This is a genomic window from Streptomyces sp. CG4, assembly GCF_041080655.1.
Classification (GTDB): domain Bacteria; phylum Actinomycetota; class Actinomycetes; order Streptomycetales; family Streptomycetaceae; genus Streptomyces.
Genome location: NZ_CP163525.1, coordinates 9842049 through 9898189, shown reverse-complemented (window position 1 = coordinate 9898189; position 56141 = coordinate 9842049). Strand labels below are relative to the sequence as shown.

48 protein-coding genes and 13 pseudogenes (1 of these 61 only partly in view) are annotated in these 56141 nt (G+C 69.1%); 28 read left to right on the top strand and 33 right to left on the bottom strand.

The window, feature by feature from the left end:
- Together AB5L52_RS44995 and AB5L52_RS44990 are read left to right on the top strand one after the other, a co-directional pair.
- Positions 1–31: the final stretch of a hypothetical protein gene (locus tag AB5L52_RS44995; RefSeq protein ID WP_351032798.1), read on the top strand. It extends 212 nt beyond the left edge of the window; the window shows 31 of its 243 coding nt (coding positions 213–243); its start codon lies off the left edge, out of view; it ends in the stop codon at positions 29–31.
- 259 nt (positions 32–290) lie between these two features.
- A pseudogene (locus AB5L52_RS44990) lies at positions 291–1025 on the top strand (IS5 family transposase); the annotation flags it as partial.
- Between the two features lie 20 nt (positions 1026–1045).
- Here the strand turns inward: AB5L52_RS44990 and AB5L52_RS44985 are convergent.
- Both AB5L52_RS44985 and AB5L52_RS44980 read right to left on the bottom strand, forming a co-directional pair.
- Positions 1046–1285, bottom strand: coding sequence for a hypothetical protein (locus AB5L52_RS44985; protein WP_369369100.1), 240 nt, complete (start codon positions 1283–1285; stop codon positions 1046–1048).
- 139 nt (positions 1286–1424) lie between these two features.
- Positions 1425–3233 carry a recombinase family protein gene (locus AB5L52_RS44980; RefSeq protein ID WP_369368754.1) on the bottom strand — a complete coding sequence of 603 codons (1809 nt, stop codon included), beginning with the start codon at positions 3231–3233 and terminating at the stop codon, positions 1425–1427.
- A 282-nt stretch (positions 3234–3515) separates the two neighbouring features.
- On the opposite strand from AB5L52_RS44980, the pseudogene AB5L52_RS44975 reads away from it, so the two are divergent.
- A pseudogene (locus AB5L52_RS44975) lies at positions 3516–3638 on the top strand (IS5/IS1182 family transposase); the annotation flags it as partial.
- Positions 3639–3659: 21 nt separating this feature from the next.
- Here AB5L52_RS44975 and AB5L52_RS44970 read toward each other — a convergent pair.
- Positions 3660–4340 carry a hypothetical protein gene (locus tag AB5L52_RS44970; protein ID WP_369368753.1) on the bottom strand — a complete coding sequence of 227 codons (681 nt, stop codon included), beginning with the start codon at positions 4338–4340 and terminating at the stop codon, positions 3660–3662.
- A 46-nt stretch (positions 4341–4386) separates the two neighbouring features.
- On the opposite strand from AB5L52_RS44970, the gene AB5L52_RS44965 reads away from it, so the two are divergent.
- The 4 genes and pseudogenes from AB5L52_RS44965 to AB5L52_RS44950 all read left to right on the top strand — a co-directional run bounded on the left by AB5L52_RS44965 (position 4387) and on the right by AB5L52_RS44950 (position 8104).
- Positions 4387–5166: an RNaseH domain-containing protein gene (locus AB5L52_RS44965; RefSeq protein ID WP_351578530.1), complete on the top strand. Its 780-nt coding sequence runs from the start codon at positions 4387–4389 to the stop codon at positions 5164–5166.
- Positions 5073–6023, top strand: a pseudogene (locus AB5L52_RS44960) (ISAzo13 family transposase); the annotation flags it as partial. The gene AB5L52_RS44965 and the pseudogene AB5L52_RS44960, both read left to right, overlap by 94 nt.
- A gap of 314 nt (positions 6024–6337) precedes the next feature.
- Positions 6338–7438 (top strand): recombinase family protein, encoded by a 1101-nt coding sequence (locus AB5L52_RS44955; protein WP_369368752.1) that lies wholly within the window; start codon positions 6338–6340, stop codon positions 7436–7438.
- Positions 7439–7489: 51 nt separating this feature from the next.
- Positions 7490–8104: a hypothetical protein gene (locus AB5L52_RS44950; protein ID WP_369368750.1), complete on the top strand. Its 615-nt coding sequence runs from the start codon at positions 7490–7492 to the stop codon at positions 8102–8104.
- Here AB5L52_RS44950 and AB5L52_RS44945 read toward each other — a convergent pair.
- Together AB5L52_RS44945 and ltrA are read right to left on the bottom strand one after the other, a co-directional pair.
- Positions 8080–9206, bottom strand: a pseudogene (locus AB5L52_RS44945) (IS701 family transposase). The gene AB5L52_RS44950 and the pseudogene AB5L52_RS44945 overlap by 25 nt on opposite strands.
- A gap of 49 nt (positions 9207–9255) precedes the next feature.
- The gene (gene ltrA, locus AB5L52_RS44940) at positions 9256–10530 is read right to left on the bottom strand and encodes a group II intron reverse transcriptase/maturase (RefSeq protein ID WP_369368748.1); all 1275 of its coding nucleotides are present in this window, start codon (positions 10528–10530) and stop codon (positions 9256–9258) included.
- A 572-nt stretch (positions 10531–11102) separates the two neighbouring features.
- Between ltrA and AB5L52_RS44935 the strand changes: the two are divergent.
- From AB5L52_RS44935 to AB5L52_RS44925, 3 genes and pseudogenes are all read left to right on the top strand, one after another.
- A pseudogene (locus AB5L52_RS44935) lies at positions 11103–11357 on the top strand (ISAzo13 family transposase); the annotation flags it as partial.
- A 6-nt stretch (positions 11358–11363) separates the two neighbouring features.
- On the top strand, positions 11364–11837 hold the full coding sequence (locus tag AB5L52_RS44930; RefSeq protein ID WP_369369080.1) for a transposase family protein: 474 nt from the start codon (positions 11364–11366) through the stop codon (positions 11835–11837).
- 87 nt (positions 11838–11924) lie between these two features.
- Positions 11925–12230, top strand: a complete 306-nt coding sequence (locus tag AB5L52_RS44925; protein ID WP_369368747.1) for an RNaseH domain-containing protein — start codon at positions 11925–11927, stop codon at positions 12228–12230.
- A gap of 698 nt (positions 12231–12928) precedes the next feature.
- Here the strand turns inward: AB5L52_RS44925 and AB5L52_RS44920 are convergent.
- Positions 12929–13477, bottom strand: a complete 549-nt coding sequence (locus AB5L52_RS44920) for a hypothetical protein (protein ID WP_351032785.1) — start codon at positions 13475–13477, stop codon at positions 12929–12931.
- A gap of 942 nt (positions 13478–14419) precedes the next feature.
- Here AB5L52_RS44920 and AB5L52_RS44915 point away from each other — a divergent pair.
- Entirely contained in the window at positions 14420–14869 is a 450-nt protein-coding gene (locus tag AB5L52_RS44915) for a hypothetical protein (RefSeq protein WP_351580414.1), read from the top strand.
- A gap of 419 nt (positions 14870–15288) precedes the next feature.
- On the opposite strand, the gene AB5L52_RS44910 is transcribed toward AB5L52_RS44915, so the two are convergent.
- On the bottom strand, positions 15289–15867 hold the full coding sequence (locus tag AB5L52_RS44910) for a TetR/AcrR family transcriptional regulator (protein WP_351580411.1): 579 nt from the start codon (positions 15865–15867) through the stop codon (positions 15289–15291).
- Positions 15868–15957: 90 nt separating this feature from the next.
- On the opposite strand from AB5L52_RS44910, the gene AB5L52_RS44905 reads away from it, so the two are divergent.
- The 3 genes from AB5L52_RS44905 to AB5L52_RS44895 all read left to right on the top strand — a co-directional run bounded on the left by AB5L52_RS44905 (position 15958) and on the right by AB5L52_RS44895 (position 18363).
- Positions 15958–16404: a DUF1772 domain-containing protein gene (locus AB5L52_RS44905; RefSeq protein WP_351580408.1), complete on the top strand. Its 447-nt coding sequence runs from the start codon at positions 15958–15960 to the stop codon at positions 16402–16404.
- Positions 16405–16728: 324 nt separating this feature from the next.
- Positions 16729–17154, top strand: coding sequence for a DUF4267 domain-containing protein (locus AB5L52_RS44900; protein WP_351032777.1), 426 nt, complete (start codon positions 16729–16731; stop codon positions 17152–17154).
- Between the two features lie 78 nt (positions 17155–17232).
- On the top strand, positions 17233–18363 hold the full coding sequence (locus tag AB5L52_RS44895) for an IS630 family transposase (RefSeq protein WP_369368745.1): 1131 nt from the start codon (positions 17233–17235) through the stop codon (positions 18361–18363).
- Positions 18364–18435: 72 nt separating this feature from the next.
- On the opposite strand, the gene AB5L52_RS44890 is transcribed toward AB5L52_RS44895, so the two are convergent.
- Entirely contained in the window at positions 18436–18813 is a 378-nt protein-coding gene (locus AB5L52_RS44890) for a nuclear transport factor 2 family protein (RefSeq protein WP_369368744.1), read from the bottom strand.
- Between the two features lie 284 nt (positions 18814–19097).
- On the opposite strand from AB5L52_RS44890, the gene AB5L52_RS44885 reads away from it, so the two are divergent.
- The 4 genes and pseudogenes from AB5L52_RS44885 (at position 19098) to AB5L52_RS44870 (ending at position 20710) form a co-directional block, all read left to right on the top strand.
- Complete coding sequence (locus AB5L52_RS44885) at positions 19098–19511, top strand: hypothetical protein (RefSeq protein ID WP_351580399.1); 414 nt, start codon at positions 19098–19100, stop codon at positions 19509–19511.
- A gap of 135 nt (positions 19512–19646) precedes the next feature.
- Positions 19647–20045 (top strand): hypothetical protein, encoded by a 399-nt coding sequence (locus AB5L52_RS44880; protein WP_351034536.1) that lies wholly within the window; start codon positions 19647–19649, stop codon positions 20043–20045.
- A 14-nt stretch (positions 20046–20059) separates the two neighbouring features.
- A pseudogene (locus AB5L52_RS44875) lies at positions 20060–20401 on the top strand (transposase); the annotation flags it as partial.
- 141 nt (positions 20402–20542) lie between these two features.
- The gene (locus AB5L52_RS44870) at positions 20543–20710 is read left to right on the top strand and encodes a hypothetical protein (protein WP_369368743.1); all 168 of its coding nucleotides are present in this window, start codon (positions 20543–20545) and stop codon (positions 20708–20710) included.
- A gap of 45 nt (positions 20711–20755) precedes the next feature.
- Here the strand turns inward: AB5L52_RS44870 and AB5L52_RS44865 are convergent, their stop codons facing one another.
- The 3 genes from AB5L52_RS44865 to AB5L52_RS44855 all read right to left on the bottom strand — a co-directional run bounded on the left by AB5L52_RS44865 (position 20756) and on the right by AB5L52_RS44855 (position 23005).
- A complete protein-coding gene (locus AB5L52_RS44865) occupies positions 20756–21049 on the bottom strand; it encodes a DUF1330 domain-containing protein (protein WP_351580393.1) in 294 nt (97 codons plus the stop codon).
- A 112-nt stretch (positions 21050–21161) separates the two neighbouring features.
- Positions 21162–22616 carry an MFS transporter gene (locus AB5L52_RS44860; RefSeq protein ID WP_369368742.1) on the bottom strand — a complete coding sequence of 485 codons (1455 nt, stop codon included), beginning with the start codon at positions 22614–22616 and terminating at the stop codon, positions 21162–21164.
- A 26-nt stretch (positions 22617–22642) separates the two neighbouring features.
- The gene (locus tag AB5L52_RS44855; RefSeq protein ID WP_369368741.1) at positions 22643–23005 is read right to left on the bottom strand and encodes a MarR family winged helix-turn-helix transcriptional regulator; all 363 of its coding nucleotides are present in this window, start codon (positions 23003–23005) and stop codon (positions 22643–22645) included.
- Positions 23006–23390: 385 nt separating this feature from the next.
- Here AB5L52_RS44855 and AB5L52_RS44850 point away from each other — a divergent pair, with 385 nt between their 5' ends.
- The 5 genes and pseudogenes from AB5L52_RS44850 (at position 23391) to AB5L52_RS44830 (ending at position 28111) form a co-directional block, all read left to right on the top strand.
- Entirely contained in the window at positions 23391–24158 is a 768-nt protein-coding gene (locus AB5L52_RS44850; RefSeq protein ID WP_369368740.1) for a dienelactone hydrolase family protein, read from the top strand.
- Between the two features lie 978 nt (positions 24159–25136).
- Complete coding sequence (locus AB5L52_RS44845; RefSeq protein ID WP_369368739.1) at positions 25137–25430, top strand: hypothetical protein; 294 nt, start codon at positions 25137–25139, stop codon at positions 25428–25430.
- Positions 25431–25679: 249 nt separating this feature from the next.
- A pseudogene (locus AB5L52_RS44840) lies at positions 25680–26251 on the top strand (cytochrome P450); the annotation flags it as partial.
- A 101-nt stretch (positions 26252–26352) separates the two neighbouring features.
- Complete coding sequence (gene purU, locus AB5L52_RS44835; RefSeq protein WP_369368738.1) at positions 26353–27225, top strand: formyltetrahydrofolate deformylase; 873 nt, start codon at positions 26353–26355, stop codon at positions 27223–27225.
- An 88-nt stretch (positions 27226–27313) separates the two neighbouring features.
- Positions 27314–28111 (top strand): IclR family transcriptional regulator, encoded by a 798-nt coding sequence (locus AB5L52_RS44830; RefSeq protein WP_369368737.1) that lies wholly within the window; start codon positions 27314–27316, stop codon positions 28109–28111.
- A gap of 82 nt (positions 28112–28193) precedes the next feature.
- Here the strand turns inward: AB5L52_RS44830 and AB5L52_RS44825 are convergent, their stop codons facing one another.
- From AB5L52_RS44825 to betA, 10 genes and pseudogenes are all read right to left on the bottom strand, one after another.
- Positions 28194–28673, bottom strand: coding sequence for a sarcosine oxidase subunit gamma family protein (locus tag AB5L52_RS44825; protein ID WP_369368736.1), 480 nt, complete (start codon positions 28671–28673; stop codon positions 28194–28196).
- Positions 28666–29740, bottom strand: a pseudogene (locus AB5L52_RS44820) (glycine cleavage T C-terminal barrel domain-containing protein); the annotation flags it as partial. The pseudogene AB5L52_RS44820 and the gene AB5L52_RS44825, both read right to left, overlap by 8 nt.
- A 21-nt stretch (positions 29741–29761) precedes the next feature.
- Positions 29762–30099 (bottom strand): annotated as a pseudogene (locus AB5L52_RS44815) (FAD-dependent oxidoreductase); the annotation flags it as partial.
- A gap of 101 nt (positions 30100–30200) precedes the next feature.
- Positions 30201–32639, bottom strand: a complete 2439-nt coding sequence (locus AB5L52_RS44810) for an FAD-dependent oxidoreductase (RefSeq protein ID WP_369368735.1) — start codon at positions 32637–32639, stop codon at positions 30201–30203.
- A 211-nt stretch (positions 32640–32850) separates the two neighbouring features.
- Entirely contained in the window at positions 32851–33816 is a 966-nt protein-coding gene (locus AB5L52_RS44805; protein ID WP_369368734.1) for an ABC transporter substrate-binding protein, read from the bottom strand.
- A gap of 13 nt (positions 33817–33829) precedes the next feature.
- Positions 33830–35806: an ABC transporter permease gene (locus AB5L52_RS44800; protein ID WP_369368733.1), complete on the bottom strand. Its 1977-nt coding sequence runs from the start codon at positions 35804–35806 to the stop codon at positions 33830–33832.
- Positions 35806–36897 (bottom strand): glycine betaine/L-proline ABC transporter ATP-binding protein, encoded by a 1092-nt coding sequence (locus AB5L52_RS44795; RefSeq protein ID WP_351029090.1) that lies wholly within the window; start codon positions 36895–36897, stop codon positions 35806–35808. Before AB5L52_RS44795 ends, AB5L52_RS44800 begins: the two co-directional genes overlap by 1 nt.
- A 20-nt stretch (positions 36898–36917) precedes the next feature.
- Positions 36918–38387, bottom strand: coding sequence for an aldehyde dehydrogenase family protein (locus tag AB5L52_RS44790; protein WP_351029088.1), 1470 nt, complete (start codon positions 38385–38387; stop codon positions 36918–36920).
- Between the two features lie 110 nt (positions 38388–38497).
- Complete coding sequence (locus AB5L52_RS44785) at positions 38498–39052, bottom strand: hypothetical protein (protein ID WP_369368732.1); 555 nt, start codon at positions 39050–39052, stop codon at positions 38498–38500.
- A gap of 3 nt (positions 39053–39055) precedes the next feature.
- Positions 39056–40726, bottom strand: coding sequence for a choline dehydrogenase (betA, locus tag AB5L52_RS44780; protein WP_369368731.1), 1671 nt, complete (start codon positions 40724–40726; stop codon positions 39056–39058).
- A gap of 152 nt (positions 40727–40878) precedes the next feature.
- On the opposite strand from betA, the gene AB5L52_RS44775 reads away from it, so the two are divergent.
- The gene (locus AB5L52_RS44775) at positions 40879–41676 is read left to right on the top strand and encodes an IclR family transcriptional regulator (protein ID WP_369368730.1); all 798 of its coding nucleotides are present in this window, start codon (positions 40879–40881) and stop codon (positions 41674–41676) included.
- 63 nt (positions 41677–41739) lie between these two features.
- Here the strand turns inward: AB5L52_RS44775 and AB5L52_RS44770 are convergent, their stop codons facing one another.
- The 6 genes from AB5L52_RS44770 to AB5L52_RS44745 form a co-directional block, all read right to left on the bottom strand.
- Entirely contained in the window at positions 41740–42873 is a 1134-nt protein-coding gene (locus tag AB5L52_RS44770; RefSeq protein WP_351029081.1) for an aromatic ring-hydroxylating dioxygenase subunit alpha, read from the bottom strand.
- Positions 42874–42921: 48 nt separating this feature from the next.
- The gene (locus AB5L52_RS44765; protein WP_369368729.1) at positions 42922–44091 is read right to left on the bottom strand and encodes an NAD(P)/FAD-dependent oxidoreductase; all 1170 of its coding nucleotides are present in this window, start codon (positions 44089–44091) and stop codon (positions 42922–42924) included.
- Entirely contained in the window at positions 44088–44450 is a 363-nt protein-coding gene (locus AB5L52_RS44760) for a bifunctional 3-phenylpropionate/cinnamic acid dioxygenase ferredoxin subunit (RefSeq protein WP_351029078.1), read from the bottom strand. Before AB5L52_RS44760 ends, AB5L52_RS44765 begins: the two co-directional genes overlap by 4 nt.
- A 255-nt stretch (positions 44451–44705) precedes the next feature.
- Positions 44706–45338 (bottom strand): MBL fold metallo-hydrolase, encoded by a 633-nt coding sequence (locus AB5L52_RS44755; RefSeq protein ID WP_351579826.1) that lies wholly within the window; start codon positions 45336–45338, stop codon positions 44706–44708.
- Positions 45338–46423, bottom strand: coding sequence for an S-(hydroxymethyl)mycothiol dehydrogenase (locus AB5L52_RS44750; RefSeq protein WP_369368728.1), 1086 nt, complete (start codon positions 46421–46423; stop codon positions 45338–45340). Before AB5L52_RS44750 ends, AB5L52_RS44755 begins: the two co-directional genes overlap by 1 nt.
- A 106-nt stretch (positions 46424–46529) precedes the next feature.
- On the bottom strand, positions 46530–46661 hold the full coding sequence (locus AB5L52_RS44745) for a hypothetical protein (RefSeq protein WP_351579832.1): 132 nt from the start codon (positions 46659–46661) through the stop codon (positions 46530–46532).
- A 92-nt stretch (positions 46662–46753) separates the two neighbouring features.
- Between AB5L52_RS44745 and AB5L52_RS44740 the strand changes: the two are divergent.
- Positions 46754–46960 (top strand): annotated as a pseudogene (locus tag AB5L52_RS44740) (transposase); the annotation flags it as partial.
- 155 nt (positions 46961–47115) lie between these two features.
- Here the strand turns inward: AB5L52_RS44740 and AB5L52_RS44735 are convergent.
- Positions 47116–47904, bottom strand: a complete 789-nt coding sequence (locus AB5L52_RS44735) for an alpha/beta fold hydrolase (RefSeq protein WP_369368726.1) — start codon at positions 47902–47904, stop codon at positions 47116–47118.
- 260 nt (positions 47905–48164) lie between these two features.
- Positions 48165–48758 (bottom strand): TetR/AcrR family transcriptional regulator, encoded by a 594-nt coding sequence (locus AB5L52_RS44730; protein ID WP_369368725.1) that lies wholly within the window; start codon positions 48756–48758, stop codon positions 48165–48167.
- 235 nt (positions 48759–48993) lie between these two features.
- Between AB5L52_RS44730 and AB5L52_RS44725 the strand changes: the two genes are divergently transcribed.
- Positions 48994–50139, top strand: coding sequence for an NAD(P)/FAD-dependent oxidoreductase (locus AB5L52_RS44725; protein ID WP_351029066.1), 1146 nt, complete (start codon positions 48994–48996; stop codon positions 50137–50139).
- Between the two features lie 23 nt (positions 50140–50162).
- On the opposite strand, the pseudogene AB5L52_RS44720 reads toward AB5L52_RS44725, so the two are convergent.
- Positions 50163–50516 (bottom strand): annotated as a pseudogene (locus AB5L52_RS44720) (transposase); the annotation flags it as partial.
- 109 nt (positions 50517–50625) lie between these two features.
- Here AB5L52_RS44720 and AB5L52_RS44715 point away from each other — a divergent pair.
- Positions 50626–51479, top strand: a pseudogene (locus AB5L52_RS44715) (TIM-barrel domain-containing protein); the annotation flags it as partial.
- A 70-nt stretch (positions 51480–51549) separates the two neighbouring features.
- Here AB5L52_RS44715 and AB5L52_RS44710 read toward each other — a convergent pair.
- Together AB5L52_RS44710 and AB5L52_RS44705 are read right to left on the bottom strand one after the other, a co-directional pair.
- Positions 51550–51905, bottom strand: a pseudogene (locus AB5L52_RS44710) (helicase associated domain-containing protein); the annotation flags it as partial.
- A gap of 25 nt (positions 51906–51930) precedes the next feature.
- Positions 51931–53289: a hypothetical protein gene (locus tag AB5L52_RS44705; RefSeq protein WP_369368724.1), complete on the bottom strand. Its 1359-nt coding sequence runs from the start codon at positions 53287–53289 to the stop codon at positions 51931–51933.
- Positions 53290–54088: 799 nt separating this feature from the next.
- On the opposite strand from AB5L52_RS44705, the gene AB5L52_RS44700 reads away from it, so the two are divergent.
- The gene (locus AB5L52_RS44700) at positions 54089–54610 is read left to right on the top strand and encodes a hypothetical protein (protein WP_369368723.1); all 522 of its coding nucleotides are present in this window, start codon (positions 54089–54091) and stop codon (positions 54608–54610) included.
- Between the two features lie 321 nt (positions 54611–54931).
- Here AB5L52_RS44700 and AB5L52_RS44695 read toward each other — a convergent pair whose 3' ends face one another.
- On the bottom strand, positions 54932–55594 hold the full coding sequence (locus AB5L52_RS44695) for a peptidylprolyl isomerase (RefSeq protein WP_351579850.1): 663 nt from the start codon (positions 55592–55594) through the stop codon (positions 54932–54934).
- Between the last annotated feature and the right edge of the window lie 547 nt (positions 55595–56141).

Sequence of the window (56141 nt, the reverse complement as noted above, 5' to 3'; positions counted from 1 at the left end):
GCACCTGGGAGTTACGCCGACCGGTTCGTGACGCTCTCGATGCTTGGGCCATGCCGAAGCCGTGCGCCTGCCTCCAGGGCGTACGTCTTCGGCAGAAGGCTGGGGTTCCTGCTTCTCGCATGACCGGGTCGTCCCCGAGAGCGAGTGGTCCGTCACCGTGACACATGCCGAGCAGGAGCCTCTCACATACGGATAGCAACGATTTCGGGTTCTTCAAAGAGCATGCGGATGCCCGGGAACGGGCTGATGGCCTGGCCTTCGCCTGAGTCCTGGCGGCCGGTGGAGGACGCATGTTCAGGTTCGCACTTGCGTGGCATTCGTGGGCGCGGATCGAGCCGTTACTCCCGGACCGTACGCCGAAGCGGAGCGGCCGCTGGCGGGATCACCGCCAGGTGATCGACGCGATCGCCTTCAAGTTGCAGACCGGAACGCAGTGGGCGCACTTGCCGGAGAAGTACGGCAACTGGCGAGGCATCTACAACCGGTTGCGGACGTGGGCCGTGGACGGCACCTGGGATCGGGTGTTCACCGCGCTGATGGCCCAGCCCGACGCCGACGAGGACCTGGCCTGGGCCGTGTCGGCGGACGCCACGATCGTGTGCGCTCACCAGCACGCTACTGGGGCCCGCAAAGGGGGCTCCTGCCGGCGAGCCTGCCAACCACGCCATCGGTCGACCCCGTGGCGCACTGACCACGAAGATCCACCTCGCTGCCGATGCCCACTGCCGGCCCCTGGCGTTCGTTCTCACCGCGGAGCAGGCCGGCGACACGCCCGCCTTCACGGACGCCATGGCTCGCCTGCGCGGTCCCCGACGGCGTGGTCGTCCCCGCACAAGGCCGGACGGGGTCCTCGCAGACAAGGCCTACTCATCTCGCGCGATCCGAGACCACCTTCGCAAGCGCGGTATCCGGGCGGTCATCCCCGAACCGACGGACCAGCGGGCCGCCGGCTGCGACGCGGCAGCCGGAGCGGTAGACCGCCGGCCTTCGACCACGAGGCCTACAGGCAGCGCAACACCGTCGAGATGAGCAAGCCGCAGTGCTGTCATAGCTGCGGTTCGTCGCCATCGCCGTGGGCTCCTGTCTCGTTCTGGATTATCGCCATCCGCTGGTCGTACAGCCAGGGTTGGCGTGCTCCGTGTCCGCGGGGCAGTTCGTGCAGGCGGCGAAGCCGTTCGACTTCGGCACGATCGGCGTGAATCACCCAGGACCGGCGCCGGTCATCTTGCTGGTGGGCGGTGACCCAGCCGTACTTGATCCAGCCGAACAGGGTGACGCGGGGCATGCCGATCTCGCGGGCGAGGTCGCTGGGCCACCACTCGTCGGGGCCGAGGGGTGAGGCGTTTCGACGCAGGCTCTGTTCCTGCGGGCTGATGCAGCCCAGTTCCCGCAGGAGCTGGCGGACGCCTTGAGTGCCGAAGTGATCACGGCGTTTGGGCGGCCGGAAGCCTCGGCGTTGAGGATCTTCGCGATGGCGGGAGCGGTCTGTCCGGCGGCGGCCAGTTCCCGTGCTCGGGCGACGAGTTGAGGGAAGTAGCTGAGCTGGTCCAGGCGGCCGACGGGGCGGATGGTCTCACCGTCGGGTGGCCGCCGGCCCAGGTGATCTGGACGGTGACGCGTTCACTGTCATCGATGACGGTCACGCGGATCGCCTCGATCAGGTGCCGCATCAGCTGTTTGCGGTCCGTGTTCGTCGTGGTGGGCGCCTGCCACACGGCCGGCAGGTCGCCGGCCAGGGCCCGGATCTGCTCGCGTTCGGTGGCAGTGAGGACTCGCGGCCGGGCAGCGATGAAGCGGTCGTAGTCCTCGCCCAGGTGCTTCCGCTCGGCCAGCGCGGCTTCCCAGGCGCGCTCCAATTCGCGCACGACCAGGCGGTTTTCCGGTTCAGCCAGCTGATATTGGCGGCGGGCCCGGTCGACGGCGTAGTCGGCCCGCTCCAGACGCTGGCGCCAGATCCGGTCCACCTCGTGGCGCCGCTGCTGGGCGTGCTCTGCCGCAGCCAGGGAGACTTCGAGTGAGGCCGGGGCGAGGGCGGTCAGCAGCAGGGCGGTGACATACCGGTCGAGGCAGGCTCCGGACAACTGCTGGCACAAGACGCCGCCGTAGTCCGCCTTGACGCGGCTGCACTCGTACTTCGGCCACAGCTTGCCGCCCGCGCCACGCTGGTAGTGCACGGTCATCCGGGTATCGCACCGGCCGCAGTAGACGAGTCCGACCAACAGGGCCGGACCGTCCCGCAGAGCGCCCAGGCTCAGCGCCCGGGACCGGTTCGTCTCGATCCGGGCCAGGTTGCGTTCATGCTGCTCGGTGCCGATATACGCGGGCAGCGTCCCGGGCAAGTACACCAGCCAGTCCTCGCGCGGTTTACGGACACGGCCGGTGCAAGGACGTCCCGGGATGCGCCGACGGGGATCGGTCCGGCTGCGGCCATAGACATACATTCCGGCATAGGCGGGGTGCCGGAGCATGTTCTGGATCATGATCCGGCTGGGGCGCCGCCACACCAGTCGGCCCTTCTCCGGCCCCTCGCGGGTCCGGATGCCCATCTGGATGCCGTGGTCGACCAGGAACCTCAACACGCCGTTGATCAGGCCGAGTTCGTCGAACAGGTCGAAGACCAGACAGACCACGGCCTGCACCTGCTCGTCGGGGTCCCTGACGACCTGGCCGTCGGCGAGCCTCAGATAGCCGACCGGCAACGGCACGGCCAGCTCACCGCGGCGGGCCTTGGCGGTCCGTCCGTTCCACATCCGCTGCTTGATCAGATGGAGTTCGGCCTCGCTGATCGTGCCCTTGAGACCGAGCAGCATCCGGTCGTTGTGCTCGGCCGGATCATAGACACCGTCCGGGTCGGCGAGCAGGGCTCCGGCCGGCGCACACAGTTCCAGCAGCTGGTGCCATTCGCGGCCGCTGCGGGCCAGCCGGGACATCTCCACGCCCAGGACCAAGCCGACGTGGTCGAGGCCGACCTCGGAAACCAGCCGCTGGAAGCCGGGCCGGTCCACCAGGCCGGACGCCGAATGCCCCAGGTCCTCATCGATCACCAAGACCCTGGAGGCGGGCCAGCCCAGATCGACGGCCCGTTGCGTCAGCCCGTACTGCAGCCGGGTCGACTCCGCGTGGTCGAGGACCTGTTGCGGGGTCGACTGACGAACATAAACGACCGCGAGCCGGTCCAGATGCCAAGGCTGGACCTTGCCGTCAAGGCGTTCCCACGGAGCCGTCACCGACACGGGGCTCACCCCCGTCCCGTCCCGCCGCGTTTAGCATGCGAGCCGCCAGCTCGGCCAGCAGCCGCACCACCTGCTGACGGCTCAGCTCGGGAACCGTCTCCCACGGCATCTGGGGAGCTCAGCAGCGACGTCCTCGGACACCGCGACCCACCCCCTCGTCCTCATCGGCCCGTCGCTCCCGCAACTGCTGCACCACCGCTGCAGCCCGGAGCAAGCCATCCACCCCTATGACCGGCACATTCCCCGATCCAGAGTCATCTATGTGTGCATTACGGCTTGCTCCTTGAGCGATGCATCAACCGCCTGAAGCAAGGGCGCGGCACAACCACCCGCTACGAGAAGACCGCGACTGTCTACCTGGCCGGACTCCATATCGCCGGCATCTTCCTCTGGCTCACCCGGTAATCCAAACGAAAGCCCCAGCCCTCAACGTCCTGCGTCCAGCACTCCTGACGACGCGGGAGGCTCGACATCGAACGGCTCGTCAAACGCGCTGAACGACGTGGTGGTGACGTTTCCGCCGCCCCGGTAGACGCTCCTCAGCAGGTACGGCTTACCCGCGGTGGCCACGTAAAAGGTGTACGTTCCTTCTTTGTCTGCGCTGTCCGTAACGTGCAGCGCGACCGCCTCCCGTCCGTCGATGCGGGTGGTCTCGCCCTTCTTCGCCTTGCCGAACGAAGCGAACATCCAGGTACACGTCGCCAGTCCGTCGCCCGGCTGTGCCTCGTCGACGGGTTCCCTCACCCACTGCTTCAGCCGCAGGCCGTCGATCTTCCTGCCGCTCCACTTCTCGAGGTATGTCTTGTCGGGACGGACATAGTCGGTCTCTCCGATCCGGATCTGTTCGAGGCTGCCATTCTCGGGCCAGGTGGTCTTCGCCTTGCATCGGCTTCTCAGGTCAGTGATGAGCCGGGTCGTCAGCGTGCCGTGGGCCGTGGTGTTGGTCGTCTCCACGGTCACGGTATGCAGTGCGCGCATTGTGTTGTTGGCTTCGCCGAGCAGTTCGGCCGCGGGCTTCGTCTCACCGGCATCACCGGCCGTGCACCCCGTGAGTGCGGCGCCGCTCAACAGACACACCAGTGCCATAGTCATGGGAATCGCTCGCACGGGCCCCCGCTCCGTCTCCGTACACCGAATGACCATGCTCATGCCCATGATCGGCAAGGGGAGCCTACCAGTCCCGGCCGGGGTGGTCCATCCGCGCCTGACACCCTCCATCTCCACCGGCAACGGTCTCAAAGAGCGCGTTGCCCACCTCGGCCTGCACATGCGCGCCCAACTCGGCGACAGGCACGTCAACCGTACCGAGGAGCCCAAGCTCATGTGGGTCCTCACCGCGTTCGTGCCCGTCGGCGAGCGCTGGAAGGCCCTCGTCTACCTGCCCACCGACCGAGGAGGAAGCGGCGGCTGGTTCAACTGCGCACGCGCCCAGGCGCTGTCGCGCAGCCACCCCATCCCCGAAGGCAGCCGCGGCGACGACACCCTGCCGCGCCGCATCGATCACGCCCTGTACGAACTGAGCCGGCACCTCAAGTCCGGCTACGTGCTTTATGTCTCCGGTGACTCCACCCGGCCCGTCTGGCCGCTGCTGGCGAACAAGAACGCAGACCTGCTCCCCGACGACGGCCTTGCCCATGGCAGGCCCGCGGTGCCCGGCACCACGCTCGCGCCCGAGCACCTGCCGCGGACCGTCATCCGCACCACCTCCAGCGCTGACCCGAGCATCCCGCTGCCCGCGCTCTTCCACGAGATCGACGAGGACCGCACCGTCAGCGACGGCGATAAGGGCTTGCCGGGAAACAAGTCGTGGCTTCCAGCTGCGGGACTCGTTGCTCTGGTATGGGGAGACCGGAGGGGATCGAGGCCGTCCTGGCTGCGAAGTTCCAGGTGTTGTTGCCGCATCTGGACGAGCGTCAGCGTCGGCTGGTCATAGGGGCGGAAGCGCTGTCGCTGGGGCATGGTGGGATCAGGCTCGTCGCTGCCGCGGCCGGGGTTCGGGAGGGCACGGTCTCGCGCGGAGCGGCTGAACTGGAGTCTGGTCAGGCTCTGCTGGGGCGGGTCCGTCGTCCTGGTGGGGGCCGGAAGAAGGCTGTGGACCTTGATCCGGGGCTGCGGCCGGCGCTGCTTGCGCTGGTCGAGCCCGACGAGCGGGGCGATCCGATGTCGCCGCTGCGGTGGACGACGAAGTCGACCCGGAAGCTGGCAGCGGAGCTGACCCGGCAGGGCCACCGGGTCTGCGCCGACACGGTCGCCAGCCTGCTGCGGGAGGAAGGCTTCAGTCTGCAGGCCAACGCCAAGACCATCGAGGGTGCTCAGCACCCCGACAGGGACGCCCAGTTCCGCTACCTCAATGAGCAGGCACGAGACCACAGGGACGCCGGTGACCCGGTGATCAGCGTGGACAGCAAGAAGAAGGAGCTGATCGGCGACTACAAGAACGCCGGGCACGAATGGCGGCCTGCAGGGCAGCCCGTGAGGGTCAAGACGCACGATTTCCCCGGCCAGGCCGAGAAAGCGATTCCGTACGGAATCTATGACATGGGGGCGAACACCGGCTGGGTCAGCATCGGCACCGATCACGACACCGCGGCGTTTGCCGTCGCCTCGATCCGGCGCTGGTGGCAGGCTCGCGGCCGGCGCGACTACCCCCGCGCCCGTCGGCTGCTGATCACCGCCGACGGCGGGGGCTCCAACGGCTATCGCACCCGCGGCTGGAAGACCCAGCTCGCCGACCTCGCTGCCGAGACTGGCCTTCAGATCACGGTGTGTCACCTGCCGCCCGGCACCTCGAGTAGGGTCGGGGACTGGCGCGGTTGCTTCAGCGGGTGGTAGCACCTGGGGCCTTTCTTCCGCCGGTTTCCCGGTCGGCTGTGCCACCCCAGTGGCCGTGACCTGCTTACTTGCTCCGTTTCCAGCCCCCGCCACCTCGATCCGGGCATGCGGTTCTCCCGCACCCGGCTCACCGACGCTGTTCACCGGCGGCATTCGGCTTCCCCCGCCAGTCCCGAAAGGGCCTGGGGGCGACGACGTTCCCGGCAAGACCGACCAGGCCCAGATGGTCCGGCGAGGCATAGTAGTGCTTCGTTAGGTTCTGGCTGTGGTGGTTGCTGCTGGGACTGAAGGGGACGATGGCCGAGGCCGAACTCCATCTGATCAAGCAGCGCATGCAGACCGGGCGGGTGAGCAAGGCCCGCCGCGGAGAACTGGCCGTGCCGCTGCCGATCGGCTACGTGCGCCGGCCGTCCGGCGAGGCGGTCCTCGACCCGGACGAGCAGGCACAGACCGTGGTGCGGCTGGTCTTCACGAAGTTCGCCGAGCTCGGCACCCTGCATGCGGTGCTGCGCTGGCTGGTCGAGCACGGGATCGAACTGCCCGTGAGGTTACGCCGGGGCCCGGACAAGGGCGAGCTGGAGTGGCGGCGGCCGAACCGGATGACGCTGCAGTGCATGCTGCACAGTCCGGTCTATGCCGGGATCTACGCCTACGGGCGCCGCAGGGTCGAGCACCGCCGGCAGCAACCGGGGCGCCCCTCCACGGGCAGGGTGGTGCGCGGTGAGGAGGAGTGGCTGGTGTTCATCCCCGACGCCCTGCCCGCCTACATCACCGTCGAGCAGTACCGGGCCAATCTGGCCCGGCTTCAGGCCAACGCTGCCCGGGCCGAGGCCCCCGGCACGGTCCGCAGCGGCCCCGCGCTGCTGGCCGGGCTGGTGCGCTGCGGTCGCTGCGGCAAGCGCATGACCGTGCGCTATCACCAGCAGGCGGGCGGCACCCGCCCCGACTACGTGTGCGCCCGGCAGATGACCGACTACGGGGCCGGCGACCGTTGCCAGGCACTGAACGGGGCCTGCGTGGACGCCTTCGTGACCGCCCATGTCCTGGCCGCGCTGGCCCCGGCCGCGCTTGAGGTCTCTTTACGTGCGGCCGAGCATGTCCTGGCCGAACGGGCCGAGCTCGAGAAGATCTGGTCCCAGCGGCTGGAACGCGTTGCGATCAGCGTCGACCGGGCCCGGCGCTGTTACCGCCTTGCCGAGCCCGAGAACCGCCTGGTCGTACGGCAGTTAGAAAAGGACTGGGAACAGGCCCTTGTCGCCCAGCAGACCCTGCAGGAGGAGTACGACCGCTTCACCCTGACCCGTCCGCGCACCCTCACTGCCGCCGAGCAGCAGGCCATCACCGCGCTCGCCGGCGACATCGAAGGCTTGTGAAGTGCACCGACGACAACCACCACCGATCGCAAAGAAATCATCCGCGCGCTCGTGGAGCAGGTCACCGTCACCGTGCTGGGCACCAGCGAACGGGTCACCGTCACCATCACCTGGGCCGGCGGCCAGACCACCACCGACGAGACCGCCCGCCCCGTCGCCCTCCTGCAACAGCTCAGCTACTTCCCGCAGATCAAGGAACGTGTCCGCGAGCTGGCCGGACAGGGACACCGCCCCGAGGCGATCGCCCGGCGCCTGCACGCAGAGGGCTTCCGCCCGGCCCGAGGACGCGGGAACCGGATCAGCGCCACCGCGGTCAAGGAGATCCTGCGCGAACTCGGCTGCCTGCAGCCGCCCGCCCGCACCCGGTCGGCCCCGCCACCCGGCGAAGAACCCGGCCGCGATGAATGGTGGCTGGAAGACCTCGCCGCAGAACTCGACATGCCTGCAGTCACCCTCTACTCGTGGATCTACCGCGGCTGGGTGAACGCCCGCAAAGAGTCCCGGCGCCCCTACCGCTGGATCCTCCACGCCGGACCCACCCAACTCGCCGAACTCCGCGAGCGACGCACCCGCCCGCCCGGCTGGTACACCCGACTCCGCTGGACCGACACCGAACCACCCCTCCCGGCCCAAGACGGAGATCAAACAGCCAGTTCCCATTTATGAGTGCACTGTGGTTGACACATCTCGATCCGCCAGCGCATCTTCGCCCACCGCACGAGTTCCACGATGGGTGTGGTCGCGGGAAGGTTCGAGATCCAGTAGCCGGTCGGAGCGTCCTGCCCGGCAGGCCATTCCACGAGCATCGTGTAGGCGGGCAGGACACCGTCCCACCGGTAATGCCCACCGCCTGCCTCCTGGGCGGCGGCCAGGGACTGCTTGCCCGCCGGACGCACGGTGAGCACGGCGAACCGTGAGGTCATCCGCCCTTTGCTGCCTTGCCGCCAGGTCACCTCGGCGAGCATGTCCGCGGTGACCTGGGCTGCGTGCTGGGACAGGGCCCGTGGCGGGGTCCGGTAACGAAGCAGGGTCGGCGGTCCCAGACCGCCGTAGTCGGGCCGGTGCGGCTCGGCGTGTTCGGGGTGGGCGACTTCCTTCCCGGTCAGTGCCAGCACATAAGCCAGGCCCCGTTCGTCCAGTGCGAGACGGAAGGGGGTACTGACGCCGTAGCCGGCATCCGCGACCACGACCGGGGCCTTCAGCCCCACTCGGCGAGCATGTCGAGCAGGCCAAGTGCCAGGCGCCACTTCTCCCGGTGCTCCGTGGCCTGCGGGACCCCGGCTTTGCGGCAGCGGTCCGGCTCGTCCGTCCACTCCCGGGGCAGATACAACTGCCAGTCCAGCGGACACGATGCCGTGTCCGTGGCGGCATGAACGCTGACTGCGACCTGGCAGTTCGCCCGCTTGCCCAACGCTCCGCAGTACTGGCGGGCCACCCCGACCGAGGCGGTTCCGCACTTGGGAAACGACACGTCGTCGATCACCCACACCTCAGGCGTGATCGTCTCGCACAGCCGCTGGGCGATCCGCCGTCGCACCGGCAGCGGATCCCACGGCGACTGGTTCACGAACTGCTGCAGAGCCTGCATGTTGCCGTCCGGCAGCCGCTCGGCCATCGGCTGGATCGACTTGCGCCGGCCGTCCAGCATCAGACCCCGCAGGTAACACTCGCCCCACCGCCGCTGATCCCGCCGCGGCACCGAAGCGAACACATCGCCAACGAACTCCGATAACTCACCCCGGAGCCGTTCCACTTCCCCCAACCTCATACCGGGAAGCTGCCCACCACCAGCCGAGATCACTCGACGTAACGAAGCACTAATAGGACACCACCCACCGTCCAAAGCCACGCGAGCGTTTGTGCTTCTTCGCAACGAACAGCACCATCCGCATCCGCGTGAACTCCCTGATCACCGCGAAGCGGTCGGCGGAGTTGCCGAACCGGAAGTACCCGGCCCAGCCGGTCAGGAACCTGTTCAGCTCCGCCACCACCACTTCAACAGGCAGCAGCAGCCGGGACCGGTCGGTGAGCTCCCGGATCCGGTCCCGGGCATGCCGCATGGCCTTGTCCGCGGGCCAGCGGGCGAGGAAGGGGAACGGCGCTCTGCCGCCCCGTCCCGGTGCGAGCACCAGCCGGTGGTGGAAACCGAGGAAGTCCACGCCTTCCCCACCCACCTTCAGGTGCACAATCCGGGTCTTGGCCGCCTTCGGTTCCAGGCCGAGGCCGGCCAGCAGGTCCGTCAGCCGCTCAAGAGCGGCCCGGGCCTGATTGCGGGAACGACACATCACCACGGCATCGTCGGCATAACGGACCAGGATTCCGTGCTTGCGCACGTCCCAGGCCCGATCGATCCGATGCAGATAGACGTTGCAGAGCAACGGAGAAACCACCCCGCCCTGGGCAGCCCCCCTGTCCGCTTTGTGCACCACCCCGTTCTCTGATACCCCTGCGCGCAGGATCACCCGCAGGAGCTTGAGTACGGACTGGTCACACACCCTCTCCTCCACCGCTTTGATCAACTCGGCGTGCGGAATCGCCTCGAAACAGTTGGCGATGTCCGTCTCCGCCAGCCACCCGCATCCCCTCCAGGACTCATCGATCAGCACCTGGAGGGCGTCATGCGCACCCCGCCGGGGCCGGAACCCGAACGAGCACGGACGGAAATCCGCCTCGAACACCGGCTCCAGCACGAGTTTCAGCGCGGCCTGCACGATCCGGTCACGAACAGCGGGAATCGAAAGCGGCCTCGACTCCCCCGGCTGGCCAGGCTTGGCAATGAACACCCGGCGTGCCGGAAGAGGCCGGTAGCGGCCCTCCCGCAGTTCCACGGCCAGCTCGCCGAGGAGCCGGTTGACCCCGTACTCCTCGACATCGAGCAAGGTGACCTTGTCGATCCCCGGCGCGCCCTCGTTCTGACGCACCGTCACCCACGCGCGCGCAAGGACGTCTGTGCGCCAGACCTTGTCCATGAGCGCGTGAAACCGTCGTCCGGCATCAGCCTTGGCCGCCCGGTAGAGCGCATGCTGCAAGGCACGGACCGGGTCCAAGGGAGAACGTCCCCCGGCGATGGGACTAGCCACTTCGGCACTCATCGAGCCCCTCCACTCAGCATCACGCACCAACGAAGTAGCGGCCCTTCCCTCCCCGGCGGTTATGTTGTCCGTCCGGGTCAAGCAGTACTACGGCCGCCTCCGACGCCCATCCGCCTCGACTTCACTTCCCGGGGTCACCGGTTATAGAAGGCGGTGCTTCCGGTGACATCACGCCGCACGTCACCGGGGCGGAGAGGGCCTCTCCAGTTCCCGCCGTCACTGTCCGAACGTTCCGCGCCCCTTACGCCGGGGAGTTCTTCGCGGCTGCCTTCCAGGGTCTTCACCGCTTCCATGGCCTTCGCCCTGACACTCCGGGCTCGGCTCTCCCTTTGCCCGCTCTCGCGGGGATCTTCACGACGCGGCAGGCTTCGCTTGATGCTACGGACCGTACGGTTGCTCCCCCTTACAGGGCTTTCGACGCTGGGCTTCGACACCAGGCGTTTCCCCCCGATGCCGCCAGCCTGCTACCGGGCCTCCTGGCAGCTACCCGGACCGGACTTTCACCGGCAAGCGACGACGAGCTTGCGACTGATGGTCAATCACCTAACACGATCAACCTCCGTCTTCTGGACGCACAGTGGAACAAGATCGAGCACGGGCTGTTCTCCCACATCACCATGAACTGGCGCGGCAGACCCCTGACCAGCCATGAAGTCATGCTCCAAACCATCGCCGCGACCACCAGCCGCACTGGCCTCACCGTCCATGCCGAACTCGACAGCGGTGAGTACCCCACCGGCATCCGCATCAGCGATGAGGAGATCGCCGCCCTGCCCATCACTCGCCATCGCTTCCACGGCGACTGGAACTACACCCTCCACCCCCAGCGTCCGATGGACGCGGCGACCATCGGCAGCACACCGGACGAGGCCCTGGCGGACAGACCGACTCGCCTCACCCGGCGTTCGCTCCAGGACCCGGAACTGACCGGGATGACCCGCCAGCAGCTCAGCGAGCTCATCGACTCGTTGACTCCAGCGATGGAGGTTCAACGCGAGCAAGTGCTCCGCACACGTCGAGGCCGCGAGCGCCTGGTAGCCCCTGGCGCAGGCGCCAAAGCCAAGCTCACCTCAGCCGACCGGGTCCTGGTGACCGTGCTCCACCTGCGAAAACTCGCGACCATGCACCTCCTGGGCCAACTCTTCAACACCACCGCCATGACCATCAGCCGCGCAGTGAGAGACGTCCGCCCGCTCCTGGAAGCCCATGGTGTTCATCTCCCAGCCTCAACAGCCCGTTTCCGCACACGGGAAGACGTCGCCAGGTTCCTCGACCCCGACAAAACCAAGATCAAACCAACGTGTTGATTCCCGGCAAGCCCTAAGACCAGCAACGCACTGTTCCAACTCGACGGCATTGAAACGACGTTCATCATGAGCCGCTGACCCCAGCAGATGGACGGCAAGACCCCATCGGCCAAGTCCGGCCGCACACGGGGGCGTTGGGCGTGCGACGACAAGGAGGCGCAGGCCGAGACCTGGTACAATCTCACCGCTACCGAGATCGCCGTCATCCAGCACTCCGACGGGGAAGGTGCGCTCCCGTACGCCCTGACCACCGCGCCGCTGTGCAACCACGCCCTGGGCTGGGAACACCGCACCCGCCACCCCCTGCCCGTCCACGCCGCCATCCAGATGGATGAAGACCACCCCGAATGCCGCCGCACTGCCGACTGGGACACCGACGACACCACCGGCTAGATGCGCTGGCCCGGGGATGTTGATGACGCGCGGGCTGGGCGCCTGAACGGATGAGGGCCTTCTGGGTTCGGTGTGGATCGCGACATCCACGCCCGACCGCAGGGGCCCTCGTGTCCCACCGTAACGCCCCACTGACCCCGACCGGCGGGCTGCGTCTGGCCAGGTGTGTCCGTGGACGAGGGCTGGCCGCTGCACGGGGGCAGATCGCCGAGGCGGGTACGACTTCGGTGCCTGGACGCCGGCGTCCGGCCGGTGACGGCCTGGCCGTCGCGCGTTGCCGTCCGCGCACGGCGGCCGTGGCCTCGGCCCGGCCCGGGTCAACAGCACCGTGCCCCGGACCGGGTGGAAGTGGTCCGGGGCACGACGACCGCTGCGGCCCACGACGACCGGCGGGGTTCTGTCCCACCACGAGGAAGAGCACGAGGACGAGCAACGGCGGGGCGACGAGCACCAGAAGTACGATTTCGGCGCGATGGTGGTTGTCCCGCGGTACGCCACCGGCCTCACGGTGTCTTCCAGCAGCGCCCGCACCTGTTCCAGAACATCGGCGTGGAGTGCCCGAAGCCCCTCCTGCGGGGGGGTCAGGCAACGAGGTCAGGCAAGAAGGCCTCGCTGCATGGGGCGGCGGCCCGCCCGGACGCAGTGGGGCTGCCCGCGGTTCCTCGCTCACAGCCGTGCGGCTTGCCGCGTGACGGCCGTCAGCCGTAGAAGGGCCCGTCGTGGTGCCAGCTCGTGGTACCGAAGACGTCGGAACCGGCGATGCTGATGCTGAGGTTGGTGACCTTGAGGCCGTACTGGACCGGAGTGGAGCCCTCCGCGCAATCGACCTTGACCGCCGGGAAGTTCATGTAGAAGTGCGGGCCGTAGTCACGGCCCTTGTCCTGGCGGAACTGGTCGACGATGTAGCCCGCGTCGGCTTCGAAGTAGACACGGTCGAGCTCGCTCTGGGTCGTACGCACCACAAAGGCGGTGTCCCAGTCGAACTCCCCGTCCGGCGTGCGGCAGCCGAAGGTTCGGGCGGTGTCGGCCTTTGCCGTGAACTTGACGCTGCTGTCGCCACCGTAGTTGCCCGCGATGTACCCCGGCTGATTGCGCACGTTGTGCAGAGTGACGTCGACGGTGAAGCCTCCGCAGCCCGGCGTCGGATAGTACTCGTGATACCTCAGCTGGCATTGGTGGTCCCCGAAGGCGGCCGTGGGGTCCGGGGTGTACGGCTGCGGCACCACGGTCGTCCTGCCGAACTCCACAGTCTCGTCTACCCCGCCGGGCTGATTGGCCGGAGCCGAGTCCCACGAGGTCGCATGAGACGCCGCCGGCCCGGCGAGTACCAGCCCCACTCCGGCCAGCAGAGCCAGCACTATTCTCGGTAACGCTCTTCGCATCATTCATGCCTCCCTATCGCACATGCGTACACGACATGACAGGCAGTCACGCTACGGGAGACTTGGAGCCGCCGTCAGGCGATCAGAGAAGAGCAACGCCGCACCACCGCGGACGGTGAGGCCACAGGTTGCCCCCTGCAGGCTAACCTCGATTCCCGGCAGGGTGGTTGAGGCAGCGCTACCCGCGCTCATACAGGTGAGGGCCTCAACCGCAGGACCAGCCGAGTCGCCAACACCCGCATCACCGCTTTGCCCTCAATGATTCCAGCCAGGTGAAACTGGCCCGCAGCGACATCCTTGCTGGTCGCAGGGCTGTCGGATGGTGCGGCGCCGACGGGAGCCGGGGACCGAAGACGGCTTGCGACAGCGGGGCTACGCGCGCAGCCGCGCTTCGCCGAGGAAGTCCGAGCCCGCGGTGCCCAGGCGTGCCTGCACGGACCGGGCGCCCGCGATATGTTCCGGGCCGTACGGCACGACTTTACGCTGCGGTAGGTACGGATCGGCACCGCGGCGGACCGCGAGCGCACCCCGCACGCCTGCCGGGACGCCGGGGCATCGCCCTGGAACCCACCGTACTGGGAACGTCGGCACTGGTTGCCGGACCGTCAGTCAATGAGACCCCGCAGAGGGTTGTACGCACGGCTGCGGAGGCGCTATGCCTGAAAGCCCTGGCCGGACAGGCCGTGGTCGTAGCCGTGACGTCCTCGGGCACAGGCTTGCTCCCACCCCTGGACACGGCGGAGACGTCGGTGCCAGCCTCGACGAACGCGCGGCCGGGTGGCCGTGCCCGATCACAGGGGGGCAAGGATGAGACAACGGCTCTTATCGGCGACCGCCGCGACCCTGGCCGGCGTGGTGCTGGCCGTCGGCGGAACGGGAGCGGCCCATGCCGCCACCGCCGCGCCCGCACACAGCGCCGCGCCGGCCGACGACCCGACACCCGACGAGCAGGGACAGCTGCGCGTCGTGGCAGCCGCCATCTGGAACCAGCAGCTGGCCGACGGCTGGAACATGAACAGCGACGTGGCCGACGTGCTGTCCCAGGCCACCGGTGCGATCCTCAAGTGCTCCGAGGCGTTCGCGCTGGTGCCGAAGCCGCCGGGGTTCGTTCCCGGGGCCTCGTACCTCGTCAAGTACACGCTCCAGCTGCGCAATTACTTCCAGGCAGTCCGGGGCGACCGCACCTACCGCACCTGCGTGGTCGCCGCATCCGCCGACTACCGCAGCGCAATCGAGCTGGCCTCGATGGGCGCCTGAGGCCGCCGTCGGGATCACTTGCCAGGCGGGGCGGCCGGCTCGCCTGGCAAGAGCAGCCGGCCTCAACGGCTCCCGATCCCTGGTCTGGCACCAGGCCACGAACCGGCCTCCCACAGCCCAGTCCGTGCTTCACACCCTCATCCTCACAACCCGACGGCGCACAACCTGACCGCCGAAGTGGCTCCCGTCACCATAAGTGGGGAGATTCCACTGAGCAGGTTTGGCCACACACTCGATTAGGGCGCGTATCGGGTGGTGATCAATGAGCATCGCAACCTCCGGGGTGGGTGCCCCGTCTGGGGTGCGAGGCCCGGCGATCTGTGGCTGCGCCGTGTGGGTGCGAGTGACCGGAAGCGTTGGCGCGGGCAGGCAGCGGCGGGGCCCGAGGGCCCCGGCTGCGTGCCCGCCGGGACGGTGTGTCAGACCATGGCGAGCCGGTCCACCAGCAGCTCCACTCTCGGCTCGGCGTCCTCGGGCAGCAGGCGGCCCGCGCGGGTCAGGGTCGCAAGGCCGTGCAGGGCCGCCCAGAACACCTCGGTGAACAGCCCCGGGTGGACGCCGTCGCCGGCGACCTCGGCGAGGCACTCGAGCAGGGCGGCGAAGGCGTCCTTCAGCGGCTCGGGGGTGTCCTCCTGCGCGTACGCCAGGCCGCCGTCGAGCTGGAACAAGGCGTCGTAGACCGCCGGATTGTGCTCGGCGAAGTCGAGGTAGGCGCGGGCGAGGGCCGCGACCCGCTCGCGCGGGCTGTTCGCTCTGGAGGCCGCGGCCCGCACCGCCGCGGCCAGCTCGGCGGCGCCTTCCAGGGCGACGGCGCCGATGATCTCGCGCTTGCCGCGGAAGTGGCTGTAGAGGACGGGCTGGCTGTATTCGATGCGCTCGGCGAGCCGGCGGGTGGTGACCGCGTCCCAGCCCTGCTGCTCGGCGAGTTCGCGGGCTGTCGCCACGATGAGGCGCTCGCGCTCCGCCCGTTCGCGCTCCTTGCGTTCCTTTACCGACATGAATCGATCCTAGCATCGCTAGACAATCGAGCGTTAGCAGTACTAGCGTCATCTCGTCGTCTAGCAACGCTAGTTCACGGAGGGATCGTCATGCTCAACACACTCGAGGTCGTCACCACCGTGATCGTCGGCCTGATGGTGGGGGTGGAGTTCTCCGTCGTCTTCATCATGAACCGGATCCTGAACGCGCTTCCCGAGGACAGCGGCCAGCTCGGCCACGCCCACGGCGGCCGGATGCTGGGCGCCCTGATGCCGTTCTGGTACGTAGGCTCGCTCGTCCTCAGCGCGATCTGGGCCGTCGCCGGATGGCACCACCACGGCGCCGGACTCGTCGCCACCGCCGCCGGACTGCTGATCGTCAGCGTGGTCATGTCGATTCTGCTGCTCGTCCCGATCAACAACCGAAACAAGACCTGGACCCCCGAGAACCGGCCCGCCGACTGGAAGCAGCAGCTGCGCCGCTGGGAGCGCTACCACTACATCCGCGTCGCCGTCATCGTCGCCGCGTTCACCCTGCTGGTCGCCTCCCTCACCTGATACCGCCGCTGCCCCGACATGCACTGGGTCGCCCCTGTGCATCGACGGCTTTCGCCCCGTCGGGGTGAGCCGGAGAGGGCATCGGATTACTGACCCCGCGGGCCGACGCCGCGCCGGTGGCACACAATCCCTACTCCCCGGGGGCGGCTGACCACCGAAATCCCGACATTCGGAAATGCCGCTGCCGCTCAGATCCCACAACTGTGATCCCGGCAAGCTGCGCCCCTCGATCGGCCGCGTCCACGGGGCCTGATCAGGCCCCACGCGACTCGGCACGCTCCACGAAGCTCACGAAGCCGACGAAGACTCGCAAGGAGTAGAACCATGTCGCTGAAGAAGATCAACACCGTCCTGGCCGCCGCCTTCGTCCTCTTCATCCTCTGGTTCGGGACGGAGTACATCTTGAGCCCGGAGACGACGGCGCCGGGCTACGGCCTGCCGAGCTGGCCGTCCGGCGACGGCGACGGCTTCCTGATCATCAAGGGGATCCGCGACGTCGTCCTGGCCCTGGTTCTGGGCATCCTGCTGGTGACGGGTCACCGCCGGGCGCTGGGCTGGGTGCTGCTGATGGAGGCCCTCGCCGCGTACGGCGACATGACCAACGTGCTGGCCCACCACGGCTCCGTGGCCACCGCGCTCGGCGTCCACTGCCTGACCGCGACACTGATGGTGGTCAACGGCCTGCTGATCATGCGCGAGACCCGCAACGTCGCGGCCGCTCTGGCAACACCCGCCCCGCAGCCCGCCTAGGGCTGTGACCGCGATCGCCGGGTTGGTGGTCGTGACGGTTGGATGTGCGGTGACGTCCATTCGACCGCTGGCGGCGCGGTGGCTGAGCCTGTCCGTGTACGCAGATTGACCGACAAGGAGGGGCAGAAGCTGAAGCAGATCGTGCGCCGGGACAGCACGAGTTCGGTGCGATACCGGCGGGCGATGATGCTGCTCGCTTCGGCGGGCGGAAACCGGGTGCCGTTGATCGCCCAGCTGGTCCAGGCCGATGAGGACGATGAGGACACCGTGCGCGACGTGATCCACCGCTTCAACGAGATCGGCCTGGCCTGCCTGGACCCTCAGTGGGCGGGAGGCCGTCCCCGCCTGCTCACCCCTGACGACGAGGAGTTCGTCATCCGGACGGCCACCACCCGCCCCACCAGGCTCGGCCAGCCCTTCACTCGCCGGTCGATCCGCAAACTCGCCGCCTACCTGCGGGAAGTGTACGGACGTGTCATCCGCATCGGCCGTGAAGCCTTACGGTGCCTGCTCCGGCGCCGCGGCATCACCTTCCAGCGCACCAAGACATGGAAGGAATCACCCGACCCTCATCGCGACGCCAAGCTCGACCGGATCGAGCAGGTTCTGGACCGCTTCCCGGACCGGGTGTTCGCCCTCGACGAGTTCGGGCCGTTGGGGGTCCGGCCCACCGCAGGCTCCTGCTGGGCGAAGCAGGGCAAGCCAAACCGGCTGCCGGCGACCTACCGCCGCACCCACGGCGTCACCTACTTCCTCAGCTGCTACTCCGTGGGCGACGACCGCCTGTGGGGCGTCAACCGCCGCCGCAAGGGCACCGCCAACACCCTGGCCGCGCTGAAGTCGATCCGCGCCGCCCGACCCGACGGCGCCCCGATCTACATCTTCCTGGACAACCTCTCCGCCCACACCGGCGCCGACATCCGCCGCTGGGCGAAGAAGAACAAGGTCGAGCTGTGCTTCACCCCGACCTACGCATCCTGGGCCAACCCGATCGAGGCCCACGTCGGCCCGCTGCGGCAGTTCACCCTGGCCAACTCCCACCACCGCAGCCACCCCACGCAAACCCAGGCACTGCACCGCTACCTGCGCTGGCGCAATACCAACGCCCGCCACCCCGACGTACTTGCTGCCCAACGCAAGGAACGCGTCCGCATCCGCAGTGAGAAGGGCATCCGCTGGTGCGCACGCCCCCTCAACGCCGCAGCCTGACCGACCGCGAACCGCAGCCCCGGAGTGCCGAAAGGGACAAGTTCACGAGAAGGACAGCGACAGAAGGACGGCTCAGGAGGCGGACGGCTCGATCTCTCCGGCAAAGACGATGACCTGGTCGATGAGGCTCCGCCGCAGATGGACGACGTCCGTTCCCGTCAGGCGGGGGCCTCCATCCGGGGTGGTGAAGACCCACTGGTACCGGGCCCACTCGTCAGGCATGTCCACCGCTGAGCAGCGCACCATCGTGCCGGTCCCCGCCGGGTGGCGCCGGATGTCCAGCACGAACCGCTCGACCGCCGCGATTCCTTCGCTGCGCCCCAAGGGCCCCCAGAAGACCACGTCTGAGGTCAGGGCCCGGGAGAGCAGGGCAGTCACATAGCTGTCGTCCGAGGCGTTAAACGCGGAGATGAACGTGTCGATCGCGGAGCGTGCCGTCTCTTCCTGCATGCCCCAGTAATACCAGCCGTTGCGCGTGCGCTCATCCCGCGAGCCGCCTTCCGATCACGGTGGACCATCCCGGTCACAGCACTGGCCCAGCGCCCAGCCAAGAGGGTGAGCCCTCCGGCCGCCACGTGCGGGCGGCCGGAGGGCGCCGCTGTCTCGCTGTGCAGTCCGACACCGGAACCTTCTCTTCACTGTGCAGACAGATCCTTCCCAGCTCCCATGGCGGCCGTAGCTTCGAGTTCCGACAGGACCCACACGGCAGCGCTCACCTACGAGAGGAACGAACCATGGGGCTTCGACGGGCCGCCGCCAGCGGCGCAGCCGCTTTGGCACTTGTAACGGGCATCTCCATTGGCGCTGCGGGCACCGCCTCGGCCGACCAGTCCGGTGGAGGCTGCCGCTATCTGTCCGCGGATGGCCTTCAAGTCAGGACGTGTGTGGATGGAGACGGCGCGGGTGGTATATGGACTGAGGTCCAGACGACCGGCTCGAACAACACCTCCATCAACCTCTGTGCAGAGGTTGTTGACAGCAACCAGAACGTTGTCCCCGGCAGCTTGAACTGCAGCGTCGTGTGGGGAGCCAGCAGCGATGTCTTCTCCAACACGGTGTTCCCCAACTCCGGCACCTACTACGGAGTTTCCTTCTTCACCAGTCCTACCTACTGGTACGGGGGAGAGACGCCGCCGATCTCCATATAGCGGCGAGCACGCGAGAGAAGTAGCTGCACCCACTCCATCTGCGAGGCGTGGCTTGTCGGACCGTTGTCCGTGCCATGACTTGTCAGACGGTTGTGAACACGGATCGTTCGTCCCGTCCGAATCGAAGGGGAAGACATGCAGTTCAAGCTGGGGCGCCGAGTCGCCTCCCTCGCCGCCGTGACCGCACTGACCGTCACGGGGCTGGGGCTCGCGTCGGGAAGCGCATCCGCCGCAACCGGATCCGACTCCAACTCTGCGCACGGCGTGGACATCACCGGCTGGCACACGTTGGACGAGAACCCGTGGGTGTCCGCCCGGCTGTGCAACTACCAGAGCTCGGCGAACAGCTTCTACTTCTGGATCGAGGACACGGCGGGCGACAACGTCACCAGCCCGGGGCACATCACCCCCGTCCTCGCGCCCGGCCAGTGCGACTACATCTCCGGCGAGGACTACGGCAGCACCCCGATCCAGGTCTACGCGAGGTCTGGAAGCTCCTGGACCTTCGGCACCGACCCGATCTACCTCGGCTGACAGCCGCCCCGCACCCGGCCGGACGCCGTCGCCGCGTCGCCGTCGCCGGGGACAAGGCTTACTCCTCCCGCGGTAATCGCTCCCACCTGCGCAAACGCCACATCAAGGCGGTCATCCCGGAGAAGGCCGACCAGGCCGCCAACCGGAAGAGGAAGGGTTCCGGGGGTGGCCGGCCCGTCGGCCACGACGCCGGCCTCTACAAGGAGAGGAACACCGTCGAGCGGCTGATCAACAAGCTCAAGGCATGGCGGGGCGTCGCCACTCGATACGACAAGACCCCGGACAGCTACCTCGCCGGCCCTTACCTGCGCGCCTCGATGATCTGGATCAAAGACCTCACCAGAGCGACTCATTGATCACGACCCGATACGCGCCGTAGCTGGTGACGCCCCTCACAGGAGCGGGCCGGTGTACCCCAGAATCCTGCTGCGAGGGTCAGCCTCCAACGCCGTGGCCTGGGCAGGTGATCCCATAGCGCTGCCGTGGGGACGGGGTTTGTGACCCACATCGGCCGCTGGAACCTTCTCGAACGCACCCCCGCCGACATCGAGGCCGACGTCCGCGCCGCCGCGCCGCCGGGAACCGTCGCCGGACTGGACATCACCGTCGATGCCACCGGCCTGACGCTGTTCGCGACGGTGCGGCGCGCTGACGAGCCGGGGTGATCCCCGCAGCCGGCGTCGTGTTCCTCCCTGACGCAGCATCGGTTGTCAGTCGAGGCCTTCGATGATGCGGAAGTCGCGCTCGACGCCGTCAGCGAGTACGGCCAGCGCCTCCTGGTAGGCCGCACTCGCGCGTGCGGCGACCGCCTGTTCGAAGCTGTCGAACTCGATCAGGATGGTGCGCTCGGCGATTCCGGCGTCGTGTGCGACGACCCGGCCGCCGCGGGTGAGCAGCCGCCCGCCCGCCGCCTTGACGGCTGGACCGGCCAGCTTGTCGTAGGCAGCAAGCCTCTCAGGGTCTGCGATGGTGCGGTAGACGCTGACCCAGTAGCCCTTGGCCACGGTACCTCCTGTGTTCGGAATTGATGTTCAGAAGCATGCTCAGATCCATGGCCGGCGCGCTGTGGGTCAGCGAGCCGACGGAGACGGCGTCGAAGTCGGACGGCTTCGATCCTCAGTTTCTGGTTCGACTCGACCGGCCCAGGCCCGGCACACCGACTGGGGCTGTGATCGGATTGGTCTCGGGTGAGCGTCGGCGGGCGAGGGCGAGGCTGGTCATCGTCGTGATCGCCATCGCGGCGACGCCGACCAGCGCCGCGGTCGTGTAGGCGTCGTCGTCCGGGAAGAGGCGGCCCGTGGCGGTGCCGGCGGCCAGGACCAGACCGCCGATGGCGCTGCCCAGGGAGTACCCGACGCTGCGGACGACGTAGTTGAAGCTCATGGCGCTCGACGTCTCGCTCTTGGGGGTGACGGCCAGGATGACGCCGGGCATGGCGGCCGAGAAGCTGCCGACGCCGAAGCCCAGCACGCCCATGGCCGCGAGCAGTTCGGCCAGGTTGGACCGGGCGGTGGCGAACAGGACGAACCCGCCGCCGACGATGGCGGCGCTGCCGGCCAGGAGTAGGGGGTCGTCGATCCGTTCGCGGACCCGCGGCGTGAGCTTGCCGGCGACGAACCCCAGCACGGAGAACGGGATGAGGACCAGCCCCGCCACGAAGGTGGTCAGTCCGAAGCCGTAGCCGGCGCTGTGCGGCGTCTGCGCGTAGCGGGTGATGAGCGTGAGCAGGAGGTACATGCCGCTCCCGCCGACGAGCATGGCGATGTTCGCCCCGGCGACCGCCGGGTGCCGTACCGCCCGGACGTCGACCAGGGGCGTCTTGGTTCGCAGTTCGGAAACGGTCCAGACGCAGAGCAGGAGTACGGCGGCGACGGCAAGGGTCACCGCCACGGCGAGGTGTCGGCTCCACAGGCTCCTCTCGCCGGCCAGGAACAGGACAAGGAGCAGTCCACCCGCCAGGACGAGCGCACCGGCCACGTTCACGTGAGCGGAGCGGCCTTCGGGGGCTGCGGGCATGGAGCGCCACGCGGTCACGAAGGCGATGGCGGTGACGAGCAGGCCGAGGCCGTAGGCGGCCCGCAGTCCGCCGAACTCGGCGAGCAGCGCGGCCAGCGGGTAGCCGACGCCGGCTCCGATGATGGAGACCACTGAGATCAGGGCGATCGTGGCCGCGCTGCGCTCCTCGGGAAGATGGTCGCGGGCCACGCCCATCATCAGCGCCGTGAGACCGAGTCCGACGCCTTGGGCCGCTCTGCCCACGAGCAGCCAGGCGAACGGCAGCGGCAGCACGGTGAGCGCGCTGCCGACGACGACGATCGCCAGCGTGGCGAGAATCGTGGCCCGCCGCTGCGGACCGGCTCCGAGCCGGCCGAGGACGGGTGTGGCGACGGCGCCGCTGAGCAGGGCGATGGTCAGCGTCCACTGCGCGCTGTCGAGGGAGACGTGGAACGTGGTCGCCACGCTGGTGATGAGCGGCGTCCCGAGGCTGGCGACCGCCGCCACGACCAGGGCGATGAACATCAGGGCGGGGACCAGCAGACGTGCCTCGGAACGTATCAGGGCAGTGCTCATGGGCTGGTCATGAGCCTGGTCCGCGGTCACCGGTCCGAATCCTCTCGGGCGTGGCTTTCGAGCTCCGCCAGATGCAGCAGCGCCGGAAGGGCTGCTGCCAAGGCCTCGACCTCGTCACCGGTGAGTTCGTCGATCAACCGCGCGTACGCGTCGACGCCCGCCTGGTGTCGCGTCCGGACGTACGACGCGCCGGCTTCGGTCAGGCACACCAGCGTGACCCGCTTGTCGGACGGATCGCCCTTCCGCTCGACCAGCCCGGATTCCTCCATCACCCGGACCAGGACGGTCATCGCGGGCTGGGTGACGCCCTCGGCCACCGCCAAATCGGTGATCCGTCGCGGGCCGGTCTTGTCCAGGGTGGCCAAGGTGGCGGCGGACGTCAGGCTCATGTCGCGGGGAAGGCGTCTCACGGCCCTGGTGGCCAGACCGTAGAGGGCTGACCCGATGGCATCGGAAGCGCCGTGCGCGGCGTCTCGGCGACTCACGCCTGAAGCATAGCAGCTTTATATGAATCCTTTATGCATCTCTCGATCAGGGTTCACGGCCGCCATCGAGTGCAACATGCCAGCCGCATTGAGCGCGGCCGAGGGATCTTCTACGTTGGTGTCGAACCTCTGGACCTGCTGGCAGAAGTCCACGCCGGGGTTGAACCCGTCGATAGGGTTGTGACGGTTCTCGTGAGCCCTCGCCGTATTTCAGAGGGACACTCGCGCCGTTCTGCCGGCGGCAGAACACCAGCTGGACCGGGCTCGACGATCACTACAGTCCAGTCTCATGACGACGATTACGACGCGTACGGTCGAGTACCCGGCCGACGGTTTGACGATGATCGGGCACCTCGCGCTCCCGGCCGGTGTCGACCGCCGGCCCGCGGTGCTGCTCGGACCAGAGGGCACGGGGCTCAGCGACGTCGAGCGCCGCCGGGCCGATGCCCTCGCCGAACTGGGATATATAGCGCTGGCCTTCGACCTTCACGGCGGACGCTATGTGGGCGACCCCGAGGAGATGCTGGCCCGCTGCATGCCACTGCTCGCTGATCCCGACCGGATGCGGGGCATCGGCCATGCGGCGCTCGACGTGTTGCGCACCGAACCGCGGACCGACCCCGACCGGATCGCCGCCGTCGGCTACGGCACCGGGGGCGCCATCGCGCTGGAACTCGGGCGCGACGGCGTCAACCTGCGCGCGATCGCAACAGTCAACGCACTGGCCACGGGCCGACCGGGCGAGGCGGCGCGCATTCGCTGCCCGGTGTGGGCCGGGATCGGGTCGGAAGACCCGATCATGCCGCCCGCGCAACGGAACGCGTTCACCGCTGAGATGCAGGCCGCGGGCGTCGACTGGCGCCTCGCGGTCTACGGCGGCGCCCTGCACGCCTTCCACCACCCGCCGGTCGACCACACCGTGCGTCCCGGCGTCGGCTACCACCCACGGCACGCGCAGCGAGCCTGGCGCGACGTCGTCGCCCTGCTCGCCGAGTGCCTGCCCGTGACGGAGGACCTGGGGCATGACCCAGGTAAGCATGCTCGCGCCGGGCACTGACAGTCCCCTCCCCTCAAGTCCGCACAGCAGAACCGCATTTGGGCGGATGCTCGATCGCGGAAACGTTCGCAACTGCCGCAGTAAATGCCGGATTTACTGCGACAGAGCCCCTACCGAGATCACCGCGACCTGCGGCGGGCCATTCCGGCCGCCGGGGCGAGGAGTACGCATTTACTGCGGCAGTGTCAGGAGGGCTGGGCGGCGTGACGATCGAACCGGTGACCGAGCTCGGGAGCGGGGGCGCGCTTCGGTTGCCGCGCGCTCGGGTCGTACCTCTGTCTGCCCCGCCCGCGTCGTACACCGCGGCGGTCGAGCGCTACCTCACCGGCGCGGGCATCGCGAAGTCCTCCGCACGGATCTACCGGATCTTGCTCACGACGTGGGGGTGGATGCTCGCCAGCGAACCGGCGCCGACCGGACCCGCCCGCCGGGGCGCGAAACCCCCGCCTTCCCCGTCGCCGCGATCGACGACCCGGCACTGCCGGAGGTGCTGGCCGAACTGGCGGCGGCGCGGGCGGACGAGATGGACGCCGACGCCGTCAACCGGGAACTGTCCATCGCGCGCAAGGCGATCGGCTGGTGGCAGCGCCAAGGCTGGATCGAAGGCGATCCCACGATCGGTATCGAGCGGCGGCCGGCGCCGGCCCGACCGCACCAAGGCCCTGGCGCAGAACCAAATCTCCGCCCTGTGGCGCCTCGACGTCGGGCTCCGGGAGAAGACGCAGTGGAAGATGCTCTACGAGTCCGCCGCTCGGGCCGACGAGGTGCTGTGTCTCAACGTAGAAGACCTGTACCCGCAGGACAAGCGCGGGAAGATCACCGCCAAGGGCGGCGCGACCGAGTGGATTCACTGGCAGTCCGGCACCGCCCAGCTCCTGCCCCGCCTCATCGCCCGCCGCACGCGCGGCCCGCTGTTTCTCACCGACCGCAAGGCACCGGCCGGAACACCCACGCTCGACGTGTGCCCGGAGACCGGCCGTGCCCGGCTCTCCTACCGCCGCGTTGAGGAGATCTTCGAGGAGAACACCCGGCTACTGGCAAACCCCCCTCGCCTCACCCGACGACATCAAGGATCTGGACGGCTGGACCCTGCACCGGCCACGGCACAGTGCCCTGACGCACGACGCGGAGGACGGCACCTCGCCCCCGATGCTGCTGGCCCGCTCCCGCCACGCCTCCGTCCGCTGCCTGGAGCGGTACGCCCACCCCGGCGTCGACTCGGTCGCCCGGCACGTCGCCGAACGCGACCCCGCTGCACGTCGCCGCACATAAATCTGAGCGGATCAAGGCTTCAAGATCATCCCGTTGCCCCTTTGGCGCGTATCCCGGTCACACCCCTAGAAGACAGGACGGGACGACGAAGCCCCCAGAACCTGGCCGACTCCGGAAGGCTCATCCCAACTCCGCAGGCACTGCTCAACGAGGGCGGCTTTGACGTCGTCACGCAGCAGCGGGCTCCTCCACAGGGTCGAAGGGGCTGGGGTCGGCCTTTGGCCATTTCCTCCTGGCTTCGTTCATTTCAAGCTGGTCAACGAAACACCGCGCGACGGAGCCCCGCTGACCGCGCAGGACTCCGACAACCACTTCCTGCTCCTGGTCGTGGCCGGCAACGAGACGACCCACACACCATCACCCACTCCATCCTCGCCCCCCTCCAGCACCCCGAGCAGCTCGCTCGCCTCCAGGAGGACCCCTCGCTCATCCCCACCGCGGTGGAGGAGTTCCTGTGCTGGGCGTCCCCCGTCTACCACTTCCGCCGTACCGCCACGCGGGACGTCGAACTCGGCGGCAAGCAGATCAAGGAGGGCGACAAGGTCGTCATGTGGTTCGCCTCCGGCAACCGCGACGAGGAGATCTTCGGCAACCCTTACGACTTCGACGTCGCCCGGCAGGACAACGACCACGTCACCTTCGGCAAGGACAGCCCACACTTGTGCCTGGGCAACCTGCTCGCCCGCACCGAGATCCGCATCATGTTCGAGGAACTGATCCCGCGCCTGGCGGACATCCGCCTGACCGGCGACGTACCCCGCGTCCGCTCCCGCTTCGTCAATGGCAGCAAGAGGCTGCCGGTCGAGGTGACACCGGACTGACGGCACTACCACACACCACCCCTTGACCAGTCGGCCATCCTGCCGAGACCATGTTGCGCATAACTCAAACAGTTGCGCATAGCGCACCGAGGGAGGATGCCGTGTCTCCTCGTCCGCAGCCCGGCCGCGAGTTCGTCCTCACTCTCTCGTGCCCCGACCGGGCCGGCCTCGTCCACGCCGTGACCACCTATCTCGTCGCCCACTCCGGCAACATCCTGGAGAGCCAGCAGTTCGACGACCGACTGCAGGACCGCTTCTTCATGCGGGTGCACTTCGACGTCTCGGACCCGGGCGTGTCGCTGGAGGATCTGCGCACCGGTTTCGGCCCGGTCGCCGAGGCGCACCGGATCACCTGGCAGCTGCACGACGCGTCGACCCCGACCCGCACCCTGATCATGGTGTCGAAGTTCGGCCACTGCCTGAACGACCTGCTCTTCCGCAAGTCCACGGGCGCACTCAACATCGAGATCCCGGCGATCGTCTCCAACCACCGGGACTTCGAGCCACTGGCGCAGAACTACGGCATCCCCTTCCACCACATCCCGGTGACTCGCCAGACCAAGGCGGAGGCGGAGGCCCGGCTGCTCCAGCTCGTCGAGGAACTCGACATCGACCTCGTGGTGCTCGCCCGGTACATGCAGATCCTCTCCGACGACCTGTGCAAGCGCCTCGACGGCCGGGCCATCAACATCCACCACTCCTTCTTGCCGAGCTTCAAGGGTGCCCGGCCCTACGTCCAGGCGCACGAGCGCGGCGTCAAGCTCGTCGGGGCCACGGCGCACTACGTCACGCCCGACCTCGACGAGGGCCCGATCATCGAGCAGGGCGTCGTCCGCGTGAGGCATTCGCACACCCCCGACGAGCTGGTCACCCTCGGCCGTGACGTCGAGGCCCAGGTGCTCGCACACGCCGTGAAGTGGCACAGCGAGAGCCGTGTGCTGGTCAACGGACACTGCACGGTCGTCTTCCGCTGACGGGGGCTCGGCAGGCGCGGCCGCCCCGTGGTATACCGGCTTGGCCGGAGCACCGGAACAACGGAGCGCCAGTGCGTATAGTTGCGCTATGAGCAACAGCGTTGCAGATGGCGAAACGGCAAGCTCCTCGGTCGGCGGCGTGCAGTCCGTCGACCGTGCCGTCAGCGTCCTGGAGATCCTCGCCCAGCGCGGCGAAGCCGGCGTCAGCGAAGTGGCCGCCGAGATCGACGTCCACAAGTCGACCGCGTTCCGCCTGCTCGGGGCGCTGGAGGCCCGCGGTCTGGTCGAGCAGACGGCCGAACGCGGCAAGTACCGGCTGGGTTTCGGAATCGTACGCCTCGCGGGCGCGGTCACGGGCCGGCTCGACGTCACCCAGCAGGGCCGCGTGGTGTGCGAGCGGCTGATAGAGGAGATCGGCGAGACCGTCAACATCGCGGTCCTGCAGGAGCATTATGCGGTCAACCTCTACCAGGTGCGCGGCCCGGGCGCGGTCGGCTCGCACAACTGGGTCGGGCAGCTGACCCCGGTGCACGCCACGTCCAGCGGCAAGATCCTGCTGGCCCACCTGCCGGCGACGGAGCGCGCCCGCGTCCTCGCGGCCGCCGGGCTGCGGAAGCTGACACCGCACACGCTGACCGCCAGGACGACGCTGGAGAAGAATCTCACCGAGGCCCGCGAGCGCGGATACGCGGTGACGCTGGAGGAGTTGGAGATCGGGCTGCACGCCATGGCGGCGCCGATCCGCGCCCGCGACGGCGAGGTCATCGCCGCCATCAGCGCCTCGGGCCCGGCCTACCGCTTCACCGAGGAGCGCCTCCACCAGCTGGCACCCGCGCTGATCAAGGGCGCGGCGGAGATCAGCCACCGGATGGGCTACCTGGGCTGATTCCTTCCCCGGGTAGCCGTGTGCCGCCTCGCCGATCCGCTGATCGGCGAGGCGGCACACGGCAGTCGTCAGACGGAGCCCGTCACACGCGGTACTCCACGGCCGCGTCCAGTAGCCAGTCGGCCACATAGCCGGCGAAACAGGACCGCACCAGGACCCAGAAACCCGCCCTGGTCTCGTCGCGGGCCAGAGTGGTCCGCTGGGCGGAGACGCCGGTGACCGAGACGTGCTCGTCGCCGGCCGCCGAACGGATCCGGCTCTCCAGGTCCCGCTGGGCGCCGGGCCGCCCCATCACGAGCCATTCGTCCGGGCCGAGCCACACCACGGTCATGTCCTCTGTGCGAACGGTGGTGTCGGGTTCCAGGGGCAGTTGGAACCCCAGGGCGAGTCCTACGGCGTCGGCGGCCGCGCTCTTGGCATCGACGCGGACGTTCACCTGGGCCAGGAAGGGGACTTCGGCCAGCCGGACCGCGCCCCCGGACGAGCGGGTCGCGGCGGCCAAGCGGTCGGCGACATGCGCCAGCGGGCTGCGCTGCCGGGCGAGCTGGGCAGTGTCAGCCATCGCGGCGGGCTCCCTCGGGGTCGTAGAGGACGGGACTGGCGACGGTCACCGGGAGCAGCCGGTTGCCGACGGGTACGTAGAGTCGTTCGCCGATGCGGTCCCGGCCGCCCTTGACCAGGGCGAGCGCGAAGGTCCGGCCGAGCGCCGCGCTGCGGTAGCTGGAGGTGACGTGGCCCCGCATCGGCACCGGCGGGGCGGGCAGTTCACCGTCGGCGACCACCTGGGTGCCCTCCGGGAGGAAGGTGGCCGGGTCCTCGGGGAGGAGGCCGACGAGGTGCTCGCGGTCGGGGCGGACGGTGTCGGCGCGGGCGTAGGAGCGCTTGCCGATGAAGTCGGGCTTCTTCTTCGACACCGCCCAGCTCATACCCAGGCGAACTCCCGCTGTGCGGCGGTGTCCCCGTACGGGGCGACGGTCACCGCGGTGGGGCGGGACCCGCCCTCCGTGCCGGTGACCGCGTGTCCGGCCAGCACCTCGATCCCGGCGGACCGGGCCCGCTCGGCCCACTCCCCCGGTTCGGGCCGGGTGTCGACGATCGCCGCGATGTCCACTCCCGCCGCCGCCAGGTCGAGCGCGGCGGCGTAGGCACTGTCGTTGGTGGTGAACACGACCGCGTGGCGTCCGGGCAGGACGGCGTAGCGGTGCAGGTACGTCCGGGCCGAGGTGGCCAGGATCACTCCGGGACGGTCGTTGTCGCCGAACGCGAGCGAACGCTCGTGGGCGCCAGTGGCGAGGACCACGCGCCGGGCGCGGATCCGCCAGACGCGCTCGCGGCAGGCGTACTCCGGGGCGTCGGCGCCGAGGTGACGGGTACGGCGCTCGACCGCCAGGAGGTGTGGTTTGTCGTCGTAGTGGCCGAAGACGGTGGTCCGGCGCAGGACCCGTACCTCGGGGGCGGCGTCGAGCCGTGCGCATGTCGCCTCCACCCAGTCGAGGTGTTCCCCGGTGCCGAGCAAGCTGCCGCCGGGTTCCGGCTGGTCGTCGGCGAGGATGACCCGCGCGCCGCTGTCCGCTGCCGCCGCGGCCGCGAGGCCGCCGGGCCGGCGCCGACGACCAGCAGGTCGCAGTGGCAGCAGCATGGTCGGGCTCCCTACTGGGCCACCGCGGCCGCGCCGTGCTCGTCGACGAGCGCGGCGGTGGTGAAACGGTCGAGCGAGAAGGGGGCGTTCAGGTGGTGAGGGGTGTCGTGGGCGATGGTGTGGGCGTAGACCCAGCCGACGCCCGGGGTGGCCTTGAAACCGCCGGTGCCCCAGTCGCAGTTGAGGTAGAGGTTGTCGACCGGGGTGAGGACGACGATGGGCGAGGCGTCGGGGCTGACGTCGACGATCCCGCCCCACGTGCGCAGCACATGGGGCGGGCGAACGCCGGGAACCGTTCCAGGGCGGCGGACGCCTGCTCCTCGATGATGTGGAACACGCCGCGCTGGGTCCCCCCGCTTGAGCGAAGTCAAGAGTGGGCGAGCGTGCAGATGCAAGGCGGAGGAGGAAGTCGACGCGGAGCGTCGGCCGACAGGATCCGCCGGACAAGCCTTAGCCACGAAGGCGGGACATGGTCGGGTCGAACAGGGGCTCCTCGGCCAGGACCGCCTCGACGCGCTGGTCGAAGTAGCCGATGTGCACGGTGGTGCCGGGGGTGGCGAGGTCGGCCGGAAGCCAGGCGTAGGCGATGCCCTTGCCGACGGTGTAGCCGTACGCCGCGCTGGTGACGTAGCCGACGACGCGGTCGCCGTCGTAGACCGGTTCCTTGCCCAGGACGACGGCCCGCGGGTCGTCGATGGTGAGGCAGGTCAGCTTCCGCCGTACGTCGGTCTTGCGTCGCTCCAGCGCGGCCTTGCCGAGGAAGTCGCCCTTGTCGAGCTTGACGGCGAAGCCGACGCCGGCCTCGTACGGGTCGTGCTCGTAGGTCATGTCGGTGCCGAAGGAGCGGTAGCCCTTCTCCAGGCGGAGGCTGTTGAAGGCGCCGCGGCCGGCGATGATGCCGCCCAGCGGCTCGGCGGCGGCCCAGAGGGTGTCCCACAGCTTCAGGCCGAGGTCGGCGGTGGTGTACAGCTCCCAGCCGAGTTCACCGACGTACGACAGCCGCATCGCCGTCACCGGGACGCTGCCGATGTGGGCGCGCTTGGCGCGGAAGTACTTCAGGCCGTCGCCCGAGAAGTCGGCGGCGGTGAGGGGTTGCAGGACCTCGCGGGCAAGCGGGCCCCACAGGCCGATGCAGCAGGTGCCGGGCGTGATGTCGCGGACCTGGACGGTGCCGTCGGCGGGCAGGTGGCGGGTGAACCAGTCGAGGTCGAGGTTGCCGTTGGCGCCGACCTGGAAGAGGTCGCGGGCGAGTCGGGCGACGGTGATGTCGCTGCGGATGCCGCCGTCGTGGTCCAGGAGGAGGGTGTACGTCACGGAGCCCACGGACTTGGCGACCTTGCCGGTGACCAGCCGCTCCAGGAAGTCGGCGGCGCCTGGGCCGCTGACCTCCAGGCGCTTGAGGGCGGTCATGTCGTACAGCGCGACGGTCTCTCGGGTGACCTGCGCCTCCGCGCCGACGATCGGTGACCAGTAGCGCGCCGCCCAGTCGTTGGGGGTGGGGATGGAGCGGCCCTCGACCAGCCTCGCGTTGGCCTCGTACCACTGGGGGCGCTCCCAGCCGTTCGCCTCCAGGAAGAACGCGCCGTGTTCCTGCTGGCGGGCGTGGAAGGGGCTGGTGCGGATCGGGCGGGGCGCGCCCGTCGGCTGGAGGGGGTGGACGATGTCGTAGACCTCGACGAAGTTCTGGCAGTCGCGGGCCAGGACGTACTCCGGGGACAGTTGGTGCGGCTCGAAGCGGTTGACGTCGCATTCGTGCAGGTCGAACGAGGAGCAGTGGCCGTCGACCAGCCATTCGGCGACGGCCCGGCCGACGCCGGCGGAGTGGGTGACCCACACGGCTTCGGCGACCCAGAAGCCCCGGACGTCCGGGGACGCGCCGAGCAGGGGGTAGCCGTCGGTGGTGAAGGAGAACAGGCCGTTGATGCCCTCCTCGACCTTGGCCTCGCGGGTCACGGGGAGCAGCGACTGGGTCTCCGTCCAGGCGTCCGCGAAGTCGTCCTCGGTGAACTTGAGGACGGAGGGCATCTGCTCGGCCTCGCCCACGGAGAGGATGTCGTCGGCGGAGACCGGCATGGGGCGGTGGCCGTAGTAGCCGATGCCGAGGCCGTCGTAGCGGTCGCGGTAGTAGAGGTCGGCGTCCTGGTGGCGCAGGATCGGGCGCACCGCCTCCTCGGTCTGGCCGGCGAGGGCGGGGACCGGGCCGGTCCAGGCGAGCTGGTGGGCGAGCGGGGTGAGCGGCAGGTTCATGCCGACCATGCGGGCGATCTTCGGGCCCCAGATGCCGGCGCAGCACACGACGATGTCGGCGGGCAGTTCTCCCTGGTCGGTCACCACGCTGGTGACGCGGCCCTCGCTCTGATGTACGTCGAGGACCTCGTGGCGGGCGAGGAAGCGCACTCCGCGTTCGGTGGCTCTGCGGATCTGGGCCTCGACGGCGAGGACAGCCTTGGCGAGGCCGTCGGTGGGGACGAGCATGCCGCCGAGAACACGGTCGCGGTTGACGAGCGGGTGCTTCTCCACGCACTCGTCGGGGGTCAGCAGGCGTGCCTCGATGCCCCAGGCGGTGATCCAGCCGTGGCGGCGGTGGAGTTCGGCGAGGCGCTCGGGGGTGGTGGCCACTTCGAGGCCGCCGACCTGGAGGAAGCAGGGCTTGCCGTCGACGTCGAGGGAGCAGAACTTCTCGACGGTGTAGCGGGCCAGCTCCGTCATGGTCTTCGAGGGGTTCGTCTGGAAGACCAGGCCCGGGGCGTGGGATGAGGAGCCGCCCGTGGCCGGAAGGGGGCCCTGGTCGACCACGGTCACTTCGGTCCAGCCGCGTGCAGAGATCTCGTCCGCCAGGGCCGCTCCCACGACGCCCGCTCCGATGATCACCACTCGGGGTCCCGCCATCGCCCAACCTCCGAACTTGAGACCGGTGCAGTTGCTTTTTACGCAACGTGATTCAGGCTGCGCAACTCAATGTGCCCGTCGTCGAGGAGGGGTGTCAAGGGGGCGGAGGACGTCGGAGAACGGGTCCCGGACACGGCGACGCCCGGCAGGCGGCGCGCATGTGTGCACACCGCCTGCCGGGCGTCCTGAGCTGCCCTTTCCTCGCCTCGTGCTACTTCAGCCAGGCGGCGACCTTGTCCTGGTTCGCGTCGACCCACTTCTTGGCCGCCGCGTCGTCCGACATCTTGTCCACCGCGATGTACTTGGCGACGGTGTTCTGGTCGTCGTTCGTCCAGTGGAAGTTCTTCACCAGGCTGTACGCCGGGCTGCCCGACTTCGCGAACTGAGCGCTGACGATCTTGTCCAGGTCGTACACGGGATAGTCGCAGGCCACCTTCGCCGCGTCGGCGTCGCAACCGGTCGTGTACGTCGGCAGGTTGACCTTCACGAGCGGCACTTCGGACAGGAACCACTGCGGCTCGTAGAAGTAGCCGATCATCCACTGCTTGTTCTTCTCGGCCGTCCGGTACGCCTGGATGAGCGCTGTCTCGCTGCCCGCGTACACCACCTTGAAGTCCAGTTTCAGGTTCTTGACCAGGGCCGCGTCGTTGGTGACATAGGACGGGTCCCCGTCGAGCAGCTGGCCCTTGCCGCCCGACTCCGACGTCTTGAACTGGTCGGCGTACTTGTTGAGGTTCTTCCAGTCGGTGATGTCCGGGTGCGCTTTGGCCAGCCACGGCGGTACGAACCAGCCGATGACGCCCTTGTTGCCCGTCGAGCCGGTCTCCACGGCGGTCTTCTGGCCGGTGATGTACTTCTTCTTCAGGTCGTCGTGGCCCCAGTTCTCCAGGACGGCGTCCACCTCGCCGGTCCCGAAGCCCTGCCAGGCGATCTCCTCCTTGAGGTCCTTCTTGTTGACCGTGCAGCCGCGGTTGTGCCGCGCGACGTACGCGACGACCGCCGCGTCCGCCTCGTAGCCCACCCACGGGTTGACGGCCAGGTTGAAGGTGCCGCACTTGCCGCCCGAGGCCTTCGAGCCCGCAGAGGTGCTGTCGCCGACCTTTGCTCCCGAGCAGGCCGTGAGGGTGAGGCCGAGGACGGCCAGGCCGGCCGCGCCGGCTCGCCAGTGTCTTGCCATGGTGTCGTGCTCCTTATGCCCCGGTGCGTCGCGCCGCAGCCTGAGTGATCCGGTCGAACATGACTCCCAGCAGTACGATGGCGAGCCCCGCCGCCAGCCCCTTGCCGTACAGCTGTCCCTGCGAGAACCCGGCCACGACGTCGTAGCCGAGGGCTCCGGCCCCTACGAGGCCGCCCACAACAACCATCGACAGCACGTAGATCAGACCCTGGTTGGTCGCCAGAGTCAGGGCGCTGCGTGCCATCGGCAGTTGGACCTTGGTGATGATCTGCCAGGTGTTGCACCCGGCCGAGGTGGCCGCCTCCACGGTCGTTTCGGGCACGTTGCGCACCCCGTCCGCGATGATCTTGATAGCGACGGGCGCCGCGTAGACGACGGCTGCGACGATCGCGGTGAACCGGGTGGCGCCGAAGAGGGCCAGGAACGGCACGAGATAGACGAACGGCGGCATGACCTGTGCGGCGTCCAGGGTGGGCCGCACCACCCGGTCCACGAGCAGGCTGCACCCCATCCACACGCCGAAGACGACACCGAACAGCATCACCAGCACCGTGGCCACGGCGGTGGAGGCAAGGGTCGTCATGCTGTCCGACCACACGCCCGTACCGACCAGCAGACCGACGCACACGGCGGCCGTCACCGCGGCCCACCGGCCGCCGAGCACCGCGCCGAGCGCGACCAGGGTGACGCCGACGAGCCACCACGGGGAGTCAGTGAGCAGCGTCTGGAACGGGTTGAGCAGGCCGTTGGTGATGACGTCCCGGAGGCCGTTGGTCAGGCCCGAGAGATGCTCCTGCAGCCAGGTGGTCGTGGTGTCGGCCGCGCTCGCGATATGACTGCCGGTGCTGCCGTTGCCGGGGAACTCGGCCGCCCAGACGTAGGTGTGGGACAGATAGACCAGGACGGCGACCGCGATCCCGCCCGTCGCCAGCAGCGGCCGGCGCCACTTCAGCAGGCTGCCGCGCGTGCGCCGGGCCGACTCGGTGCGCGCGGCCGCCGCCGTGGTGACCCGGTCGAGCACGATGGCCATGACGACGATGGCGAGACCGGCGTTGAAGGCGGTGCCCACGTCGAGGGACTGCAGGGCTTGGACGACGGTCTTGCCGAGGCCGGGCGCGTCGATCAGGGCGGCGATGGTCACCATGGCCAGGGCGGCCATGATGGTCTGGTTGACGCCCATGACGACCGTGCGTTTCGACATCGGCAGCAGCACTTTGACGAGTTGCTGCGTTCGTGTCGTGCCCATCGAGTTCGCGGCCTCGACGGTGGTCTCGGGCACCGAACGGATGGCGTGCGCGGTGATACGGATGGCGGGCGGTGCCGCGTAGATCACGGTGGTGATCACGGCGGAGGCCCCGCCGATGAGGAAGATCAGGGTCAGCGGGGCGAGGTAGACGAAGGTCGGCATCGTCTGCATGAAGTCCAGGAAGGGCCTCATGATCCGGTTGAACCGGTCGGACAGACCGGCGCACACGCCGAGCGGGATGCCGATGAGCAGCGCCACGAGGACCGCCGACAGGGTCAGCGCCAGGGTGTCCATGCTCTCCTGCCACAGGCCCTGCAGCCCGAAGAAGGTGAAGCCGGCCACGGCCAGCAGAGCGACCCGCCAGTTGCCCACGGCCCAGGAGACATAGCCGGTCAGAGAGATGACGCCGAGCCAGCCGATCTGCGGGACCGGACGGCCGCCGGTGGGCTGGGAGACCAGGGTCTGGACGAAGGTCACCAGGTTGTCGATGCCCAGCCGGATCTCGTTGAAGAAGTACAGGAAGATCGGGTTGGAGTTGCGGTTGGCCCCGATGCTGTCGTTGACGTCGTTCAGCCAGTGGTGCAGGCCGGTGAGGTCGGCCGCCGCGAGGGTCAGCGTCTGCTGGCCGCGCAGTACGGCGAAGAGCACCAGCCAGGCGATCAGGATCCCCGCCACCGCCATGGGGCGGCTGACCTTACGGCGCAGGGTCGCGACCGGCGCGGTCGCGTCGGCGGCGACGGCCATCACGCACCGCCTTCCTGCCCGGCGACGACGGAGAGGATCTCCTCGTCGCCGACGATGCCGAGCAGCTTGCCGCCCTCGACCACCTTGACCGGCTTCTCTGCCGCCAGCACCGCCCGGGTGGCCTCGCGCACGACGACGTCCGGACCCAACTCGGGCCCGTCGAGGGCGTCTTCGGGCCGGGGCGGGCGCATGATCCAGCGCAGGGTGAGCACGTCACCGCGCGGTACGTCCTTGACGAAGTCGCGTACGTAGTCGTCGGCGGGGGCGCCGACCAGTTCGTCGCCGGTGCCGCACTGCACCATCTTGCCGTCGCGCATGATCAGGATGCGGTCGCCCAGCTTCAGGGCCTCGGACAGGTCGTGGGTGATGAACACCATCGTCTTGCCGACCTCGTGGTGCAGGCGGATGACCTCGCTCTGCATGTCACGGCGAATCAGCGGGTCGAGCGCCGAGAACGGCTCGTCGAAGAAGAGGACGTCGGGGTCGCCGGCGAGGGCGCGGGCGAGGCCGACGCGCTGCTGCATGCCGCCGGAGAGCTGGTCGGGGTAGGAGTTCTCGTATCCGGCGAGGCCCACCAGTTCGACGACCTCAAGAGCCTTCCTGGTGCGCTCGGCCTTGCCCATGCCCCGGATCTCCAGGCCGAACGCCACGTTGTCGACGACCTTGCGGTGCGGCAGCAGACCGAAGTGCTGGAAGACCATGGAGAACTTGCTGCGCCGCAGTTCGCGCAGCCGCCCGGGGTCGGCGCCACGGATGTCCTCGCCCTCGAAGACGACCTCGCCGGCGGTGGGTTCGATCAGCCGGGTCAGACATCGCACCAGGGTGGACTTGCCCGAGCCGGACAGGCCCATGACGACGAAGACCTCGCCCGGCGAGACCTCGAAGTTCACATCCCGGACGGCGGCGGTGCATCCGGTGCGGTCCATCAGCTCGCGGCGGGTGAGTCCGCACAGCTCCCCGGAGTCCGGCACCTGGTCGGCCTTCGGCCCGAACACCTTCCACAGCCGGCGCACGGAGATGACCGGGGTGCGGTCCTGGAGGTCCTGGGACGTGTCGCGCCGCTGCGACACCTCGGTCTGGGCTGGGGTCACGATCGGCCTCTTTTCGGCGTTCAGCCGCGGAACCAGTGCTGCGGCCGGGGTTGGATGTTCTGCCAGACGTGCTTGGGCTCCCGGTATTCGTCGAGGCCCGTCGGCCCCAGCTCACGGCCCACGCCGGAGCGCCCGAAACCACCCCACTCCGCCTGCGGCACATAGGGGTGGTAGTCGTTGATCCACACGGTGCCGTGGCGCAGCCTGCGGGCGACCCGCTGCGCCTTGCCCGCGTCCTGCGTCCACACGGCCCCGGCGAGGCCGTACTCCGTGTCGTTGGCGATCCGCACGGCGTCGTCCTCGTCGTGGAAGCGCTCGACGGTGAGCACGGGGCCGAAGGACTCCTCGTGTACCACGCGCATGTCCTGGCGGCACTCGTCGAGGACGGTGGGCGGGTAGTAGAAGCCGTTCGCGAGTGCGGGGTCGTCGGGGCGTGCGCCGCCGCAGCGCAGTACGGCGCCCTCCGCGAGGCCCGCCGCGACGTACGCCTCGACCTTCTCCCGGTGCTGCGCGGAGATCAGCGCGCCGGTCTCGGCCTCGGCGTCGAAGGGCCCGCCCAGGCGGATCAGCCGGGCACGGCGTACGACCTCGTCCACGAAGGCGTCGTGCAGCGCGTCCTCGACGATCAGCCGGGCGCCGGCCGAGCAGACCTGCCCGGAGTGCAGGAAGACGGCGGTGAGCGCGAAGTCGACGGCGGTCTCGAAGTCCGCGTCGGCGAAGACGACGTTCGGGTTCTTGCCGCCGAGTTCCAGCGCGACCTTCTTCACCGTCGCCGCGGCGGTGGCCATGATGCGCTGCCCGGTCTGCAGGCCGCCGGTGAACGACACCATGTCCACGGCCGGATCCTCGGACAGCGGAGCGCCCGCCTCGGCCCCGGCGCCCAGGACCAGGTTGGCGGTCCCGGCCGGGAGGCCCGCCTCTTCGAGCGCCTTCATCAGCAGGATCGAGGTGGAGGGCGTGAGTTCGCTGGGCTTGAGGACGACCGTGTTGCCCGCGAGCAGCGCCGGGGCGACCTTCCAGGAGGCCTGGAGCAGCGGGTAGTTCCAGGGGGTGATCAGTCCGCAGACGCCGACGGGCTCGTATGTGACCCGGCTGAGGGCGTCGTCGCGGCCGGTGTCGATCACCCGCCCCGCGCTGGTGCCGGCGATACCGCCGTAGTAGCGGAAGCAGGAGGCGACGTCGGCGATGTCGTACTCGCTCTCGACCAGCCGTTTGCCGGTGTCGAGCGACTCGGCGCGGGCGATTTCCTTGGCGTCGCGTTCGAGGATGTCGGCGGTGCGCAGCAGCAGTGCGCCGCGCTCCCGCTCGGGGGTGTGCGGCCAGGGGCCGTCGTCGAAGGCGCGGCGGGCCGCGGCGATCGCCGCCTCGGTGTCGGGGCGGGTCGCCTCCGAGACCGTCGCGACGAGTGTGCCGTCCGCCGGACAGCGGATCTCCCGGTGGCCGCCGGCCACCGGATCCCGCCATTCTCCGGCCACATACAGATCTGCCATGCGCCGCGCCCTTCACCGAGAATTCGTTGCGCATTGTGCATTGCATTGCTTGTGGTGGAACACCCTGGCGGAATCGGCCAACACCGTCAAGGGGTCGGCCGAGGCCGATTTCACGCGTACAGCCGCTCCAGCAGGGCACGCCGCCAGCGTTCCGTCTCAGCGAGCTGATTGAAGGTGAACAGGTGCAGGCCGGCCACGGCCGCCGACGGCGCGGTGAACGCCTCCGCGCTGCGGGTGAGCAGCCTTTCCGGCGCGTATCCGCCGGGTGCCACGAACCGCAGAAGCCAGAAAGGGTGCCGGGCAAGGCAGCGCGTCGACTCCCCCACCCCGACCTTCGTCGCGATGGACAGCAGCTTCGCCCGCTGCACGGGCCCGGCAACGCCGGCGTACACGGGCAGGGCGACGTCACGGCGCCGGATCCGGGTGATCCAGTCGCCGAGCACGCGCGGGTCGAAGCACAGGTTGCTGACGATGTACGTGGCGTGCGTCCGCTTGTCCCACATCGGCTGGGTGAGGGCGAGCGTCGGCTCCAGCCTCTTGACCGGCGACGCCGTGACCGTCACCACGACGCCGCGGGGCACATGGGCGAGGACCTTCTCCTCCGTCGCCGGGAGCACCTCGTAGCGGATGCGGCCGAGCAGCGCCCGCAGCACCTGGGCGCCCACCGCCTACCCGGCCTGTTTCTGGGCGTCGCGGTGCCGGTAGTACGCGGCCTTGGACGGCGCCGGCGGCTCCTTGCCGAGGATGAGGTCGGCCGCCTTCTCGGCGATCATCATCGTCGGCGCGTAGATGTTGCCGTTCGTGACGTACGGCATCACCGACGCGTCCACCACACGCAGCCCGTCCAGTCCGTGCACCCGCATGCTCAGCGGGTCGACGACGGCCATCTCGTCGGTGCCCATCTTGCAGGTGCAGGACGGGTGCAGGGCCGTCTCGCCCTCCTTGGCGACCCAGGCGAGGATCTCCTCGTCGGTCTCGACGGAGGGCCCGGGCGAGATCTCGCCGCCGTTGTAGGGGGCGAGAGCGGGCTGGCCCAGGATCCCGCGGGCGATGCGGATCGCCTCAACCCACTCGCGGCGGTCCTGCTCGGTGGAGAGGTAGTTGAAGCGCAGCGCGGGCTTCTCCCGCGGGTCCGTGCTCTTGATCTTCACCGAGCCGATGGCGTCGGAGTACATGGGCCCGATGTGCACCTGGTAGCCGTGGCCGCCGGCCGGTGAGGAGCCGTCGTAGCGCACGGCGACGGGCAGGAAGTGGAACATCAGGTTGGGATACTCCACGTCCTCGTTGCTGCGGGCGAAGCCGCCGGCCTCGAAGTGGTTGGTGGCCGCGGGTCCCTTTCTGAACAGCCACTGCAGGCCGATGAAAGGGGCGCGCCACTTCGCCATGTACGGCTGCACGGAGACGGGCTGCTTGCAGGCGTACTGGACGTACACCTCCAGGTGGTCCTGCATGTTCTCGCCGACGCCCGGCAGGTCGTGGACGACGTCGATGCCGAGGGCGGACAGCTCGGTGGCGTTGCCGACGCCGGAGAGCTGGAGCAGCTGCGGCGAGTTGATCGCGCCGCCGCACAGGATGATCTCGCCGGCCCGGACCTGCTGGGGCGCGCCCCTGCCGCGCCGGTACTCGACACCGACCGCCCGCTTGCCCTCGAAGAGCACCCGGGTGACGAGGGCCCGGGTCGTGACCGTGAGGTTCGGCCGCTTCATCACGGGCTTGAGGTATGCCTTCGAGGCGGACAGCCGGCGCCCTCGGTGGACGTTGCGGTCGAACTTGGCGAAGCCTTCCTGCCGGTAGCCGTTGACGTCGTCCGTGGGTGCGTAGCCCGCTTCCTGGGTGGCCGCGAGGAAGGCGGTGAAGAGCGGATTCGTCGCCGGACCCCGTTCCAGGACGAGGGGGCCGTCGTGGCCGCGGAATTCGTCGTCCGGGTCGGCCGCGAGGCAGTTCTCCATCCGGCAGAAGTACGGCAGACAGTGGGCGTAGTCCCAGGTCTCCATCCCAGGGTCGGCCGCCCAGCGCTCGTAGTCCAGGGGGTTGCCGCGCTGGAAGATCATGCCATTGATGCTGCTGGATCCGCCGAGTACCTTGCCGCGGGCGTGGTAGATGCGTCGGCCGCCCATGTGCGGCTCGGGCTCGGACTCGTACTTCCAGTCGTAGAAGCGACTGCCTATGGGGTAGGTGAGCGCCGCGGGCATGTGGATGAAGACGTCCCAGGGGTAGTCGGAGCGGCCCGCCTCCAGGACGAGCACCCGGTTTCCGGGGTCGGCCGAGAGCCGGTTCGCCAGTGCGCTGCCGGCCGATCCACCGCCGACGATGACGAAGTCGTAGTGCAGAGGAGCCATGTGTCGCCTCGTCTCGCTCGCGCCGTCGTGATGCGCGGCATGCTAGTACGGGTATCGCATTGCGCACCAGGTTGCGAACAGCGCAACCTGTAAGATCTTTGTTCACATCGCGTTACGTGAAGCGCGTTGTTTACTGCGCGTATAGTTTCGTTATGAGCAACTACAGTCCGGATACCGGAACGAACGGGCCGCAGTCCGGCGGAGTGCAGTCCGTCGACCGGGCCATCAGCGTCCTCGAGATCCTGGCCCAGCGCGGCGAGGCGGGCGTGAGCGAGGTGGCCGCCGAAATCGATGTGCACAAGTCGACCGCGTTCCGTCTGCTGGGTGCCCTCGAGGCGCGCGGCCTCGTGGAGCAGTCGGGCGAGCGGGGCAAATACGCACTCGGCTTCGGCATCGTACGCCTGGCGGGCGCGGTCACGGGGCGCATCGACATCACCCAGCAGAGCCGGCCCGTGTGCGAGCGGCTGGCCGAGGAGATCGGCGAGACGGTCAACATCGCCGTGATGCAGGAGCACTACGCGATCAACCTCTACCAGGTGCGCGGCCAGGCCGCCGTCACCGCGCACAACTGGGTCGGCCAGCTGACCCCGCTGCACGCCACCTCCAGCGGCAAGATCATGCTGGCCCATCTGCCGACCAAGGAGCGCGCCGCGCTGCTGACGGAGGCGGGCCTGAAGAAGATGACCCCCCGCACGATCTCCTCGAAGGCGAAGCTGGAGAAGAACCTCGCCGAGGCCCGGGAGCGCGGTTACGCCTGGACGCTGGAGGAGCTGGAGATCGGGCTGCATGCCATGGCCGCGCCGATCCGTGACCGGGAGGGCCAGGTCATCGCGTCCATCAGCGCCTCCGGGCCGGCGTACCGGTTCACCGAGGAGCGCATGCACGAGCTGGCCCCGGTCCTCGTCAAGGGCGCGGAGGACATCAGCCACCGGATGGGATACCTGGGCTGAGCGCACACCGCACGACCGCCGTACGGCCCGCGCTCGCCCCCCGCGCGGGCCACGGGCACCCCGTCATTCCGGCTTGGGTGTGCCGAGACGCTCATTCACCCAGTCGTGGAAGGCACCGATGTGGTGCTCACTGGGCACGAGCACCCCGCCCTTGGTGTAGAGCCGCGAACTCATCCCCGGCTGGGTGCGCTCGCAGGCGTCGAAGTCCTGGCGGTTGACCCGGTCGAACAGCTCCACGGACCGGCTGACGTCCTTGCCGTCCGCCACCACCTCGGGCAGATAGAGCCAGTCGCACTCGACCACCGTGCGGTCGACGGCCACCGGGTACATCCGGTGGAAGATCACGTGGTCGGGCACCAGGTTGATGAACACCTGCGGCTTGACGGTGATCGCGTAGTACCGGCGGTCCTGGTCCTCGGACACTCCGGGAATGCGGTCCAGTCCCGCGGAGCCGTCCACGGTGAAGCCCTGGATGTCCTCGCCGAACTCGGCGCCGTGGCCGACGTAGTACTGGGCCGCGTAGCCGTCGGCGAACTCGGGGAGGACCTCGGTGAGTTCGGGGTGGATCGTGGCGCAGTGGTAGCACTCCATGAAGTTCTCGACGATGAGCTTCCAGTTCGCCCGGACGTCATAGACGATCCGCTTGCCCACCGAGAGGCTCGCGATGCCGTAGCGCTCGATCGACTCCACGTCACCGAGGCGCGTGATCACCTCGCCCACGACGTCCTCCTCGAAGGAGGGCGGGTTCTCCGCCAGGCAGACCCAAACATAGCCGAGCCATTCCCGCGCGGCCACGCTCACCAGGCCGTACTCGGTGCGGCCGACGTCGGGCATCTTGGTGAGGTTGGGTGCCGCGACGAGCTTGCCGTCCAGGTCGTACGTCCAGGCGTGGTACGGGCACTGGAAGGCCCGCTTGACCTCGCCGGCCCCGTCGGTGCAGAGCTTGGCTCCGCGGTGCCGGCACACATTGAAGTAGGCACGGATGGCGTGATCACGGGCGCGGGTGACGAGGATGCTCTCGCGGCCCACGTCGACGGTGCGGAAGGCACCGGGCTTGGCCAGGTCGGACGAGCGCGCGACGCAGAACCACATCGCCTCGAAGATGCGCTCCTGTTCTTGGGCGAAGACGCCGGGGTCCGTGTAGGCGGAGCCGGGGAGGGTGGCGATCAGGCTGTCCGGCAGGCTGGTCGAGGTCACGGTGCACTCCTCGGGGAACGTCGCGGGATGGTGGGTGGCGTCGAGACGTCAGGACACGGACGCCGTGGAGGTGAGCTGTTTTCGCCAGCGGGTGAACAACCTCGGCTGGTTCATCCCGAGCACCGCCACCGGCCGGCCCGCCCGCCGGTAGACGGCGAGGAAACTGCGGTCACCGGTCGAGCCTTCCTCGACCGTCACCTCGTCGGCCCCGGCGGCGTGGCCGACGAACTGGATCTTCACGCCGTACTGGTCCGACCAGAAGTACGGCGGCCGGGGCACGCCCGGCTGCGTGGCACCGCCCGCGAGCAGCGTGGCGACGGCGGCGTCCGGCCGTTCCAGCGCGCCGGTCCAGTGCTCGACCCTGCGGTGGGTGCCGGTGTGCGGGTCGTACCAGTTGGCGCAGTCGCCGACGGCGACCACCCCGGCCAACGCCGTACGGCCGTCGGCCCCGCACGTCACGCCGTTGTCGAGGGCGACACCGGAGCCCGCGAGCCAGTCGACACAGGGCCGGGCCCCCACGCCGACGACGACGATGTCGGCGGGAAGGGTGCGGCCGTCTTCCAACAGCACGCAAGCCACCTGCCGCTCCCCGCCGAGTCCCTTGACTCCCACGCCGCACAGCAGCCGTACGCCGTGATCCGTGTGAAGCGCGGAGACGATCCCGCCCATGGTCTCGCCGAGCGGTCCGGCCAGCGGGGTCGGTGCCGCCTCGACGACGGTGACGTCGAGGCCGAGGCCGTACGCCGTGGCGGCGACCTCGGCGCCGATGAATCCGCCGCCGATCACCACCATCCGTCCGCCCAGGGCCAGTTGGTCCCGCAGGCGCCGGGCGTCGTCCAGCGTGCGCAACACGTGGACCCCGGCGAGGCCCTCGGTGCCGGGCAGGGTGCGGGCGGCCGCGCCGGTCGCGATGACCACGGCGTCGGTGTGGATCTCCCGGCCGTCGGCGAGCGTGATGGTCCGCTCGGTGCGGTCGAGTCCGACGGCGCGGGCGCCGAGCACCCATTCCGCCTGGAGGTCCTCGTCGTCGAGTTCCAGCGCCAGATCGGCCTCGCCGATGGTGCCGGCCAGGAACTCCTTGGACAACGGCGGCCTGTCGTACGGGCGGTGCGATTCCTCGCCGACGAGGACCAGACGGCCGTCGTAGCCCCGCTTGCGCAGCGAGCGCGCGGCCGACAGTCCGGCCAGCGAGGCGCCTACGATGGCCACCGTCCTCACGCGGGGCCTCCGGCCAGGCGGGCCGTGATGCACGGCGGCAGGTTGGGCGCCTGCGTGGACAGCCGCACATAGACCATGCCGTCCTCGACGACGACCTCGTGGGTGCGGACCGGGAGTTTGGCCGGGGGTGCGTCCACAGCTCCGGTCCTCAGGTCGAACTTCGAGGCGTGCAGGGGACACTCCACCTCGCAGCCCTCCAGCCAGCCGTCGGCGAGCGACGCGTCCTGGTGGGTGCAGGTGTCGTCGATGGCGAAAAGCTCGCCGTCGTCGGTGTGGAACACCGACACCGGCGGGTCGATGTCGAGCCGGTGGGCCTCGCCTCGCGGAAGATCCACGAGTCGGCACGCGGGAATCATCATGACACCTCGGTGCGTATAGCGAAACGGATTGCGATGAGCGCAACGCCAGTTTGCTGGCGGCCCTGAAGCGTTGTCAAGGCGTCGGGAAGCCGGGTTGCGCGGGGTCCGACGGCGAGGTTCCGGGCACGTCGAAGCGATGACGAAAGCGCAGGTGAACAGGGGGATCAGAGGTCTCGCAGGGCGCGCCGACGGCCCTGCCGCCGGTGCCGGCCACGAGGTCGGTCACCGGGGCGGGGCCGTCGGCTCTCCAGGCGGTCAGAAGCCGCGGTCGATCCACTCCTGACGATGCGGCGCCTCGGCGCCGACGGTGGTGGTGTCACCGTGACCGGTGTGCACCACGGTGCTCTGCGGCAGGGTGAGGATGCGTTCACTGATCGAACGGATGATGGTCGGGAAGTCGCTGTACGACCGTCCCGTCGCGCCGGGCCCGCCGGCGAACAGCGTGTCGCCGCTGAAGAGCGCGGACAGCCGCGGGGCGTACAGACACACGGCTCCGGGGGCGTGGCCCGGGGTGTGCAGCACGGTCAGCTCGGCTCCCGCGACCGAGAGGCGCAGCCCGTCGGTCAGCTCACCGTCCGGCGCGCGATCGGGATTGGTCTGTTTCCACAGCTCCAGATCGCCGGCGTGCAGCAGGATCGGCGCGCCGGTCCGGGCGGCGAGTTGGGGCGCGGCGTTGATGTGGTCGTTGTGCGCGTGGGTGCACACGATCGCCCGCAGGGTGCGTCCGCCGAGGGCCCGGACGATCTCGTCGGCGTCGTGAGCGGCGTCGATGACGAGTGCCTCGGTGTCGTCGCCCACGATCCAGATGTTGTTGTCCACGTCCCAGGTACCGCCGTCCAGCGAGAACGTGCCCGACGTGACGAGACGTTCGATGCGGGCGCCCGGCATCAGAGGACCACCACGGAGCGCAGCACGTCGCCATGGTGCATGCACTCGAAGGCCTTCTCCACGTCGTCCAGCGCGATGGTCTCGGTGACGAAGGCGTCCAGGTCGAGGCGGCCCTGCAGATAGAGGTCGACGAGCATCGGGAAGTCGCGGGAGGGCAGGCAGTCGCCGTACCACGACGACTTCAGCGCGCCGCCCCGGCCGAAGACGTCGAGGAGGGGCAGTTCCAGCTTCATCTCCGGCGTCGGTACGCCGACCAGCACCACCGTCCCGGCGAGGTCGCGGGCGTAGAAGGCCTGCCGGTAGGTCTCCGGACGACCCACCGCGTCGATCACGACGTCGGCGCCGAACCCTCCTGTCAGCTCGCGCACCGCGTCGACCGCGTCCGTCTCCTTGGAGTTGACCGTGTGGGTCGCGCCCAGCTTGGTCGCCGTGGCGAGTTTGCGGTCGTCGATGTCCACCGCGACGATCTTCGCCGCGCCCGCCAGGCGCGATCCGGCGATCGCCGCGGCTCCCACGCCGCCGCAGCCGATCACGGCGACCGTGTCACCGCGGCCGACACCGCCGGTATTGATGGCCGCACCGAGGCCGGCCATCACGCCACAGCCCAGCAGCCCCGCGGCGGCGGCCGAGGCGGCCCGGTCGACCTTGGTGCACTGCCCGGCGGCCACGAGCGTCTTCTCGGCGAAGGCGCCGATGCCCAGCGCCGGCGACAGCTCGGTGCCGTCGCTCAGGGTCATCTTCTGCTTCGCGTTGTGCGTGCTGAAGCAGTACCAGGGCCGCCCGCGCAGACAGGCCCTGCACTGACCGCACACCGCACGCCAGTTGAGGATGACGAAGTCGCCTGGGGCCACGTCCGTGACGCCCTCGCCCACCGCCTCCACCACGCCCGCCGCCTCATGCCCGAGCAGGAACGGGAAGTCGTCGCTGATCCCGCCCTCGCGATAGTGCAGATCGGTGTGGCAGACCCCGCAGGCCTCGACCTTGACCAGCGCCTCCCCCGGGCCGGGGTCGGGCACGACGATCGTCTCCAGACTGACAGGGGCGCCCTTGCTCCGCGCGACGACAGCACGGACCTGCTGAGTCATGGCCACTCCTCGGCTGACGGATTCCGAGATGTTGCCTATTACGGCACGCATCTCGCTTTTCGCAACACAGCATCGGGGAGGGTGAGGCGGCGGTCAAGGGGCCGTATCAGCGCTTCACGGCATGCAGGATCCGCATGCCCCGGGAGTCGACCGCTTCGCGGTGGACGTCGAGCCCCGCCGCGCGGCACCGGTCGGACAGCCAGGACGGCGCGATACGGAGCTTGGGATAGCTGCTCACCGGCTGCTGCCAGGAGCCGTCGACCCGGGTGTGGAGCAGATCATGGACGACGACCGTGTCCTAGGGCCTGTCCGATGGGTCCGCGTGACTGGACCGGCATCCCGTGGCGTGATCTGCCGACGCGGTTCGGGAAGTGGAAGACGGTTCATGACAGGCATCGCAGGTGGTCAGCGGACGGCACGTGGGACAGGATTCTGCGGGCCGTCCAGGCCGACGCCGACGCGGAGGGCCGCATCGACTGGTCCATGGTGAGTGTGGACTCCACCGTGTGCCACGCCCACCAGCACGCTGCCGGTGCCCCGCCCGCAGGAACGAGGTCGAGCGGACGATCAATCAGCTCAAGGGCTTCCGGGCCGTAGCCACCCGCTTTGACAAGCGGGCCTACGTCTTTCACGGCACCGTGACTGTAGCCGCGGTCCGGCTCTGGCTTCGCTCGTGACCCGTCGGACAGTCCTTAGTCGCCGCCCTTCGAGAGGAACGCGAGCACCAGCGGCGTGGCTATGTCGGCGTACTCCTCGAAATAGGCGTGCCGGGCACGCGGGATGAGGCGCATCCGCGCGTCCGGGATGCGGTCGGTGAGCAGCGGCGCGTTGGCAGTGGGGTTGAACACGTCGTCGGTGCCGTGGACAACGAGCGTCGGCGCGGTGATCCGCGGCAGTGCGTCCCAGGCATCGTGGCGGGCACTGGCCCGCAGATGCCGGCGGCGGGCGTGGGCGGGCATCGACGAGTCGCCAAGTGTGCGGAATGGTCCGTCATGCCCGGCGAGCCAGCCGGGCGTGTACATGAGTTCACGCAGAGCGCGGCGAGCGGCATCCGCGTCGGACTGCGTCAGGGCCCGTCCGACCTCCGGCCCACGCTCGACGCCGTTCGGCCCTCCGGGGGAGGTGCAGCCCAGCACGAGGCGGTCGACGCGGCCGGGGTGGTCGGCGGCGACCCACTGCGCGACCCGGCCGCCCATGGACGTGCCATAGACGTGGGCCTGCCCCATCCCGGCGTGGTCGAGGACTGCCACCACATCGCGGGCGAACCCCGGCGTGCTGTAGGTGTCGGTGTCGGGCCGGTCGCTGGCCCCGGTCCCGCGGTAATCCATGACGACGGTGGTGAAATCCGCTTCGAAGTCGGCCCGCACCGAGTCCCACCAGCGGTGGTCGTTCGCCTGCCCGCTCAGCAGAATCAGTGGCTCGCCAGCGCCGCGGACCTCGTAGTAGAGCGCGGCACCATCGGCCGCTTGTGCGAAGGGCATGGTGGTGATTCTCGCACCGGGCACCCGACGCTCGCGCCCGGGCAGTCTGCCCCATAGCCGTTCGTGCAGGCGGGCTCCGAACCGTGAGACAAACTCAATCCATCGGACACAGCCTAGGACTGGGATCAGAATGAGGTGCCTGCCGTGTAGGAGTGACGGGATGTCAGTTCTCCTTGCAGGGCAAGGGGCGGGTGCGACCGAAACGCGTAGCGGGGCAAGCCGAGGCTGGTCGAAGGCGGGCCCATGTAACGGCCCAGGCGCTACGGCGCGGGCGGCTTGCTTGGCGGCTCCCAGCCGTGGGTGAGGATGTCGAAGATTGCCTCGATCGCGGCCCGGCGGTCCTGCCGGCCGCGAGCGAGCACCGGGATCTCGAGTACGAATCGGGCAAGAGCCACACATGCGAGGTTGTCGTGGTCCACGCCGAACTCGTCGGCGATGGCTGCGCTGAGGCTGTCGGTGTACCGGGTCCACATGCGTTCGGCGTAGGCGCGCAGCACCGGCGTGGAGTTCACCAGGTTGGTGAACTCGGCCGCCTGGGGATGTGCCTCGATCGACGGCCAAGTGTCCAGGACGTGGTCTCGAAGGGCGTCGAGGATGCTCTGGTCGGAGGGTCGCCGCCGCACCGCGGCGATCAGTTGTGACTCTCGGTCTTCGTCCTGGTCGAATACCAGCGCTTCCTTGCCGCTGAAGTGCTTGAACACCGTAGCGGTCGACACGTCGGCGGCGTCGGCGATGTCACGGATGCTCACCTGATCGTAGCCGCGCTCCAGGAAGAGTTGCAGTGCGGCGTCGGCGATCGCCTGCCGGGTGGCTGCCTTCTTGCGGGCGCGGCGGCTGGCGGAGGGCACGGTCATGACTACAGCGTACTCGATAGTCGAATCAGTCACTAAGTAGAGTCATTGCACTTTTCTACTCGCTCTGATTTTATGGGTACTGTGAGTACCTGAGCGGCCCATCCTCGTCGGCCTGGTCATCGTCTGCACCGCGCCGACCTGTTCATCCAAGAGGCCCCTCTGCGTGGCACATCCGGTGCCGAGGTCGACAACGCCCGGCCTGCTCGCCCCTCTTCGCCGACTGAATGGGAAATCCATGAACTCCCCAGAACCCGCCCGGGCACGCATCAGCATCATCGGTGCCGGCCCCGGTGGACTGACCTGCGCCCGCATCCTCCAGCAGCACGGCATGGCGGTCACCGTCTACGACCGCGACCGGGGCCCCGACGCCCGCAACCAGGGCGGCACCCTCGACCTGCACGCCGACAACGGCCAGATCGCCCTGCGCGAAGCCGGTCTGCTCGACGAGTTCTTCAAGCTCGCCCGCCCCGAAGGGCAGGAAATGCGCCAGATGGACCCGACCGGCACGATCACGTCCCATCAAGTCCCCGAGATCGACGAACTGTTCAAGCCGGAAATCGACCGCGGACAGCTACGCAACCTGCTGCTCGACTCCCTGCAACCGGGAACCGTGCACTGGGGCCACGCCCTCGACACGATCAGCGGACCCGACGACGGGCCGCGGCAATTGCACTTTACCGACGGCACGACCATCCAGACCGATCTGGTCATCGGCGCCGACGGCGCCTCCTCCCGCGTACGCCCGGCCCTGTCCCCCGCCACCCCCGAGTACACCGGGGTGAGCTTCCTGGAAGCATGGTTCTCAGACGTTGAGAACCGGCACCCGGACCTGGCCGAGCTGGTCGGCCAGGGCAGCGCCCACGCAGCCGACGGAGAGCGCGGCCTGTTCGCCCAGCGCAACAGCGGAAACCACATCCGCGTCTACATCATCCAACGAGTCCCGGTCGACTGGATCAGCACGAGCGGCCTGACGGTCGAGGACACCGACGGCATCCGCGCCCTGCTCCTGGGCGAGTACGCCCACTGGTCGCCCCGCATACGCCGGATGATCACCGAAAACGACGGCCCCTACGTCGACCGCCCGATCTTCGCCCTCCCGGTCCCGCATACCTGGGAACACAACCCGACGGTGACCCTGCTCGGAGATGCCGCCCACCTCATGCCCCCGCTCGGCGTCGGCGTCAACCTCGCCATGCTCGACGCCAGCGAAATCGCCCTCGCTCTCGCGCACGCCGCCACTGTCGCCGACGCGATCCGCACCTACGAGAAGACCATGCTCCCCCGCTCCACCGAGACGGCCAAAGCCCTCGAAGGCGGCGCCGAACACCTGCTGTCCGCCGACGTACCCGACTTCGGCAGCAACAACGACGCCCAGTACTAAGACCGTGTCCTATGTGGTGAGGTGGACAGCCACGACATCGTCCGCTCGATCACCCACCTGCGACTGCCCAATCGCTCGCCGGACTCGATGCCTTTGCGCGCGATCCGGACTCCAATGCCCTTGCCGCGTAACCAATTCCGCAGGTCCTGGCGGTCGTAGGCTTTGTCCGCGTGGAGGCGCCGAGGTTTGAAGTACCTGCCGCGAGGCGGGTCGTGCCGCGTTTGGTGAGCCGCCACCATGGGCTTCAGCCCTTCGCTGTCGTGGGTGTTGCCTGCCGAGATGCCGACGACCAGGGGCAGTCCGTTCGCGTCCGACAGGACGTGCATCTTGGAACCCGGCTTGCCTCGGTCCACGGGGCTCGGACCTGTGTGTTCGCCCCGTTCGTCAAGAACGGCCAGATCGTGGGCGTCTGGCAGGCCGTCGGCGGCACCAGCAGCGAACAGGCTTACGAGAACGTCCCGTTCTACCTCTTCTCGCACGGCCACGCGGTATCCCGTGCACTGGGGCGGCGACTGCTGGTCGTCGTTCAAGGCCATGGCCGAGTCGCTCCGGGGTGGGTCTGTCCCTGTCCCTGAGCGCCTTCGGCTTCTGGAGCCATGACATCGGAGACTTCGAGGGAACGCCCGAATCCCTGGTCCTCAAGCGCTGGCCGGCCTTCGGCCTGCTGTCCTCCCACAGCCGTCTGCACGGTTCGTCGTCGTACCGGGTGCCGTGGGAGTTCGGCGACGAAGCGGTCGCCGTGGCCCGGCAGTTCATGCTGCGCACGTACCGTCCCATGCCGTATCTCCACGGCGGCCGCCGTGGAGACCCACCGGACCGGTGTCCCGGTCATGCGGCCCATGGTCCAGGAGTTCCCGTACGACCCGGCGTGCCGCACGCTCGACCGCCAGTACATGCTCGGCGCCGACCTCCTGGTCGCCCCGGTGTTCAGCAAGGATGGAAAGGTGGAGGTCTACCTCCCCGAGGGCACGTGGACCCACCTCCTCACCGGCGAGCGGGTCACCGGCCCGGGGTGGCGCACCGAACGGCACGGCTACGACAGCCTTCCGCCCCACGTCCGCGAGGACACCGTCCTCCCGCTTGCCTCGGACGACACCCGGCCCGACGGCGACTGGCTGGACCACCCGACCCTGCTCGTCCACCCGCCGGCCACGGCCGGCCTGACCACCCGCATCACCGTGCCCGGCCCGACGGGCGCACGGGCCGCCGTGTTCCACGTCCGACGCGAAGGCGGTGCCCTACGCGTCACCGCGGACGGCACCGACCGGCCCTTCACCGTGCCTGTCACCGGCGGCGCGAGCGCCGAGGGCACGGGCGAGGTGACGGTCCCCCCGGAGTGACGGAAAGGGCCACCCGCAGGCGCCGCGCCGGGGGCGGCCGTCACACGGCGCATCGGTGCGCCCGTAGCGATTCCCCGCGGGTGTAGAACCGGCGGGCGTCGGCGATCCACTGCCCGAGCGGGAACCCGGCGAGCGTGGCCGGCCACACCTCGGCTCCCCCGTCTGGCCGTCTCCGCCGGGCACGCGGTACGTGAAAGGGACATTCAGGTCACCGTGTTCGCAGGCGTGGGTGCCGGCGGCCTCCACACCGAGCCGCCGGTGTTCGTGCTCGGGGTGGAGGACGCGGAGGTTGATGAACGAGGCCGAGGCGGCCCGGTCGTGCGGGGTGCTGGGCTTCAGCAGTGCTCGGGCCGGCACGGACAGTCGGTCGCTTCGGTCGCTCCCCGCTGCCTCGCCTTCGGCCCCGCTGCGGCTCTGGACGCCTCTGGCAAGGCGATGGGGCTGTGAAGGGTCACCCGGTGACCAGGGTCCAGTGCATGTCCTGGAGAGTCTTTCCGATGGGTACGTAGTAGACGCCGGCCAAGCACCAGGGTGCCCTGCGATGGCCGTCGAGGACGGTGTCGCGGTTGTATGCGGGCGGGCAGGTGACCGTCCGGTCGAGGGCGGTGATGGTTCCGCGTGCTTCATCGGCTGTGTGGTTGCGGACGCCGGCGAAGACCGGGCCGCCGCTGTCGCCGTTGACGGCTGCGACACCGCCAGGCGTGGCGGCGGTGGCATAGGCGAGGTCGACGTCGGGACGGTAGATGCCGTTGGGCCCGGTGACGCCGATGTCGGTCTGGGCTATGCGCACACCGCAGTGCACGCCGCCATTGGCGCCGTCGGTGCACACGTAGTCGCCGACGTTGTTGTGCCCCCAGCCTATGACGGGCTTGGCGTAGCCGTCGGTGCGGCTTGCGGGGCCGTCGTAGAGCCGACCGCTGAGGCGCTGTGAGGGCAGCTTGATGCCGACCACGTCGTCTTGCGGGGAGCGCTGGGTGGCGTCGGTGGTGCCGATGAGGTCGCCGCCCCACCAGGTGGTCCACCGGCCTGTGGCGCCCGGGCCGCAGTGGTAGGCCGACGTCAGCATGTACTGGCCCTGGGCGTTCTTCACACCGTAAGAGCCGGAGCAGATGCCGCCGAGGGGGTTTTTCAGCGCCGAGGCTCCGGTCCAGGGGGAGCTGTCATGCTGCCGGGAGGACAGATCCACGCTCTGCAGCCGGTGGATCGCGGTGACCTGCACTCCCGACAGCCGGCCGGCTGCCTTGGCGACCTGCTGCAACGTCTTGCCGTGTCCGCCCGTCAGGAGACTCCTCGCCGTACGGGCGGCGTTGTCGTAGCCGACCTCCAGGCCGCTGCCGTCCACCGCGGGTGCGACGCTGGTGATGCGGACAGGGTCCGCCGTCCCCTCGACCCGCAGCTTCATGGAGGGCAGGCTGTTCAGCAACTTCACGCGGGCCGTGTGGAGTTCGGCCTTGGAATAGCGGGCGGGGTCGACCTCGGCGGTCACTCCATGGGGGAGGTGGGCGAGGATGCTCTTGACCCGCCGGGGCGGGGTGCCTTTCCAGTACAGACGCAGGTGGTTGTGGTCGGGGTCGACCTGCACCTCGGCGAAGCCGGGTATGCGGGCCCGGACGGACTCGGAGAGCCCTTCGGTGATCCGGCCGGCGATGGCGTCGAGGACCTGCTGGCGTTCGTCGATCCGCGCGGCTGCATGTGTGGCCGGCGCAGGAGAGGCGCCCGCGAGTGAGGGGATGACGAACGGGACCGCGGCGGCCAGGGCCGCGGCCGGCAGCACGAATGCCACCCATCTGTGACGTGCAGCGTGCTTCATATGACCGCTGTCTTTCTGCTGGAGCCATTGTGACGCGGACATGCTCCTACGGCACAGGCTCGTCAGACAAAATTGTGATCAGGTGAGCGCGGGAAGGTTCCCGATCGGCAGCCGCAGGGCTGAGGCGGACGGCGCCTGTTGCTCTCCGGCCGGTCCCCGAGGCAGCTCCCCAACGACCTCGATCTGGATGGGGCCTGCCGTGTCGTCGGCGGAGATTCGGCCGCCGGCGGAATGTTCGCAACGGGCAACCTGACGTTGCGGAGGCAACCATGCCGTTCCTGGCGGACTCGTACGAGGCGATCCGTGAGGACCCGACCGCCAAGTCCCGGCCGCAGATCACTGCTGCGGCCTGTTGGTGTGTATCGACCGCGCACCTCGTCGAAGGAGGGGGCCGAGGACCTCGGGGGCGTCGGCCCGGCGGGTGAGTGTGCGGGCGAAGACTGCGGCGAGGGCAAGGACGTCGATGGTGCCGGCGAAGACGGTCCCGCCGACGTTCCCGGTGGCGGCTGATCCGGCCCCGATGGGGGGCCTATCCTTGGCACATGGCCCGGGTAGAACCGGATGAACCCGGATGGGGCGGCAGGCAGGGGGAGCCTTGAGCGACAACAGCCCGCGGGCTGAACTCCAGGGAAGTAGGAACATCATGCGGCGCGCTGTCGCTGTGACGCTCTGTTCGGGGATGCTGGCTGCCACTGCGGCGTGCGCCGGGTCCTCGCCGGGGACCTCGGCGGTGTCGCGGACACCGTCTACCGGCGCCCCGTCCGCGTCCCGGGCCGGCAGCAGGAGTCCGAGTGGCGGCATGCGCGCCTCCTGCCCGGACGGCGTGCAGGCCCAGGGCGCGGCCTCCCCCGCCGCGGGCGGTGGCACGTCCGCCGACACCGCGCAGGCACAGGCACTTACACAGGCCGTCGGCGATGAGGAGTTCAACTCCGCGTACTCGGACATTTTCGGCACGGTGATCGACGGCTACACCCCGGGCCGGGTGGCGCTGTGTGTCACGGACGTGGCGCGCGGGAGGCGGCTCGCGCAGGCAGCCAAGCGCGCCCACCCGGCCGTCGACCTGAGCCGGCTCGACATCTTCCCTTGCCGCTACTCCGAGGGGACACTGCAGGCGGCCGTGCGCGGGCTCATGGCGCACAACGGCCCGCCGACGATTGCAGGGTTCCCCGTCTACCAGATCGGCCCGGCCACGGACCATTCCGGCATCGAACTGCACACCAGCCAGACAGGAAGCGCCTCAGCGGCCTTGCGCCGCTACCTCACCTCCCGGCTGGGCGGTATCGCCTTCACCGTCGTCAAGGGTGAGCAGGCCGTCGGATGAGGCGGCCGTTTCGCCGCCCACCCGAAAGAGTCCTTGGCCATGGTGCGCCCGTGATCAGAGCCAGGTGGCAGCGCCCGGGGCATCGAATTCCATCGCCCAGCGCGTGAATTCCACTTCGCCGGACTCAAGAATGACGACACCGATCCGAAGCGCTCGGTAATCCGTAGGCGAGGCCGTCCACGCCCCCCATGGGCCGCCGGACGCGGGCTGGCTTCCGTCTGCCGAGCCTGGACCACACACGTTGGGACATACGTCCTCGCTGCCGACCATGACCGGGACGGACGAAGTTTCCGGCAAGGACCAGGCCGGGGCAGGACCGTACTACCTGCTCCTGATTTGTACGCGCTTGATGTTCACCCGCAGCGCCGGAAAGCCGTCTCCCGGCCCGTTCTGGTCGTCCTCGCCGCCCGCCGCGATCTTCTGGAGCACGTCGAGGCCCGCGGTGATCTTCCCGAACGGCGTGTAGGCGGGCGAGAGTTTGGTGTCCTTCCAGACGAAGAAGAACTGGCTGCCGTTCGTATTGGGCCCGGCGTTGGCCATCGCCACCGTCCCGGCAGGATAGGTCGCCCCGGTCAAGTTCTCGTCGGGGAAGGAATAACCGGGTCCGCCGCTCCCGGTGCCGGTCGGGTCGCCGCACTGGAGCACATAGATGCGCGCGGTCGTGAGCCGGTGGCAGTGCGAGCGGTCGAAGTAGTCGCGCTGGGCGAGGAACTTGAAGGAGTACGTGGTGCAGGGAGCCTTGTCGGTCAGTGCCCGGAAGGTGATCGCGCCCTGGCTGGTACGCAATGTCGCGCTGTACGGCTTGGCGGCCTTCACCGGGTCGAAGACCGGTATCCCCTTGAAGTTGTCCGCGGGAACGGCCGGCGTGTAGGTGCAGGCGGCCGACGGCGCAGCAGGGGGCGGGGTGTCGGCCGCGGCTTGTGCCGCGGTGCCGAGGAGGAGCAGGGCGGAGGCGGCGAGCAGGGCGCTTGGCTTACGGAGCACGAGACGGTTCCCTTCGGGTCAGCACCGTACGGGTCATGTCATGACCGCCTCATCCTGCCCGATCCGTCATCCGGGCGAAACTCCTGCTCCGGGCACCGCCACCCTTCCTGCGCCGTTGGTGTGGGGCACGACGACGCGTACAGGACATCATCCCCGCGTGGACGCGTACGCGAACGAGGAGCCCGAGCCGTGCCCCGCCTTCGTGCCCCTTACCCTCATCGGCGCCCTCAGATGCTCTGCGCGCGTGGTGAGGAATGCGGGCTGCGGTGCGGGCGCCGCCGTACAGCCGGCATCCCGTCGATCGTTGCCTGTGGGCGTGGCTCATCCACGGCATGGATGAGCCGGATACGGGATTCGGATCGCGTGGAGGATGGCGAGCGCGCGTTCGGCGCCCCATGGTCGTCCGTACCCGCACGCCGCTGTCCGGACCAGCCGCCGACGTGCGGCCGTCCTCAGCATGCCGTGCGCCAAAGGCGCCCGTGGAAGGTATGGCCGCTCCCTTACACCGTCCCTGGAGTCGCCATGCCCGGTTCTGTTCCGCCACCGT

Bases quoted from the DNA above. Each gene is read 5' to 3' on its own strand.
- AB5L52_RS44985 (WP_369369100.1), bottom strand. From the start codon at position 1,285: ATGCCCCGCGTCACCCTGTTCGGCTGGATCAAGTACGGCTGGGTCACC.
- AB5L52_RS44965 (WP_351578530.1), top strand. From the start codon at position 4,387: ATGATCGGCAAGGGGAGCCTACCAGTCCCGGCCGGGGTGGTCCATCCG.
- ltrA (WP_369368748.1), bottom strand. From the start codon at position 10,530: ATGAGTGCCGAAGTGGCTAGTCCCATCGCCGGGGGACGTTCTCCCTTG.
- AB5L52_RS44930 (WP_369369080.1), top strand. From the start codon at position 11,364: ATGGACGCGGCGACCATCGGCAGCACACCGGACGAGGCCCTGGCGGAC.
- AB5L52_RS44925 (WP_369368747.1), top strand. From the start codon at position 11,925: ATGGACGGCAAGACCCCATCGGCCAAGTCCGGCCGCACACGGGGGCGT.
- AB5L52_RS44915 (WP_351580414.1), top strand. From the start codon at position 14,420: ATGAGACAACGGCTCTTATCGGCGACCGCCGCGACCCTGGCCGGCGTG.
- AB5L52_RS44910 (WP_351580411.1), bottom strand. From the start codon at position 15,867: ATGTCGGTAAAGGAACGCAAGGAGCGCGAACGGGCGGAGCGCGAGCGC.
- AB5L52_RS44905 (WP_351580408.1), top strand. From the start codon at position 15,958: ATGCTCAACACACTCGAGGTCGTCACCACCGTGATCGTCGGCCTGATG.
- AB5L52_RS44900 (WP_351032777.1), top strand. From the start codon at position 16,729: ATGTCGCTGAAGAAGATCAACACCGTCCTGGCCGCCGCCTTCGTCCTC.
- AB5L52_RS44890 (WP_369368744.1), bottom strand. From the start codon at position 18,813: ATGCAGGAAGAGACGGCACGCTCCGCGATCGACACGTTCATCTCCGCG.
- AB5L52_RS44885 (WP_351580399.1), top strand. From the start codon at position 19,098: ATGGGGCTTCGACGGGCCGCCGCCAGCGGCGCAGCCGCTTTGGCACTT.
- AB5L52_RS44880 (WP_351034536.1), top strand. From the start codon at position 19,647: ATGCAGTTCAAGCTGGGGCGCCGAGTCGCCTCCCTCGCCGCCGTGACC.
- AB5L52_RS44860 (WP_369368742.1), bottom strand. From the start codon at position 22,616: ATGAGCACTGCCCTGATACGTTCCGAGGCACGTCTGCTGGTCCCCGCC.
- AB5L52_RS44855 (WP_369368741.1), bottom strand. From the start codon at position 23,005: ATGAGCCTGACGTCCGCCGCCACCTTGGCCACCCTGGACAAGACCGGC.
- AB5L52_RS44850 (WP_369368740.1), top strand. From the start codon at position 23,391: ATGACGACGATTACGACGCGTACGGTCGAGTACCCGGCCGACGGTTTG.
- AB5L52_RS44830 (WP_369368737.1), top strand. From the start codon at position 27,314: ATGAGCAACAGCGTTGCAGATGGCGAAACGGCAAGCTCCTCGGTCGGC.
- AB5L52_RS44825 (WP_369368736.1), bottom strand. From the start codon at position 28,673: ATGGCTGACACTGCCCAGCTCGCCCGGCAGCGCAGCCCGCTGGCGCAT.
- AB5L52_RS44810 (WP_369368735.1), bottom strand. From the start codon at position 32,639: ATGGCGGGACCCCGAGTGGTGATCATCGGAGCGGGCGTCGTGGGAGCG.
- AB5L52_RS44805 (WP_369368734.1), bottom strand. From the start codon at position 33,816: ATGGCAAGACACTGGCGAGCCGGCGCGGCCGGCCTGGCCGTCCTCGGC.
- AB5L52_RS44800 (WP_369368733.1), bottom strand. From the start codon at position 35,806: ATGGCCGTCGCCGCCGACGCGACCGCGCCGGTCGCGACCCTGCGCCGT.
- AB5L52_RS44790 (WP_351029088.1), bottom strand. From the start codon at position 38,387: ATGGCAGATCTGTATGTGGCCGGAGAATGGCGGGATCCGGTGGCCGGC.
- betA (WP_369368731.1), bottom strand. From the start codon at position 40,726: ATGGCTCCTCTGCACTACGACTTCGTCATCGTCGGCGGTGGATCGGCC.
- AB5L52_RS44775 (WP_369368730.1), top strand. From the start codon at position 40,879: ATGAGCAACTACAGTCCGGATACCGGAACGAACGGGCCGCAGTCCGGC.
- AB5L52_RS44760 (WP_351029078.1), bottom strand. From the start codon at position 44,450: ATGATGATTCCCGCGTGCCGACTCGTGGATCTTCCGCGAGGCGAGGCC.
- AB5L52_RS44755 (WP_351579826.1), bottom strand. From the start codon at position 45,338: ATGCCGGGCGCCCGCATCGAACGTCTCGTCACGTCGGGCACGTTCTCG.
- AB5L52_RS44750 (WP_369368728.1), bottom strand. From the start codon at position 46,423: ATGACTCAGCAGGTCCGTGCTGTCGTCGCGCGGAGCAAGGGCGCCCCT.
- AB5L52_RS44735 (WP_369368726.1), bottom strand. From the start codon at position 47,904: ATGCCCTTCGCACAAGCGGCCGATGGTGCCGCGCTCTACTACGAGGTC.
- AB5L52_RS44730 (WP_369368725.1), bottom strand. From the start codon at position 48,758: ATGACCGTGCCCTCCGCCAGCCGCCGCGCCCGCAAGAAGGCAGCCACC.
- AB5L52_RS44725 (WP_351029066.1), top strand. From the start codon at position 48,994: ATGAACTCCCCAGAACCCGCCCGGGCACGCATCAGCATCATCGGTGCC.
- AB5L52_RS44705 (WP_369368724.1), bottom strand. From the start codon at position 53,289: ATGAAGCACGCTGCACGTCACAGATGGGTGGCATTCGTGCTGCCGGCC.
- AB5L52_RS44700 (WP_369368723.1), top strand. From the start codon at position 54,089: ATGCGCGCCTCCTGCCCGGACGGCGTGCAGGCCCAGGGCGCGGCCTCC.